Consider the following 50,049-nt stretch of genomic DNA (forward strand, 5'->3'; position numbering starts at 1 on the left):
TTTAAAAAATCAGATGGAACCCAAGGGGTTCCTGCGCCCAAAAATAGGGCTCAAACCCGAAGTTGCCTGATGTGAACCCAAAATATCTGGTCGATTTAGTAAAATCAATGTGATACAAAAAAATCGGAATGCTTAAACGTTAAAAAAGACATTTTTCAAGAAGATTTCAGGAGTATGAATAATTCAGGTTGTTCATTGTCTTTAAAGATTTGTTGAACCTTCCAATAAGTATCAATCTGTAAGAACTCCATTTGCTGAATGATTGTCTGGTACCGGATAAAATCTTCTTTTAAGCGAATGATTTCTTCCATTTCATTCTTTTCGTTCATATATACGGACAGTACTTTTAAGAGAATTGATTCTTCCTTCAATCGTAATGCCGGTTGGAAATTGATTGGCAAGGAAAAAGTAATTTCTTGAAAATAAATAGTTAACTGCCGAACGACAGCATCTTCCGTATCTTCAGGTTGATATTTTTTATGTTCAATTAGCTCTTCAAGAGTATATACATATACATTTCGCAAGTTTTCTGACTTCGTTAAGATGCCTGGATACATTTCCTCGAATTCTGTTATGGTAGTTTCATAAAATTGCTTGTCGATATCCTCTTTTTTCATCGCGTAAATAGATTTCTGAGCATCTTGATTAAGTTTGTCATGAAATGTGATCAGCTGATCGAGCAAATAATTTTGTACGTATGTCTCATCCCGTAACCGAGAAATCTCTTCATATTGTCCTAATGATAACGGGGCTTTCCTTACTCCATATAATTCTTCAAGCTTTTGATAGTATACGTGCTCATTTTGCTGAAAGTCTTTTATGATTTCAACGACATCTGGAACGATTATTTCATTCCAATCTTGTTTAATTTTAAGTGTAGTTAGTCTATATTCACGACAAAAGGTACTTAATAGCTCGTAATCTCTTTGAATTTGTTCTTTTCTTTTTCTAGTTGCAAAGAAGGAAATGACCTTTGACCATGGTGAATGATTTTTAAGCAATCGATCAACGATTTCTCGATAAGAATGACGTTGGACTTTTTCTTCTAGCTCCTTAAAAGAAGTAATCAGCTGATCGTACCGCTGCTCAAAGTATAGATAACTTAGGATTTGGTTGGCATCTGGGCCATTCGTCTGTAGCCAAATTCCCGTGTTGTTAGTTAAGTAAGCGAACGTTCTATTCCCTTTATGATAAGCAGAAGCTTGCTCTTCCCTTACAATCTGATTCTGAATCATAGAAACCATCTGCTCTACTTCTCGATTCCAATTCCAATATCTCTGGCTAATTGTATCTAGCTCTCTTAGGATCATTTCGGCTTCACTCAGCGTCTCTTCCTCATTCACCACGCATTTCCCCCCTTTTTAGATTCGTTAGGAATATTGTATCTTAATTTTTAATAAATGGTATAAAAATCGATATCTTGTCATGGTTTGTTACCATTTATCTGATTTTATAGTACAATACAGACAGAAAACCTATGTCGAAAGAAGGGTTATTATGGACGAGAAATTATACAGTACAAAAGAGGCTGCTCATTTTTTAGGTGTTCATACGAATACGATTCGGAACATGGTACGGGACGGTCGGCTCTCTTTTATAAAAACGAAAGGAAGCAAAGGTGATTACCGTTTCCGGAAATCAGATTTGATCGCTTCTCTTCATCAAGAACAGCTGCCACTTCCCGTCACGAAGAAAGAAGAAAAAGCTCAGATGGACGGGTTAAGTTTCCTCGCTTCTTGTGGCAATCCTTACCTTATCTTTGGTAGTTACCTAGAAACACGATCGTCAGAGGACTATAGTCTGGCAGTAAAAGGGAAATCAGCGATTTGGGTGCAAGAAACCTTGCGACAGATTCGGTTGCAGTTCCCCTCGTCCTCCTTATCATTATCAATGAATGTAGAACAGTGGTTAGAAACAATCCAAATTGGTATCTCTGGCATGAGGCGTGCGGACGGTAGAATTGTGATTACGAGTTTCCTACTTTATGAAGACGGAAGTGATCGTTTTATAGTAGACGGTACACTACAGCAGTTTTATCCGAAACTTGCACCAGGAATTGTAACGCTCACCAAAAACTTGGCTGGACAGTATTATTTGAAACCTGAGTATATATCAGAGTCTGTCTTCCAGGCAGCTGTGAAGGATCCAAATAATACCTACTTCAAAACGTATATTCAAAGATTCTTGAAATAAAAAACAGAGTGTGACAAACCGAATCTTCTAACGCATACCATATCCGTAAGCAGCTAAAGCAGCAACAATCATGACAAAATGACGTCGGGTCTGCCTTTTGAAGCACGTTTAAGAGGCAAATATTCGTATACAGGAAAGCGGCTGGGACTTTTGTCCCAGCCGCTTTTTTTATGATAACGGAACAGATAACACGCGGTGAAGAAACTCTTTTGTGCGCTCATTTTCTGGATTGTTGAATATTTTTTCGGGTGGTCCTTCTTCGGCAATCACACCTTCATCCATGAAAATGATGTGGTCAGCAACTTCTTTTGCAAATTGCATCTCATGGGTTACCACAACCATGGTTAATCCCTTATCTGCTAATAGCTTCATTACCCGTAATACTTCCCCCACAGTCTCGGGGTCGAGCGCTGAAGTTGGTTCGTCAAAGAGTAAGATATCAGACTCCATCGCCAATGCTCGAGCAATGGCAACCCGTTGCTTTTGGCCGCCGGATAATTGTTGCGGACGCGCGTGGATAAATGGATCCATTCCTACTTCACGAAGGAAATGGAGCGCACGCTCTTCCGCTTCTTTTTTATCGCGTTTCAAGACATTCATCTGTCCGATCATGCAATTTTGTAAAACATCCATATTATTGAAAAGGTTGAATTGTTGAAATACCATACCTACTTTAGAACGGTATTGATAAAGATCCATTCGCTCATCTAGGATACTTTTCCCTTGGTAGGAAATTTCACCAGTAGTTGGTTTTTCTAAAAGATTCAAACAGCGTAATAAGGTCGATTTCCCCGAACCAGAGGCACCAATCAGACAAATTACTTTTCCTGCTTGAACATCAAAACTGATGTCCTTCAAAACTTCTCGGTCACCAAATTTTTTGCTTAAATGGCTAACTTGTAAAACTGCAGTCATGGTTGAACTCCTTTGCTGATGGCTTGTTCAGTCGGTAAAACTTGATGCTGGTTGGCACCAATCATTTGGTAGCTATCTGGTCCATCAATTCGTTTCTCCATATAGCGGAGAATCCGCGTAACGGTAAAGGTCATGATGAGATAGATGATTGAAGCTACAGTAAATGGACCGAAATAGTCAAAATTAATACCCGCTACAGTCTTCGCTTGGAAGAAAAGTTCCGTTACGGAAATAACATTCAGTACAGAGGTGTCCTTGATATTGATAACAAATTCATTCCCTGTTGCCGGAAGGATATTGCGCCACACTTGTGGAAGTACAACGAGACGCATCGTTTGCCAGTGGTTCATTCCAATGGCTTCAGCTCCCTCAAATTGACCTTTATCGATGGAAACAATCCCTCCACGAACAATTTCTGTCATATAAGCACCGGTGTTGATTGCCACAATGAAGATAGCTGCTTGTGTACGATCCATATCCCATCCAAAAGCTAATGCTGAACCATAATAAATAACCATCGCTTGTACAATCATTGGTGTTCCCCGAAACAGTTCGATATAACAAGTAGAGATAAAGTGGATGGTCTTTAAGAAGAAACGCTTGAATCCGCGCTCCGGTTGAGGGATGGTACGGATAACCCCCAGAATCAGGCCAATCACAATCCCTATGGTTGTACCAATCATAGAGACATAGATGGTGACCCATGCTCCCCTTAGAAATAAAGGAGCATTACTTTGAAAAATATTCCATAAATTAAGCATGATTAAACTCCTTCATTACTGAGCAGATGGTTGATTGGCAATTGCTTGATCCATTAGTTCTTGACGTTCTTCTTCCGTGATTTCACTCAAGATTTCGTTTATCTCTTCTATTTTTTCTTCGCCTTTACGGAGACCAATCGCAATGGTCGTATCTTCTGGATTCGTTTCAAAACCGTCCTCAAACTCAACAAAGGTGAAATCTTCATTGGCTTGTGCTGCACTGACTGCCTCAGGGTATTCAGAAACATAGCCATCGATTACGCCAGATTGAAGCGCCACACGCATCGCTGAAAAGTTTTCCATTGCGGCTTGTTTTTCTACGCCTTCGATTTGGTCGATCATCCCGTAGTGGAACGTATTTAACTGTGCCGTTACTTTTGCTCCGGAGAAATCAGCTAAAGAAGTAGCATTTTCGTACTCACTACCTGTTGCTACCACCATAACTAGTTGAGATTCCAAGTATGGATCACTAAAGTCGATGGTTTCCTTACGATCTTCGGTTGGCGACATACCCGCAATAATTGCGTCAATTTTATCTGATTGAAGAGCAGGAACTAACCCATCCCATTCTGTTTTCACGATGACGAGTTCTTGACCTAATCCTTCCGCAATCCGTTTTGCGATTTCAACATCGTAACCACCCGCGTATTCATTCGAACCTTCTATTTGGACTGCACCATTTTCTTCACCGATTTGCGTCCAGTTATAAGGGGCATAGGCTGCTTCCATTCCCACAACAAATTGGCCGTCTTCTTCAGTTCCTGTATTTTCTCCGCTATCTTCAGCTCCGCATCCTGCTAAAAGTGCTACGGCTCCGAACATTGCTGCTGTCATTTTCCATCTGTTTTTCATCTTCTTTTTCCCCTTTGTATAAGTTTTTAGAATACAAAAAAACCGTGAGCAAAAGGCTCACGATTGGGATCGTCCTTTTGCCCCAACATGAATGGCTCATCGATAGATAAAATTGGGCATTTTATCCTGACAGTGCCATACTTTTTCAATATAGCCCCAGCACCAATCGCTTGGTACTTCGGCGAATTCCCCTTTCGTTTCCTACTGATGGTTTTCGCAGCCTCACATTCACATTGTAATTTAATATTCTCTTTTTTGTTACTATAGCCGACTAGTGATTCTTTGTCAAATCTTTTTGACCAACAATAGCTATAATTGGTCAAAAAAACGATCTTCGTTTACAATAAAAGTATCGCTTTTGAAAATTTATTGCATAAGGGGAGGAACCGTATATGATACCAAAAATTATTCACTACTGCTGGTTTGGCGGTAATCCACTAGGAGAGAAAGAAAAGAAAACGATGGAGAGTTGGAAAAAACACTGTCCAGAATATAAAGTAATGGCATGGAACGAAGAGACCTTTGACGTAAATAACATGGGTGATTATGTAAAAGAAGCCTATGAAGCAGGTAAATGGGCATTTGTTTCCGATGTCGCTCGATTATACGCGCTAAAGGAATACGGCGGCGTTTATATGGATACAGACATGGAAGTGGTAAAACCACTTGACCCATTGTTAGAGTTAGATGCCTTTATGGGGTTCGAAATTGAGACCACTATTTCTACTGGGATTATTGCAGCAAAATCGCATCACCCAACCATTGAGTTATTATATGCGGATTATGAAGATCGTCATTTCAAACAAGAAGATGGTTCTTTAGATGAAACAACGAATGTTATTCGCATCACTGAAATTCTTCAAGAAGAAGGGTTAGAGTTAAATAACGAGAAACAAGAAATTATGGGCATTACGATTTTCCCACGTGTTTACTTTTCACCAAAAAGTTATTGGACTTATGAGATTAATGATACAGAAGATACCTATGCCATCCATCAGTTCTCTGGTTCTTGGCTATAGAAAAAAACGACAACCACATCAGGTTGTCGTTTTTTTATAAGTAATCGTTTTTCTTCAGCCAGAATACGGTAATGATGCTGAGTAAAATGGAAATAATAATCAATAAAACAAAGGCAAACGGGTTCTTCTCAAGCGGCAAGCCTACATTCATTCCCCAAAAGGAGCCAATGATTGTTGGAATCGTCAGGACAATCGTTAGGGAGGTAAGGAATTTCATTACATTATTCAAATTATTTGAAATCACGCTAGAAAATACCTCACTTAAATGATCAATCATCTGATTTGATTCATTTACCATTACTGCTGCTTGGCGAGAAATAACTTGAATATCATGCAACAGCGTTTGGCTTGAAGCATCTTCTGCATAATGCTCGCTCTTGATGAAGTGTTGGATGATTCGGTGGTTTTCCGTAATACCTGTATGGAAGTATACTAAGTTTTTATGAATCGCAATGAGGCGATAGAACGACTCGTTTTTCGTTGAATCGACTATGTTTTCTTCCATATCTTGAATCGTTTCATCAATTTCAGTAATCCCTGCTATATAAGCACTGGTCAGTTCCCAAAGAATATCCAATACGATTTCATTACCTTTTGTAGGGTAATGATTTGGGTCAATGTCTTGATACACTCCTTCTAGAAAAGAAGGTTCCCTCGTGCTGATGGTAAGAAGTTGCTGGCCAGCCATAATAATGGCTAGCGGCAAGGTTTCATATTCTTTATAACTAGTCAGCTGCTTCTTTATTTCTGGATAAAGAACGAGCGATAGATGCAGGGCAGTACCGTCTTTCGTTTTTACTGTTTCCTGCCGAGGTACTTCGTAACGATCTAGCGCATCCAAAATAAAATCTTTTGGAATTTGATAGTGTTCACGAAGCAGCTTTTGTTCTTCTTCGTCAGGATTTTCAAAATGAATCCAGTCCACCCGTTCCCCTTCTCCTACCTCTCGGTACTGATGATCGTCTCCTAATTGAAAACACTTCATCCGACACACCTGCCTGTCTCTCTTATTATGCACAAAGTATAGCATACGAGAATGATTTGTAGCAGATATTAACGAGCTTCTTTCACCAAAAAGCGTTGCTCAATCCCACTATCATCTTTTACGATGATGATTCCATTGGTTTCTTGATACTCCCAGTTTTGTTCGTTAAGTCTTCCTAATAATGCTTCTTTCTCTGCTTGATTCGGTAATTCCCAAGTGAAGTACGCTAGTCCTAATTGATTCTCTTCAGCTGGCGGCAATTGTTTCCCTGCCCATGAGTTTGAACCGATGTGGTGATGATAATCACCTGAAGCATAGAAATTAGCTTGTCCAAAGTATTCAGACTTTAAGTCTAGGCCTAGCACTCCTTCGTAGAAGTTTTTCGCTTCTATTACGTCGCGAACCGTCAAATGTACGTGACCCATCATTGTTCCAGCAGGTAATCCCTCGAATGCTTTCTTAACGGAACCAATTACACCTTCCGCATCCATAGCAATGGTAATTCCTTCAATACGACCATCTTCACGGATATCCCATTCTGATTGGGGCTTATCCGCATATACTTCAATTCCATTTCCCTCTGGATCGTTGAAATAAATAGCCTCACTGTAGCCATGGTCACTCGCTCCTTGAACGTTAAAACGTTTCACCAACAAGTGATAGAGAAATTCTCCCAAATCAGAACGGGACGGTAAGAGGACTGCCAAGTGGAAGAGACCGGTTGTTGCTTTCCTTCTTCCTGGTTGAACGTTGACCAATTCAACTAGCGCTTCTTTGCTTTCAGCGACTCCTAATGTAACGGAATCGTTCTGTTTTTCCAGAACATCCATCCCCATCATCTCTTCGTAAAATGCAGACATTTTTTCTAAATCAGCTACGTTTAAGACAACTTTTCCTAATTTCCAATCGTTTTTTTGCATATTTTTCGACCTTCCTTCTTATATAGTAAATGATTCTAGTGTGTAAGCCAGCTCGATGCGTGGATCATCTGTCCACCAATGATTTCCATTTCCTAGACAAGCACAATAATAGCGAATTCCATTTTCTTTTAGACTCTTTCGAAAATGAACGTGGCCCATAATGCTATGAGAAATTGGGTATTCATCGTAGAGCTTCAAGTAACTCTTGCTCCCTAAGAAAGCATTGTAGTAATCGTAAATCCGGTGGGGCAAAGGCACCGTAAATTGTGGGTGGGTGACGACATGCGTCATGAGAATGATTTTCTGTTCGGGTACAGTCTGGATGTCTGCTTCAATCTGTTGCAACATGGATGCAGCTACCTCGCGGTCTGATTGGTTCCAATGAACATAGAGCCGGTCATTCCAACCGCCAAACCGAAGCTTTTTCTCTTCTAAATCTTCAAGAGAATATTTAGAACTGGCAAAGCCATAATCGTACCACCCTGGATTCGCAACAATCGCATACTCTTCGTTTATCTGGTACGGACGACCTACAAGAGATTCCTCTCGTTCGCAGAAAATCCGGTATATTTCGTCCGTATTTGTTTGATGATTACGAATCGACCAAAAGTCATGATTACCTGGAACAAAGAATAATTTTGAGACATGATGGTTCTTCATCTTGTCTAAAAACGCCAGTGAGTCATGATAATCAGAACTAATATCCCCCGCCATTAATAATAAATCAATCTCCTCTGCATACAAAAGCTCAGCTAAGAGTTTATCATATGAATCACCGGGCGCTAGTTTCCGTTCATTCCGGTCAATGTGGAGATCAGATAGAACGCCAATTTTCATCTATTTCGCCCTCCTCGTTTTCTATTCTATCGTCTATCTCGAATTAAAGATACATTTATTTGAACTATTTTTAATTTTTCCTAATTCTATCATATACCAAAAAGAAAACTCCACCAAGAAAGAATGGTGGAGTTTCTCTTTAGATACTTTTGACGAAGTCTTTTAACTTATAGCTGCCTGCTGTAATGAGAACTGCAGACATCAAGAGGAGAATAAAAACATGAGGGAAAAATCGATTTCGATCTAGCGCCTCTAATACCCAGTAAACGGGAGTAAACAGAGAGAGGATTTGAATGACCTTCCCTTCCGCCCCTGTTTGAGCCAACATACTGATCATCACACTTCCCACACTGTAAAACAGTCCCACAAATTGAGCAACTCCTTCATTTTTGAAAAGACGAAAGAGTGCAAATGAAATGGAAAGACTGAATATACAGGTGACCAATAGTAAGCAGATGATAAGCGGTAGCTGAGAAACAGAGAAACCAAGTACAATTTTCGATAGGAAAAGAATGACTACATTGGTAAGAAAAAGGAAAACGGCGTACGCAAGAATCATACTGGTGACGAGAGCCCAGTCTCGGTTCGGTGACACAATCATCCGCTGCAGGACATTGTTCTTTTTAAATGAAATCATATCTCCTGAAATGAAGGAAGCATTCATCAAGATGTAGAAAATAAGCAGGATGATCGTGACTGCAAAGTTTGAATCAAGTTCCTCCGTTTGGAAAAAGAGCTTGGCTTCCGCTGCATCCAAGTTTACCCCTTCACTGTTTTCTTCTACTAAACCATTTTCGACGAGTACGTTCGTAATCTCTAGTCCTTTTAAAACTTCCTGGATGCGCTTCTCAAACAATACATCACCCGGTTGATCTTCTCTTGTGTAGCGAAGAATCTCTGGAAGTTCCCCTTCTTCCAGACGACTGGTAAAATCTTCTGGAATTTGGTAGACAGCAGCTATTTCACCGTTCTCCAACTTATCAAATTGGGCTTCTAACTCTTCTTGCTGCACTACATAATCTAAAAACTCTTCCGGAATTACTTCTTCCCAAGCGTTTCCTTCATCAGCAACCTGGATAACATAGTTTCCATATGCTACATCTGTATTACTGTTCAAGAAGATGACGAAAAAGTTGACTACAATCGGCATCACAATGATGGTTGTGACTAACAGAGAATTTTTCATGATACGCTTCATATGGTGCCATATCAAGTAGAGAAAATTCATACTGACACCTTCTTTCCGAATTTCAAACTAAGCAGATTCATCACAACAAGTGCACCAATTAAAAGGGCCAACTGGAGAACCATTTCTGAAATTCCTTGCCAATTATTGCCTTTCATCAAATTCCAATACGGGTTTGTAATAAAATAGGAAACCGTTTGGCTGTTTAACTTCTCAAAAATTGCCATATCTGTGGTTCTTTCCAGTGGACCCAACATCCCACCAAAAACTAAGACGAAGAAAAGCGCAGCGTTAACGACTAGCTTCCCAACGGTTTGGCTGAATGTGTGGGTGATAAATGTATTGATCAGACTGGCAACAATCGCATGAAGCAGTGCAATGAGGAGAATATAAAATGGATTTTCAGTGAAGATCCCTCCCACGATGCGCCAAACTACAAAATAAGCAACAAGGAACATAAAAGTTTGTAACACATTCCCTACCACTTCTAAAATCCATGACTCCAATTTCGTGACTGGGGCGGCGCGCCACCTTTTCTCAAACCCAATGGACTCTGTCATCCCTTCGGCAGAAACATTCGTTGAGATGAACATGAGTAAAATATAAGAAATAATCACTACGGAGAAGTATTGACGTGACGAGAGCATCGTTTCAGAAGTAAAAGTTTCTTCAACAATCAAGTCCGCTTCTTGAATAGCGGTAATTTCTGCTTGAACAGCAGCCAGCTCTTGGTCAGATAGAATTGTTCCGGTAAAGACGTTTTCCATATAGGTTGCCTTTGCCAACTCTTCTGTCAGTGAGCTGAAAACCGATTGCAAAATCCGACCCGAATTTCGTGAAGCTGCATTCTTCCCTTCTATCTCAATCGGTAGGAGCTGATTATTTTCAATCCCATTTCCAAAACCTTCCGGAATTTCGACAAGGTATTCCGCGTCAACTGGGTCTTCTTTGAAGTCAAATACTGGAGCAAATGAATCCGATTCAATTGTTTCCATCATGATTTGTGATCGTTCACTTCCGTCTTGATCTACTACATGGACTTCAATGTTTGGATCCTCAATGGTAGGCTCGAACATACTCCCCATGCTTGTACTTTGGAAGAAAGATAAACCGAATGGAAAAATCACAAAAGTCAGGAATAGAATGGGCAATTGGGAAAAAATCGCCCGCAAAATCATGCGCAAATAATAATATAGTTTCATATTTGCCCTCCTTAATCTCGTAATGTTTTCCCGGTTATACTTAGGAATACTTCCTCTAAACTTGGCTCTTCAATCCGAATTCCTTTCAAATCACCATTTTGTTGTTCGATAGCAGCTATTAATTCTCGCAACTGGAACCTCTTTGCGTCTACTAGCAACTGAACGTTACCCAGTTCATTTTGAACGCTTAACACGCCAGAAACTTGTTGGATTTCTGCCAATAGTTTTTCGCTCATAGAATCTAGTTCTAACTCTACTTTGTCATTGGTACGAATCATGGATTTTATTTCCTCTTTCGTACCAAAGGCGATTTCTTTCCCTATATCCATGATAAAAATACGGTCACACAAACTTTCTACTTCTTCCATATAGTGAGAAATATAAAGAATCGTAGTTTCATACTGCTCATTCAATTCATTAATAAAATCAAAAATATAGTTTCTGGATTGAGGGTCTACCCCTACAGTTGGTTCATCTAAAATTAAAAGCTCTGGGCGGTGCATGATGGCTGCGGAGATGTTTAAGCGCCGTTTCATCCCACCGGAGAACTTTTTCACTTTTTCCTTGCGGCGATCACTTAATCCTGTCACCGCCAAAGCTTGTTCAATAGCCTGCTTCAGTTCTTTCCCTTTCAGACCGTACAGACTGCCGAAAAATTCCAGATTGTCGTAAGCATTCATTGTTTCCATTAAGGCTAATTCTTGGGGAACAAGACCTATCTTGGCTTTGACATCAATTGGATTCTTCTTAATTGTTTTCCCGTCTACCGTGATGGTTCCTGCATCAGCTTCCACTAGTCCTGTCAGCATGTTGATGAGCGTTGACTTCCCAGCACCATTTGGACCAATCAACCCGAACTTTTCACCTTTTTTTATAGAGAATGTGACGTCATCTACGACGGTCTTTTTATCAAATCTTTTGGTAATATTCTGAATCGTAACAAATTCCATGATGTTCCCTCCCTTATCTTTGTACTAAGTATAGACTCTGTTTAATGGTCTTCCAATTCCTAAAAGTAACAAAAAAAGAGTGACAAAAGTCACTCTTTAGTCCTTCATCAGATGATTCTTATAAGCAAAAATAGCTAGTTGGGTCCGGTCTCGCAATTCTAGTTTGTTCAAAATCATACTCATATTATTTTTAATGGTTCCTTCTGAGAGAAAAAGAGTTTGCGAAATTTCTTTATTTGACAATCCCTGTGCTACCAGCTGAATGATTTTCATTTCTTTTTCGGTCAAATCGTACTGCACTTCTAACTGTCTGGTGTCGACTTTTCGATCCTGTTCCATCAGGGAAGAAGAAACATCAGCATGAAAGACAGTATTTCCACTCAACACAGTCTTGATCCCGTTGTAAATGGCTTCCGGGGTACTATCCTTCAGTAAATATCCAGAGGCGCCAAATTGCAAGGCGGTATGAATATATTCGTGATCCTTAAATGTGGTAAGGATAAGGATTTTTACTTCTGGAAACTTTTCTTTTATGAGACGGGTACCTTCGATTCCATCTGATTCCGGCATTCGAATATCCATCAAAACGATATCGACATCTTGCTGGGCGCAAATGTCAAAGGCTTCCTTTCCATTTGATCCGCTGGCGACGACTGTTAATTCTGGCTGAGATTCTAAAATGATCTTCATGCCTTCCCTGATTAACTGTTCATCGTCTATCAATGCAACTTTAATCAAATTGTTCCATTCCCCTCTGCTCTTTTACTAGTTTTAATTGTAATTGGAATCCATTTCCTGGTGAAGTAGTTACCGTACAACTTCCATGAACTTCTTCAACCCGTTCTTTAATGCTCAACAAACCTAGATGCGGCACTACTGTGTCCGTCCCTTTTCCGTTATCCTTCATCGTCAATATCAAGTCCTGTTCATTAAAATGAAGAAAAATATTAATTCGAGAAGCTTCCGCATGCTTCGTCGTGTTAGAAAGAAACTCTTGAATTGCACGGTATAGCAACAACTCTTGTTTCTCAGATAGAAACCATAACTGCTCTGAGATCCCGAAATTAACTTGAATGGAGGTGTTCTTCATATAGTCCTGAACCATTTCATCAATAGCAGTAAACACTTGATTCCGGCTAAAATGATCCGGTTTCATTTCCGCCAGCTGTTCCCTCACTTGTTGCATACTCTTCGTAGCGAATTCTCGCAGAGCTCCACTCATTTGAGCTGCAGCAGGTGCCTTGGTTTCTGCCAACTTTGTAATCGCACCGAGCTGAATAATAATCGTAGACAAACTATGTCCAACTGAATCGTGTAGTTCGCGAGACAGCCGATTCCGCTCCTTTAGGGTATACAAATCCCGCATAGAGCCCATATATTGTTCCATCACGTCTTTATTTTTTTGCATTTCATTCATCACATGCTGAAACTCAATTTGCTCCTTCTCTAGTTGCTCGCTCCGTATCCGGTAATCGGCGATGATAAAGGAAATAAAACCTAAAAACACAAGAAACACGAGTTGAAAGACCTCATAACGAAGCTGATTGAGTTCTGTCAAAACCAATAAGAGAAGCGCGAATAACGCACATTGAAAGAAAGCCCAGTTTCTCTTTTGTAATAAGAATGTATCTACTATAAAAATAGCTCCCATAAATAAACTTAAGAAATGAAGATTGGCGTAAAATAGGCTAATAAATAAGAGGTCAATCAAAAAAGAAAAAATACGAAAAGTTGGATGATGGAGATTAAAATAGCGAAGCTGGAAGTTAACAGCATAAATCAAGAAACCAATTAACCAAATTTCAGTAACGCCCATTTCATTGAAAGATGGATAGGTCTCTATACCTACCCCAATTAATGCCACATAGCGCATTAAGGTAATAAAAGGATTCATGGCATCCCTTCTTTCTAACAGATTGATTACTATTTTAGTATACATCAAAAGATAATCGAATAAAGTGAATTTTAAGCGTTTAGATGAATCCCTCTTGCGATGCGGTCACTGAACCACTCGCTATCGCAACGATAACAGCTCTTTCGTTGTGATACGGCCACTGAATCACGTGCTATCACCACGATACGGCTTCTTGCGTCGTGATACAGCTCTTCTAGCGCTCACTATCGCAACGATTCCTTTTTCAAAAATAAAAAAATAGATTTCAGAAATCTGAAATCCATTTTACAGTTCCAATATATTAGTCTCTCAACTTTTCTAAATCTTGTTTGTCTACAAACAAACGAACTTCACCAGTTTCTAAGTCAATCCTTGCTTTTACCTCGACCATTTTTGGCACAAATGTACCTTCTCCGGTATCGATTTTCAGCCTCATAGCCCCATCTTTCAAACCAGCTCCGTAAGTGATTGTTCTGAATTCCTTTTCCATATTTTCCACCCACTCTTCATTATTTTTAATTGAAAACTGTTTATGTACAAAAAACCGAAGCGAGGACTCACTCACTTCGGTTTCTTAAGTACAAAGAACGTTTATTTTTTATAAGCTTCAGTCAATTGTGGTACTACTTGCTTCTTACGAGATACCACTCCTGGTAGGAATGCTGTTTGATCAGCTAATTTCACATTAAATGCTGCTTCAGCTTTTTCGGCTCCATTTCCGATTACTAAAATAGTAGAGTCGCTGTCAATGATGTTGGTAATAATCAAGATGAAAAGGTCGTATCCTCCTGCTACATTACGAGCTTCCATTAACTTCGTTAAGTCATCTTGGCGTTTCAATACGTCTTGGATGTCTACTGTATTTACTTGTGCCACACGAACGTTTTGATCTCCCATTGGGAAAGTTTTTGCGTCCAAGTCTAGCAATTCGTCGTTTGACTTGCTGCCTAAGTTGGTTCCTGCTTTAAGCATCTCTAAGCCGTACGCTTCTGCATCTACATCAGCGATTTCTGCCAATTCTTTTGCTACTTGCTTGTCTTCCTCCGTTGAGGTAGGAGATTTGAATAATAAGGTGTCTGAAATAATAGCAGATAGCATCAAACCAGCGATTTCTGCAGGCACTTCAATTCCTTTTTCTTTGAACATTTTATAGATGATCGTATTCGTGCAGCCAACTGGTTCTGCGCGGTAGTATAATGGATTCGCTGTTTCGAAATTAGTAATCCGGTGATGGTCTACTACATAGCGCACCTCTACATTCTTAATATCAGAGGCACTTTGTTGGAATTCATTGTGGTCTACAAGTGCTACTGCAGTGGTTTCGTTCGAAACCGTTTGAATAACACGCGGTGCTTCTGTGTTAAAGTGTGCCAGTGCATAGGCAGTTTCTTCACTTGGCCCTTCCAGAGCAACGGCTTCAGCCTCTACCCCAATTTGATTCAAATAATACGCAAAAGAGATAGCAGAAGTAATTGCATCTGTATCCGGATTTTGGTGTCCAAAAACTAGTAATTTATCCATATTTGTCCCTCTTTCTTTTCAGTCTCTTTTGTAATGATAAGCAAAAAAAGGGAAAAGGGCAACGAATATTTCCCCTTTCCCCTTATTATCTTTTGCTTAGCTAACTTGATATCCTTTGTACTCCTCACAGCGTAACAATCTTCGTGCATTTTCTACACGGTCAGCTGTTGGAGGGTCAATTCCTTCTAGTTTGTACGGAATTCCCAATGCTTCATATTTATAAATTCCCATTTTATGGTACGGCAAAATTTCTACCTTTTGTACATTTTTTAGGGTTGCAATGTAATCACCGAGACGAATCAAATATTCGTCGTAATCGGATCGTTCTGGTACCAATACGTGACGAATCCAAACTGGTTTGCCAATATCAGACAAGTATTGTGTCATTTCAATGATGCTGTCATTCGGCCACATGGTTAATTCTTTATGTTTTTGACGATCGATGTGCTTAATATCCATTAAGACGAGGTCCGTTACGGCCATTAGTTCTTCAAAACGCTCGAAAAAGGGTCCGTCATACGTAAAAGGCTGTCCGCATGTATCTAGAGCAGTATGTACGCCTTCTTCTTTAGCTTTTTGGAATAATTCGATAAGAAAATCAATCTGCAGCAAAGGTTCTCCGCCACTGACTGTTAAGCCGCCTTTTGTGCCCCAGTAATCTTGATATTCTAGAGCCATATCCAGCACTTCATCAGTTGTCATTTCGTTTCCTCCACCAATATTCCATGTATCTGGATTATGGCAGAATTGACAACGCATCCGGCATCCTTGCAGGAAGACGATGAAACGGATACCAGGTCCATCCACGGAACCAAAGCTTTCAGTTGAATGAACGAAACCCGTCAGTGCATTCGACATAATAAAAAACTCCTTTTCTTTGCTTGTAATTGTTCTCCATCAAAATGAAGGAACCGTTCCTTCACTTTGATGGAGAACGGATGAGCAGTGCCCATCCGTTTTCCAAGCTTCATTATCTTACATGCTTTCGTGCATGGTACGATTAATAACATCTAATTGTTGTTCGCGTGTCAACTTGATGAAGTTTACGGCATAACCAGATACCCGGATTGTTAATTGTGGGTAGTTTTCTGGATGTTCCATAGCATCTAACAAGGTATCACGGTTAAAGACGTTTACGTTCAAGTGGTGTCCACCTTTACGTGCGTAGCCGTCCAACATATTGGACAAGTTTTCTTCTTGAACTTCTGCTTCACGTCCCAAAGCTTTTGGTACGATGGAGAAGGTGTTGGAAATTCCATCTAGGGAATATTTGTAAGGAACTTTCGCAACAGAAGACAAGCTTGCTAGAGCACCGTGTGTGTCGCGACCATGTAATGGGTTTGCGCCTGGTGCAAACGGAACGCCTGCTTCACGGCCATCCGGTGTAGCTCCTGTACTCTTACCATAAACAACGTTTGAAGTAATGGTTAAGATGGATGTAGTATGCTTCGCATCACGATATGTTTTGTGTTTTTGAACTTTCTTCATGAAGTCTTTTAGCAACCAGATACCGATATCGTCTGCACGATCATCGTTGTTTCCGTATTTTGGATAGTCGCCTTCGATTTCATAGTCCACTGCAAGACCATTTTCATCACGGATTACTTTTACTTTTGCATGTTTGATAGCGGACAAGGAGTCGATTGCTACAGAATAGCCTGCAATCCCTGTTGCCATTGTGCGCATTACGTTTGTGTCATGCAATGCCATTTCTAAGTTTTCGTAGCTGTATTTGTCGTGCATGTAGTGAATTACATTCAATGTATTGACATAAAGTCCTGCCAACCATTCATTCATCATGTTATATTTTTCCATCACTTCATCATAATCAAGGTATTCAGAAGTAATTGGTTGGTATTTTGGTCCAACTTGTTTCTTCGTAACTTCGTCTACACCGCCATTAATTGCATATAGCAAGGACTTAGCCAAGTTTGCACGAGCACCGAAGAATTGCATTTGTTTACCGATACGCATTGCGGACACACAGCAAGCAATTCCGTAGTCATCGCCCCACTCTGGACGCATTACATCGTCGTTTTCGTATTGGATAGAACTTGTTTCAATAGAGATGTGTGAACAGAAACGTTTGAATGGTTCTGGCAACTTAGTGGACCAAAGGACAGTCAAGTTTGGTTCTGGTGCAGTTCCCATGTTCTTCAATGTTTGCAAGAAGCGGAAGCTGCTCTTCGTTACAAGTGTACGGCCATCTTCGCCCATACCGCCAATTGACTCCGTTACCCAAGTTGGATCTCCTGAGAATAATTCATTGTAGTCAGGAGTACGCGCAAATTTAACCAATCGCAGTTTCATTACAAAGTGGTCTACGATTTCTTGTGCTTCTTGTTCAGTCAAGATGCCATTTTTGAAGTCGCGTTGGATATAGATATCTAGGAACGTAGATACACGTCCAAGTGACATTGCTGCCCCGTTTTGTTGTTTAACAGCTGCTAGGTAAGCCAAGTATACCCATTGGAACGCTTCTTGAGCATTTGCTGCTGGTTGTGAAATATCAAATCCGTAAATGTTTCCTAATTCTTTCAATTCTTTCAATGCACGGTATTGGTCGCTCATTTCTTCACGTAAACGCATAATGTCTTCTGACATTACTCCGTTTCCAACTACTGCGTAATCTTTTAATTTTTCTTTCATCAAGAAGTCTACCCCGTATAAAGCAACGCGACGGTAGTCTCCGATAATACGTCCGCGTCCATATGCATCTGGAAGACCGGTAATTACTTTATTAGAACGAGCTGCACGCATTTCTGGTGTGTATACATCGAATACACCTTGGTTATGAGTTTTACGGTAGTCACGGAAAATCATGGAAACTTCTGGATCAATTTCGTATCCATAAGCTTCTGCAGCCATTTCGCTCATTCTGATTCCGCCAAATGGTTGCAAGGAACGTTTGAAAGGTTTTTCGGTTTGGAAACCAACAACTTTTTCTTTGTCTTTGTTGAGGTAAGCTGGGCCATGAGAAGTGATCGTAGATACAACTTTTGTATCCATATCCAAAACGCCGCCTGCTTCACGTTCTTGCTTCGTCAAATCCATTACTTGCGCCCATAATTCGTTCGTTGCATCGGTAGGACCTTCAAGGAAGTTTGCATCTCCTTCATAAGGTTTGTAGTTTTCTTGAATGAAATCACGGACGTCTACTTCCGTTTTCCAGGTTTTCCCATTAAAACCTTTCCATTGTTCCATTACATGTTCCCCCTAATATTTTATCTATTTGTGATTTATGTAACACCTTTTACACGTTTATTATAACACGTTTATTTACTTGTGCAATACTTTTCAATTAAAATGTATGTGAAATTATTTATTAATCTAAAAAACGATAAAAAGACTGTAACAAAAGGGCTTTCCCTTCTAACTCTTTTTACTTGTGCTGTAATTCGCTGCACATATTCATAAAAAAACAGCATCAAACTGTATTATACAACAGTTTGATGCTGTTTCACTTTTTACTATCACAGGGGTTAATTTCCTTTTTGTGAAAAAGGGAACACCTTTCGAATACTATATACCATGCCTTCTTCTTTTTCTTCTAAAAAGGAAGAGCCATTGGTGTAACGTGCAGAGAATGGAATGGTTTTGCTGATTAATTCTTTGTTCTGCCCACGTGTGGTACGAACTTCATAGATGGTATCCAACTCTGGAGCTGCATCCATATAAACAATACGATGCGGGTTCGCCTTTAATTCTTTAATGAGGAGCAATCCTCGTTTCGCCCTGCCTAATCGTGGAACTTCACCACTACGGAAACGCTTGGCATTCCCACGTTGTGTTACTACGAAGATTGGGTATTTCTCATCTTCTTCGTCAAATAATGCCGCTCCAACTACCTTGTCTTCTGCTTTCAAATTGATTGCCTTCACACCGCTCGTACGGATTCCTGTTTGGCTCACTTCTTCAAGCGGATAACGCAGAGCAAACCCAAAATGAGTGACCATTAAGACTTCTTTTTTAATCTTGCTGGTATCGACGAAATGGATACTCTTCACTAGATCCGTATTATTGCGTAACTTAATCGCTGTGCTCTTCTTCCTGCGGTAGCCACGGAAGGATTGATACTCAAAGAGTGCTGTCTGTTTAATCATTCCTTCTTGGGTAACGAATAGAACCGACTGATGTTCGGTCAGTGGCGCCTCATGCTTCAGTATCGTAGCCCCAATAATCTCTTCCCCATTAGAGAATGGAATATTTTGGGATAGATGATAACCCATGTCTTTCCATTTCAGTTCAGGAAGCTCATAAACTGGGAAATGCATGTAGTCGCCTTTATTGGTAAAGATGGCGATAGAATCAAGGGTAGACGCTTTTTCAAGCAATAAAGGCTGATCTCCTTCGCGTAACCCGACATCACTTATTTCAGAAGCAGCAAATGAACGCAAGCTCGTGCGTTTGTAGTAGCCTTCTTGTGTGAGGAGCACGTATACTTCCTCTTCTGGAATCAATACTTCCGTTTCAATTTTGATTTCTTCGATTTCTTTTTCCACTACAGTCAATCTTTTAGTAGCGTATTTTTTCTTAATGGCTGCCAGTTCATTTTTCATAACGAGCATCAACGTTTTTTCATTTTTCAAGATACTTTGATACGAGGCAACTTGTTCGTTCAGATCCAATTTTTCATTTTGCAAGGCAACGATATCCGTATTGGTTAATCGGTACAATTGCAAAGATACAATTGCTTCTGCTTGTACTTCAGAAAAGTTGAAGGTCTTCATTAAGTTTGATTTAGCATCTTTTTTATCCTTGCTGTTACGGATTAACTGAATCACTTCATCCAAAACAGAGATCACCGTAATGAGGGCTTCCACAATATGGAGACGAGCATCTGCTTTTTTCAAGTTGTAGCGAGTCCGGCGCAAGGTCACTTCTTTTTTATGGTTGATATACGCTTGAAGCATCTCTACTAGTCCAACTTGTTGCGGACGTAATTCGTCAATCGCAACCATATTGAAATTGTAGTTGACTTGCAAATCAGTGTTTTTGAATAAATAATTCAAAATCCCTTCTGCATTCGCTTCTTTCTTCAACTCTACAACGATTTGCAGGCCGGTACGGTCCGTTTCATCGCGGACCTCATCAATTCCTTCAACCTTTCGATTCAAGCGTATCTCGTCCATTTTTTTGACTAACATGGCTTTATTCACTTCATAAGGAATCTCTGTGATCATAATCCGTTCTTTTCCGCCACGCATTTTTTCGATCGACGTTTTGGAGCGAACGACTACTTTTCCTTTTCCGGTCTTATAAGCACTCTTCAGCCCAGACAAACCTTGGACAATCGCTCCAGTTGGGAAGTCTGGTCCTTTCACATATTTCATTAATTGTGAAAGTGTAGCATCAGGGTGATCAATTAAATAGTTCGTTGCATCAATTACTTCACCCAAATTATGCGGCGGAATATCTGTCGCATAACCAGCAGAAATACCTGTCGTACCATTCACCAAAAGGTTTGGATACCGAGCAGGCAAAACAACTGGTTCTTCATCCGTATCGTCAAAGTTCAAGATGAAATCAACCGTATCACTATCGATATCGCCTAATAGCTCTGCTGATATTTTCGCTAGACGTGCTTCCGTATACCGCATCGCTGCAGCCGGATCTCCGTCCATACTCCCATTGTTACCATGCATTTCAATTAACGGTTCACGCATTTTCCAATCTTGGCTGAGACGAACCATAGCTTCATACACACTGGAGTCTCCATGCGGATGATAATTACCAATTACATTACCGACCGTTTTCGCTGACTTACGGAACTGCTTCTCTGCAGTATTACCGCTCGCATACATGGCATACAGGATTCTTCTTTGCACGGGTTTCAAACCGTCCCTAATATCTGGAAGAGCACGATCTTGGATGATGTATTTGGAGTACCGGCCAAAGCGGTCGCTCATGACATCTTCCATCATCAACTCTTTAATATTTTTTTCCTCAGCCATTACTCTTCACCACTTTCAAAATCTAATGCCACTTGTTCTAATTCTTCGTCCATCGTAGGCACGGAACGTTTCTTCGCTTGTTTTTCATCTTTAATTTGTTGCTTCACTTGGTTTGCACCATCCGGCTCTTCATTTAAAACGTCTTCCAAGATACTCTTGTCATCTTCCAAGGTAAATTCAACATTTCCTTCGATCCATTTCCGTCTTGGTTCTACTTTATTCCCCATTAAAGTAGTGACTCGACGTTCTAGTTTTGCTTTGTCGTCAATCAACACTCGAATGAGTGTCCGGGTTTCTGGATTCATGGTTGTATCCCATAATTGGTCAGCATTCATTTCACCAAGCCCTTTATAACGTTGTAAAATATAGCCTTTTCCAATGATTTTGATTTTATCCGCTAGTTCTTTTTCGGTCCAAGCATATTCAATCACTTCTTTTTTACCCGTTCCTTTTGATACTTTATATAAAGGTGGTTGGGCAAGATACACTTTTCCTGTTTCCAGAAGAGGCTTCATATATCGGTAGAAAAAGGTCAGGAGTAACGTTTGGATATGCGCTCCATCCGTATCCGCATCGGTCATGATAATAATTTTGTCGTAGTTACTATCCTTCAGATCAAAATCCGGCCCTACTCCTGCTCCAACGGTATGGATGATGGTGCTGATTTCTTCGTTCTTCAAGATATCTTGCATATTCGCCCGTTCAGTATTAATTACCTTCCCGCGAAGCGGCAAGATTGCCTGGAATTTCCGGTCACGGCCTTGTTTTGCAGACCCACCCGCAGAATCTCCTTCGACCAGAAACAGTTCATTTTTCTCATGGTTCTTCCCTTGAGCAGGTGTCAGCTTACCAGAAAGCAGGAGCTCCCCTTTGCGTTTCTTACCATTACGTGAATTTTCTCTTGCTTTACGAGCTGCATCTCTCGCTTCCCGTGCCTTCAGAGCTTTCCTTACCAACATTTGTCCTACTTCACCATTTTCGATGAGGTAGATGCTGAGGCGCTCATTGACTAAATTGTCAACGATCGCGCGAGCTTGAGGTGTTCCTAGTTTTCCTTTGGTCTGGCCTTCAAACTGGAGAATCTTCTCTGGAATACGCAAGGAGAGAACAGCAGTTAATCCTTCACGCACGTCGCTACCTTCCAAGTTCTTATCTTTTTCTTTCAATAAGCCAATCTTTCGGGCATATTCATTGAAAGCCTTGGTCATCCCTGTTTTAGCGCCCACTTCATGTGTACCGCCATCTTTGGTCCGAACATTATTTACAAAAGAAAGAATGGTTTCAGCATATGCATCATTATATTGGAAGGAAAAGTCGACTTCGATATCTTCCACGGTTGCGGAGAAATCTGCGATGTCATTTAAGGTATCTTTTTCTTCATTTAAGTACGCCACAAATTCACGAATTCCTTCTTTATAATAGAAGACTTCGTTTTTACCGGTGCGCTCATCCGTTAGGCTCAGCTTCAACCCTTTTAAGAGGAAAGCTGATTCACGCATCCGTTCTACTAGAATGTCATAAGAAAGTTGAGCAGAACCAAAAATAGATGGATCTGGCATAAAATGAATCGATGATCCATTTGGTTTATTTACGTTTTTCTTTGTAGTTAGTTTTCCTTTGGGCTTCCCACCGTCTTTGAAGCTAATGCTGTACATGGTCTTGTCTCGAATAACATCTACATCCAAATAGCTGGATAAGGCGTTCACGACACTGGCACCAACCCCATGCAATCCTCCAGATGTCTTATATCCACCTTCTTGGCCGAATTTCCCTCCGGCATGCAAGACGGTAAAAATTACTTGCATGGTTGGTACGCCTGATGCATGCATCCCAGTAGGCATCCCACGTCCGTTATCCTTTACGGTCACACTTTGATCCGCATGAATCGTGACTTCAATCTCATCAGCGAATCCTGATAAGGCTTCATCAACCGCATTATCTAAAATTTCATATACCATATGATGCAATCCGCGACTGTCTGTCGAACCGATATACATCCCTGGTCTTTTTCTTACTGCCTCTAGTCCTTCCAATACTTGGATGGAATCATCATTATATATATTCTTATTTGTAGCCATAGTTAAACCCCTTCGTTCTACGGAATTCGAACATCCATTCTATCATAATACTTGAAAATATGGGGATTGTAAAAGAAAAATTTGGAATCGAGAGGATTGCGCTCGCAAATGTGTAGTATGAATTATTGCGAAGAAATGGTAAAATAACCCAGTAGTTTGTAATTATGTATAAGGAGTGAACACAGTGACTTCTCTAATTGTCATCATCCTTGCTTATCTTCTGGGCTCTATTCCTTCAGGAGTATGGATTGGTAAATTATTTTATCAAAAAGATGTACGTGAATACGGCAGCGGAAACATGGGAACAACCAATACCTTTCGAGTCTTAGGCAAAACGGCTGGAATTATTGTTCTCTTAATGGATATCTTAAAAGGTTCGGTCGCTACATTACTTCCCATTTGGTTGGGAGCAGACATTCATCCATTGTTGGCTGGTGTGATTGCTGCTGTGGGACATACGTTACCCATTTTCGCAAAATTTAAAGGCGGAAAAGCAGTCGCAACGAGCGCTGGAATTATCTTAGCATACAATCCCCTTTTCTTTGCCTTAGCGATTGCTTGCTTTTTACTTTACCTCTATCTTTCTAGTATGGTTAGTTTTTCCAGTATGTTAGCCTGTTTAAGCGCAGTCGTCATTTCATTCTTTATGAAAGACATCTGGCTCGTGGTAGTAACCATTGCGTTAACATCCTATATCATCTATCGTCACCGCAGCAATATCACGCGGATTAAAGAAGGAACCGAAAATAAAATTCCGTTTGGACGAGGATATAAAAAAGAAAATAAAGATGCATAACAAAAAAAGATGCCTCGTGGCATCTTTTTTTGTTATGCAATTTTTATACTTGAAGTTTTTTCTTCAGCTCATCAAACAGGATAGGCGAGAGTACTTTAATGTACGTTCCCTTCATTCCTAATGACTTGGACTCTAACACGCGAGCAGATTCCAGCTTCCTTAATGCATTGACAATAACCGAGCGGGTAATGCCCTTTTTCGCTGCAATTTGAGAAGCATTGATTCGTGCCTCCAATTCCTCAATGGTGCGGAAAATCTCACTGACCGCTTCCATTTCACTAAAAGAGAGGGATTGTAAGGCGATATGAACCGCAGTTTCTGCCCGTGTGGCAATTTCAGTTTCCACATTAATTAAATGAAGGAGCTCCATGCCGATTACGGTTGCACTATGTTCAGCAAGAATGAGGTCTCCCGTATTAAAGGCTGTATTCAAACGGGCAAAAATCAAACTTCCTAATCTTTTCCCAGCAGCAAAGATGGGAATTACCGTTGTCAGTCCCGTCACGAAAATATCTCTCGTTTCGACTGGAAAGACAGTGATATCAGATTCAATACCGATATTCGCGGTCGTAAGGTTCAGCTGATTGATGCCACTCGTGTAGTAAGAAGGAAACTTTCGCTCTACGAGCATTTGTTTCACGCGTTCATTATTGATATCAATGGCTTCACTAAAGCCTAAGAGCGTGCCTGCATCATCAATTAGATACGTATTTGCCCCTAAGATTTCAGCTAAGCGCTTGGCCATTTCTTGAAAGGGTAAAAGAGTTGGTGTGGCCTTCTCAGCACTGACAAAGCCACCTTCTTTTTGTAGCATTCGATTGATGGTCCGCAGTCGTTCTAATAATTCTTCCATATCCATCCTCACAGAATATAACGTCTTAAGTCTTGGTCTTCGACAATATGCGCTAGTTTTTCATCCACGTAATTTGCGGTGATGGTAATATCGCCGCCTGGCATGTCTGGAGATTCGAACAGCAAATCTTCTAACAGCTTTTCGAGAATCGTGTGCAATCTACGAGCTCCTATATTGTCTGTTTCTTCATTCACTTGCGTTGCAATAGCAGCAAGTCGTTCAATAGACTCTTTCGTGAAGGTAACGGCCACATCTTCTGTTTGAAGCAGCGCTTGATATTGCTTCAACAAGGCGTTATGCGGTTCTGTCAAAATACGGACAAAGTCTTCTTCGGTTAAGTCATTTAATTCTACGCGAATTGGGAACCGTCCCTGTAATTCCGGAATCAAATCACTTGGTTTGGAAACGTGGAATGCACCGGAAGCAATAAATAAAATATGATCGGTTTGGATGTTTCCGTATTTTGTACTTACTTGAGAACCTTCAACAATTGGCAAGATGTCACGTTGAACACCTTCCCGTGATACTTGGCCCCCTTGATCAGACTTAGAAGTGATTTTATCGATTTCATCAATGAAAATAATTCCGTGCTCTTCTGCTAGTCGCAATGCTTCCATGGAAAGGTCATTTCGATCAATCAACTTATCTGTTTCTTCATCGGTAACGACTTTAATCGCATCTTTTACTTTCATGGTCCGTTCTACTTTTCGCTTAGGAGTCATCGATTCAAGAGCAGACTGGAACATCATCATCTGTTCATTGCCACCCATCGCACCTAGCGGGTTCCCGCTCTTTTCTTCTACTTTAAGAGTGACTTCGCGGTTATCCAGTACCCCTTTACGCAATTGCTCGACAATTTCCGTTCTTTCGCGGGCGATTTCTTGGGTTACTTCTTCTTTTTCTTCTTCCTCATTTTCCCCCATTGGAGGTAAACCAAATTGTTGGAACATGTTTTGGAAACTATTATTATCCCGGTTTACAGTCTTCTTAATTCCAGGTTTCAATGCTTTCGCAATTCGTTGCAATGCTTTTTCATAAGCACGGCTATACACGTCACTGCGTTTTTCGTTCTCTACTAAATAAATTGCATTTTCTACTAAATCACGTACCATCGATTCCACGTCACGACCGACATAACCTACTTCTGTGAACTTCGTTGCTTCTACTTTTACGAAGGGTGCTTGAACGAGGTGAGCCAATCGACGGGCGATTTCTGTTTTCCCTACACCGGTTGGTCCGATCATTAAAATATTTTTAGGTGTTACTTCTTGTTGCATGTCAGCAGAAAGCTGCATTCGGCGATACCGATTGCGCAAAGCTACCGCTACTGATTTCTTTGCTTCATCTTGTCCAATAATGTATTTGTCTAGTTCACCGACCACTTGCCGTGGTGTTTGATTTGATTTTGTTGTAACCATAGTTCGCTCCTTCTGTTCTTAAGCAAATTCTTCGACAATAATTTTGTCATTGGTGTACACGCAAATTTCAGAGGCAATCTGTAAGCTTTGGCGTGCCATTTCCTTTGCTGTAAGTTCCGTATCATTTCGTTTGAGGGCTCTTGCGGCTGCTAGAGCGAAGTTTCCTCCTGAACCGATTGTGAGGATTCCGTCATCTGGTTCGATGACTTCTCCACTACCGGATACGAGAAACATTTGCTCCTTGTTCATCACAATCAGCATCGCTTCTAGTTTCTGTAAAGCACGATCACCGCGCCATTCTTTTGCTACTTCAATAGAAGCGCGCAGTAAATTCCCTTTGTGTTGGTTTAACTTTTCTTCGAATTTATCTTCCAAGGTAAATGCATCCGCTACTCCACCAGCAAAACCAACAACGACTTCACCGTTGAAAATACGGCGGATTTTTTTGGCTGAACCTTTCATAATTACTTGTTCACCCATGGTAACTTGGCCGTCACCGGCCATTGCTGATTCACCATTATGTTGAATTGCACAAATTGTTGTCATCTTACATTACTCCTTTATTGCATACTCTCATCCAGTTTCTTCTATATTAATTATTATACCGCTCTTCTTTCCTTTTCGCACGTGGATGAAATGCGCGATAGTTCCGCTGTAGGGCGTCTTTTGTGACATGGGTATAGATTTGGGTGGAGGAGAGGCTAGAATGCCCCAGCATCTCTTGAACCGTCCGCATATCTGCTCCCCCGTTCAACATGTCAGTCGCAAAGGTATGCCGCAACATATGAGGATGTAATTCACCGGTCATTCCACTTTTTTTCATAATTTGCTTCAGGATATATTCAATTCCTCCCGAAGTAATCGGGTCTCCCAATCGGTTCACAAACAAATAGTCATGTTTCTTTTGCTGAGAATTCATCAAAGGAGTTCTCCCTTTCTCCAGATATTCCTCCAATGCTTCAAGAGCAAATTGACCGAAAGGAACATAGCGCTCCTTGTTCCCTTTCCCCATGATCAAAATAACTCCTAAGGTAAAGTCAATATCTCGTAAGCAAATCATGCGGCACTCGCTGACACGAATCCCAGTAGCGTAGAACAGCTCTAATAAAGCAATGTTACGATAATCTAATGGTTCCGTTCCTTTGGCTGTCTCAAATAACTTCGTCAGTTCCTCGTCATAGAGAAACTTCGGTAAGCGTGTCGATCGATTTTTGAAGGAGATGGTGGCGACGGGATTTTCCGTGATTACTTTTTCTCGCACTAAGTATCCATAAAACCCACGAAGACTGGATAAGATGCGTGAGATGGAATTACGGCTTAACTCTTCTTCATCCAAGTAGCTTAAAAACAGCCGCACATCCATCAAACGAATTGCGGAAAGTGAAACCGATCCGCTGGCACCAAGGAAGTGTTCGAATTTTTTTAAGTCTTGTAAATAAGCCTTTACCGTTTCTTCCGAGTAACGACGTTCAATTGCCAGGTAGTGGACAAAGCCTTCTAGAAGAAGTTGATTAGTTGTCAAAAGTATCCCTCCCATCTATCCATTTTACCATAGGAAGCAACCCGGGAGTATGTCCTTTTTAGCGGTAATCGCAGGCAGAAAACTGACCCCATTTTTGTTACCGCTTCCTTTTTTTGAAAAAGCAGTACCACTCCTAGTAGAGTGGCTGCTTCGTTTATTTATGTAAGGCTTCTTCGTAATCACAATTGCTACATTTTACTTGAGCTCCACCACGTACTTTTTTCTGTACGAGGTATTGGGTGCATTTTGGACAATCTCTGCCAACTGGTTTATCCCATGAGACAAACTCACAGTCTGGGTATCGTTCACAACCGTAAAAGATACGATTCTTTTTCGATTTCCGCTCAATGACTTCCCCTTCTTTACACAGTGGGCATGTCACGTTAATTTTCTTCACGATTGCCTTGGTGTTACGACAATCAGGGAAGTTGCTGCAAGCGTAGAACTTGCCAAATTTACCAATCTTAATGACCATCGGATGACCGCATTCTTCACAATCAAATCCAGCTGGTTCATCTTTAATTTCAATTTTTTCCATTTCTGCTTCCGCTTTAGTCAAATCTTTCTTGAAAGGTTGGAAGAATTGGTCTATAACTTTGACCCATTCCAATTGTCCTTCTTCGATTCGGTCTAAATCTTCTTCCATCTCGGCTGTAAAGGAAATGTCTACAATATCTGGGAAATAACTCTCCACCAAATTATTCACGATCGTTCCTAATTCAGTTGGCTCGAATCGCTTCGCATTTAATTTTACATAGTAACGGCGTTGAATGGTTTCAATTGTCGGTGCATAAGTCGATGGACGCCCTACGCCGTTTTCCTCTAATGATTTAATGAGGGTTGCTTCTGAATAGCGTGCTGGTGGTTGTGTGAAATGTTGATTCGGCACAATATCCTTCGCATAAACAGTATCGCCAACTTCTAGATTCGGTAACAAGTTATCCTTGGTTTTTGAATCTTGGTACACTTTCCGGAATCCCGGGAAGTTTTCTTTGGATCCATTCGCACGAAAGACAACTTCTCCATTAGACAAGTCTAACCGCATCGTATCAAAAATAGCCGGTGTCATTTGGCTAGCTACAAAACGTGACCAAATTAATTGATACAGTTTGAATTGATCCTTGGTTAAGTAAGCTTCGATATCTTCCGGTCTTTTCAGTACATTAGAAGGTCGAATCGCCTCATGGGCATCTTGCGCGCCCCCCTTGACAGCATCCTTACGAGGATTATTCCGTGCATATTCATCACCGTATTGAGAAACAATGAAGTCATGCGCTTCTTTCTCAGCACCACTGGAAATTCGGGTTGAATCTGTACGCATATACGTGATTAGACCAACGGAGCCTTCTTTTCCAAGGGAAATCCCTTCATAGAGCTGTTGTGCCACCATCATGGTTTTACGTGTACGGAAGTTTAACTTGTTCGCTGCATCTTGTTGCAAACTTGATGTCGTAAAAGGAGCAGAAGGATTCCGTTTTTGTTGTTTCTTCGTGACATCTGTCACTTGGAATTCATTTCCATTGATTCTTCCAAGCATCTCTTTTGCTTCATCTTCATTATTCAACTTGACCTTTTTATCTTTCAAGCCATAATAGGCAGCTTCAAATATACTTTTATCTTTCTGGAAGGTACCATCCAGTGTCCAAGACTCTACCGGTTCAAAATTATTAATTTCTTCTTCACGGTCGATAATCAACTTCAGCGCTACAGACTGAACACGTCCAGCGCTAAGCCCTTTTTTCACTTTCTTCCATAAAACAGGAGAGATCGAGTAGCCTACAATTCGGTCTAATACTCGTCTTGCTTGTTGAGAAGAAACTAAATCCATATTAATCGGTTGTGGGTTTTTCAGTGCCTCTTTTACTGCTGTTTTAGTAATTTCGTTATAGATAACTCTAATATTATCATTTGGATTCAATCCTAGGATATGAGCTAGGTGCCAAGCAATGGCTTCCCCTTCTCTATCCGGGTCAGATGCTAGGAAAACTTTTTCAGCCTTGTTGGCATACTTTTTCAATTCCTTAATGAGCGGACCTTTTCCACGAATCGTGATGTAGTCGGGTTCGTAATCTTTTTCAAAATCAATCGCCATTCGACTTTTTGGTAAATCGCGGAGATGCCCTTTACTGGCCACTACTTTATAGTTCTTTCCTAGATACTTTTCAATGGTTTTTGCTTTGGTGGGTGATTCTACAATAACTAAATATTTATACGCCAAAGGAAAACTCCTTTCCATTATCTTTCAAGGACAAACGACTGTCCTAAAATCGTTACTCATCTTATGCCACAAATGTACAGTTTGTCAAATATTAATTTTATTTTTATTGTTTTTCAACAGCCAAAGTGCTTGTAATTCTTCAAAAATATCTTCTTCCGAAAGGACTAGTTTTGCTCCAGAACGAATCAATTCATTTGTTCCTTGATAGGCCGGATGCAGAATATTTCCTGGAACCGCAAATACTTCTCGATTCTCTTGCAAAGCCACATTAGCCGTAATCAAACTGCCTGAACGTTGCTTCGCTTCAACAACCAACACACCATGACTCAGTCCCGCAATCAGGCGATTTCTCATCGGAAAATGATGCTTTTTGGGTGGCGTACCTAACGGATATTCACTGATTAGGAGTTGCTCCTTACCTATTTTTTCCTGTAGTCCTTGATTGGGACGAGGGTAGTATCGATCAATACCTGTTCCGATAATCGCAATCGTATTGCCTTCTAATCCCATTGTCTTTGTATGCACTTCTTGATCAATTCCAGCAGCTAATCCACTCACCGTGGTAATATGCTCTTTTATCAATGGGGGTAATAGTTTAGCCAAGACCTGTTTGCCATACTCTGTCACGTTTCTGCTGCCTACAATACCGAGTCTGCGCCGGCGTGTCAATCGCCAATCCCCTTGATAATAGAGAACAACAGGTGGTTGATAGATTTCCTTTAAGGAGGGAGGATACTCTTCATCCAAGATGGTTACAACGTGTACGTTCCTCTTCTGGTATTGCTCCATTATTGTACTCGTATCCTGTGTTTTTTCAAGTATCCGAACTCGTTCTAGAAGAGAAAGTGCATTTTTCATCCTTCTTCCTTGTTCCATAAATAAAATTTCCTCTAAAGAAAAATCTGGGGCATAAAGAAGGCAATCCTTTAGGTAGTTCAGTTGTTCCGTAGTAAAAATACCCATCATCGAGTAATGAATCAGCTTTGTTTTTATCGCTTCATTTTTTGTCAGCATAATAAAACTCCTTTCGACTACTATTAAAGTAGACCAAAAGGAGCGAAATCCGTTTTTTTATTTTTTTAAAATAGATTTTATTGGCTCAAAAGTCTTTCGGTGAATGGGCGTAATCCCATGTTCCTCTAAACCAGCTAAATGCGTTTTTGTCCCGTATCCTGCGTTGCGTTCGAATCCATAGTATGGGTATTCTTTTGCATAATCAGCCATCAAGCGATCTCGGAATACTTTTGCTACAATACTGGCTGCCGCAATGGAATAAGAGCGTGCATCCCCTTTAATCAGGGAAACTTGATGAATAGGGATGGAGAGTTTCATTGCATCAATTAACAAAGCATCCGGTCTATGAGGCAATGCATCTATAGCCTTTAGCATCGCAACTTTTGTAGCTTCGTAAATATTGATTCGGTCCACTTCGTCTGCTTCAACCAAACCAATCCCTACATCCGCTCGCTCCATAATGATTTCATAAAGTTCTTCTCGAACTGATGCGGAAAGTTGCTTCGAATCATTGATGGGTAAAGCTTCCATATCAGGCGGCAACAAGACTGCCGCAGCTACAACAGGGCCTGCTAAAGGTCCTCTACCGACCTCGTCTACTCCTGCAATCAGTTGATATCCTGCTTGTATTAATTTATTTTCTTCTATTAAAAGAGTTTCTTTTTGTTTCAGAAGTTGTACTTTTTTCTGTTGAATTTTATCCCACTGCTTTAATGCCAGTTGCGCGCCTTTTCGTGAATCAAGCCGCACCGTTTGAATCCACGGGTCGTCCGGAGATTCAATTTCCATTAAACGTTTCTTCAGTTCTTTAATTGTATAGCTTTCGGTCATTCGTTTTTTACTCCTTCGTTGGCGTTGGAACTTCATCTAGTGTAAAAGGTCCTAGTTTTCCATCGCGAATATCGAAGACCAACTTTTCGCTGGCTCGGTCGAAATCATCACCATAATTCATTTTTTTAGTCAGATCCATCAACAAACCTGGCAAGTCATCCATCCGATTTTCTTCATCAATTCGATAAGCAGCCTGAAGACGGCCCGGGTAATTCGTTAAGAAGAAACGTAAGGCATATAACGCAATATCATCTTTGTGGAACAGAGCATCTTTAATTGCTCCGCTCAATGCGAGTTTAACACCAATTTCTTGATCCTCAAATTTTGGCCATAAAATTCCAGGTGTATCCAGCAATTCAAAGTCATTACCAATTTTCATCCATTTTTGTTGCTGCGTGACTCCTGGACGATTTGCTGTTTTCGCTTGATTCTTCTTAATCATTTGATTAATAAAAGTGGATTTCCCCACGTTTGGAATACCCAAAACCATCAAACGAATGGCTCGTGGCTGAACTCCTTTTTCTAAACGGGCTGCCATTTTTTCTGCCATCATATCTTTTAAGACTTTCTTTACTTGATTAATTTCTGTGTGGTTAAAGACATCAATTGCAATTGCCTTTTGATCGGCAGATACCGTCCGATAATACCTTACCCATTCTTCTGTTTTTTTCTTGTCTGCTAAATCTGCTTTATTTAAGATCATTAGCTTCGGTTTATTTCCGACAATTTCTTCTACCATCGGATTTCTACTTGATTCAGGTATTCTGGCATCTACAAGCTCAATTACTAAATCAACCATTTTACGGTTTTCAATTGCTTGTCTTTTTGCTTTTGCCATATGCCCTGGAAACCATTGAATGACCATATAACGTTCCTCCTCTTTCACAAACGAAGAGGCTAGGACCTCAATCCCGCCTCTTGTCGTTCCGCTCTTATTCATTTTTTTCTAAAAAACCAATTCGATTTAAGGGCCAGATCCGCAGACTGGTCGTTCCTTCAATCTCTGTTGCGGGTACGAAGCCAAAAGAACGACTATCCTTCGACACTTCGCGGTTATCACCCAACACCAGATACATGTCTTCTGGTACTTTATTACTTTCGCTACCAGGAATGTCCCATAAAGTGAAGTCATTCGTCAGCTGACGATCAAGAGATTCTTTCAATGGTTGTAAATATTTTTCTTCCACTTGCTCTCCATCAATATAGAGCTGATCTTCTTGATAGACAATTTCATCTCCTGGTACGCCGATGACTCGTTTTACGTATTCCTCCCCTTCTCCTTCTGGATCAGGTGCAGGAAAAACAACGACATCGAATCGATCCACAGTACCGAGTCGATTGAGGATTAGACGATCTCCGTCCAACATGGTTGGTACCATGGAGTCCCCGGAAACCTGGAAAGGAAAAAATAGAAACGTGCGAATGAGCACGAATAATACATAGGCCACCCCTACCGAAATCAATATATTGATGATTTCTTTCAGTATATTGCCTTCTTTCGGCGGTGGTGTACTACTTACTCTTCTTTTTCGCTCCTTCGAATAATTTCTCGATTTATCCTTCATCCTCTCACGCCTCTCTTCTTTTCCCTTTACAAAATATTTCTAAGGAAGCACCACAAATGCATCAAACGGATAAATAACCATACGAGCCTTTCCGTTGATTGCTCCTTGGGGAACAAAGCCAAACATCCGGCTGTCTTTGCTACGTGAGCGATTATCCCCCATCACAAAATAACTATCTTCTGGAATTTCCTTTTCTCCGGTTAATGATTCCAACTCAAAGTCTGGTGTCAGCAATTGATTGGAATTCCGATTTTCAGCTAAATGTGGCTCTTCTAGAGCTTCTCCATTAATATACAACTGATCATCCCGGTAAGCTAATGTTTCGCCTGGAAGACCAATAATTCGTTTGATGTATGATTCACCTTGATTATCGTGAAACAGAATGATATCAAAGCGTTCAATCTTTGCATATGGTCCATAGACAATGTAGCTGTTTGGCTCAAGCTGGGGACTCATTGAGTCTCCAGCTACATTGATAGGAATGAGCAGAAAATAACGAACAAATACAACGATTCCCATGGCGATAAGAGTTGCTTTTAGCCATTTTTCAACGTTTCCCAGTTTTTCAGTCATTCTTTTCATTTGTACCATTCAGTTCCTTTATGACTTCTAATGCTTTTTGGTACTGCGTATCATTTTCTTCTATTACTTCGCGCAGACGATTAACCATCGCAACGGCGGTATCTTCTGTCAGCTCTCCTGTAACAGGTAGACTCTCTTCTGCTTGAAATTCTTCTAACGAGGAAATGGTAGCTTCATCGAAGTATCCATCTGCTGTAACCGTATAATCCATTGCTTCTAACATTTTTTCAACATTCAATACTGCTTCCGACACTTCACCAAGCTTATATTCTGCAGTTGTATCAATGATTGTTAAGAAAGCATATTCTGGCAACTCAACTTCATAATCTGGTTTAATACCCTCATCATGGATCCAGTTTCCTTCTGGTGTGAGCCATTTCGCCACGGTTAGTTTTAACTCACTGTCAGCAGTTAATGGATAGATGGATTGTACCGTTCCCTTACCAAATGACGTAGTTCCGACTAGTGGAATATCTGCCGCTTCTTGAAGAACTCCTGCAACGATTTCTGAAGCACTGGCGCTGCCTTCGTCGATTAACATCACTGTTGGTTCGGTAATTTGGAAATCACCGAATTCTTCGTCACTTGCATAAATCGGTTGAGGATTTCCTTCTTTCTCTTCTGTCTGAAGTAAGATTTCGCCATCTTCCACAAACATATTTCCAATCATCATTGCTTGGTCTAGTAAGCCACCAGGATTTTGACGGAAGTCGAAGATAAACTTACCTGCACCTTGATCTCTTAATGCCGTTACTGCTTCAACAATCTCATCATATGTTGGACGAGCGAAACTATGAACCGCAATCAAACCGACTTCCGGATTGCTTTCATCAATCTCATACGTTACCGTCTCAATCGGAATGGTATCACGGAAAATTTCAACTTTAAATGTTTGGCTTCCACGTTGAATTTCCAGTTCTACTGACGTTCCCTTCTCCCCGCGAATCAGATTGACAGCTTCCGTAGCAGTCATTCCTGCTAACGATTCTCCATCTGCACTTAGAACGACATCGTTTGGTAAGAGCCCTGCTTTTTCAGCGGGCGAACCTTTAATAGGTGATACAATAATAATCTGGTCATTCATACTCATAATCTCTGCGCCGATACCTTCAAAAGAAGCAGAAATACTTTCATCTAATGACTCGCTCTCTTGCACATTTAGATACTGGCTATATGGATCTTCAATTGCATTCACCATGCCTTGAAGGGCACCCTCCACCAAATCTTCTTCATCAACCTCTTCAATATAGTTGTTTAGAATAATTTCATAAACAGCTTCCAGATTATGCGCACCTTCTACTGCTCCCATCGATGCAGGAGAATCACTCGTTTCATCGGCTCCATTGAAACTAGGCACCTCTTCTTGATCCGCTAATAAACGTGAGGCTCCAAATGACAGTAATGCAACGATTACAAGAGAAAGAAAATAAATTGGTAATTTCACACCAACTTGTCTTTTTTTGCTGCCTTTTACTTTCTTTTTATAGTGTCGATTGTCCATAATGAAGGGTCACCTCCTCTTCCTTTTGTGGAATAGTTTTGAGGTCAGTCTTTTAGGCTGCTCTCTAAAGCAATAATCATCATATCATCAAACGTTTTTTCTCGTTCTTCAGATGTTGTTTCTTCACCTGTCAATAAATGATCGCTGATTGTAAGAATAGCTAAAGCTCTGCGATTATGTTGTGCAGCAAGCATATACAAACCTGTTGCTTCCATTTCAACTGCCAGTACACCATAATCAGCAAGCTTCTTCTTATCTAATTCTGCATTGTAGAAACGATCGGAAGAAAGAACATTCCCTACATGGACATTTAGATTACGTTCTTTTGCAAGATGATAGGCACGATCTAATAACTCAAAGTTCGCAATCGGGGCAAAGTTTACTTGGCCTTGGAAAATATTTTGCACAACACTCGAATCAGTAGTTGCGCCTTGAGCTAAAACAAGATCCCTGATGTGAACATCTTCTTGAAGGCCGCCTGCAGAACCAACTCGAATTAAGTTTTGAACATTGTATTCAGTAATCAGTTCATTGGCATAAATCATCATTGATGGTAATCCCATCCCGGTTCCTTGAACAGAAACACGTTTCCCTTTATACGTTCCGGTATAACCAAACACGTTTCGAACAGAATTATACTGTACTACATCTTCCAAATACGTTTCGGCGATGTATTTGGCACGTAATGGATCTCCTGGTAATAAAACTGTTTCTGCTATTTCTCCTGGTTTTGCTGCAATATGTACACTCATTATGCTTCCTCACTTTTCATTATTGTTTTACTTGCTTGTTCTTTCCGTTCTTTATAAAGCTGATACATTTCATCAAAGGCAGAAATATGATTGGTGTATTCTCCACTCAATTCCAAATAATCTGCTAACTCATAATAATCGGAATGATTACGTGGAAAACCACTATCTTCTTCCAGTTTATTAGCGAAATGCGTTAAAGAATCCTTTTTATAAGGATCGCGAAAAGTCATTGCAAATTGAAAAAACTGCTGATCCATTTTGTCCACCCCTTCTTAAAGGATTGCTTTCTCCTATTGTAGCAAATTTTGCTTGTCTATAGTGATTTCAAACTCATATTCTTGATTTTCTTTATCAATTTGTATCAAATGGATGCCTTGTAATTGATCCGTCTGTATACTGGTCAAGAGGACCGTCATCAATTCATTTTCTGCATCTATTGAAACAGGTACATCTTCAGCCAGCAGATTTGCAAACAGCCGTAACGATTGCGCTACCGGTAGAGAAAAAGCGCCGAGCTGAATGTCTTTCACCTTCAGCTGCAAGTCACCATTCTCCTGGGAAAAAGGTTCGGCTTGTATCAAATAAGAAACGGGTAAACCAAAAATTTGCCACTCTCCACTAAGATATACATTTCCAGCGATTTCAATTTGTGGCGTTACCTCTCCTTCTTGTGCTTCCAAAAATTGTTGCAGAAAGCCTTCCAAATCTTTCTCGTTCAACGTCACTTGTGCAACGAGCGAATCTTCGTTAGTAGTAGAAGTTTCAGTAGCTTGTTCAACTGGCATATTTTGGGGGTCTGTCGTAATCGCTGAAATGGCAGCAACAACTACCACTATATTTAATATAAGCAGGATGAAAAAGGCGACTTTCCAACCGGGTCGATTTGAACGTGTTCTTTTTTCCATATTCATCATCCTCGTAAGCATTCTATTTATTAATAATATCACGCTTTGTGATATAATGTCATCATATTGAGTGAATCCTTTCCAAACTTAAGCATTATGGTGGTAAGTCAAGAGAATAGATTATAAATAGACAACCTAATTTCATAAAAAAGGGTGCACTGAACTAAACCGTCACGTATTCGAAAATACGTTCGGTTTATGTCTTCGGATAGTCGTCCTTAAGAAATAGTTTCTCTTAAGACTCCATCGCCTCCGATCTTGCGATATAGAGTTGGTGATCGCTTAGGAGTGCAAACACCAGACGCACTAATTTTCGTGCAGTTAAGACGAGGGCTCGTTTGTGTTGTTTTTTCGGTACTTCTTTATATTTTTTCTGGTAATAGGCTTCATACTCAGGAATATATCGTCTTACAGAGTTGGCAGCTTGAACTAAGTAATAACGTAAATAACGGTTTCCTGACTTAGACATCGGTGTCTTTTCTTTTTGATAGTTACCAGATTGATGTTTTGGCCAATAAAGACCAGCGTATTTTGCCAGTTGAGCTTCATGGTTAAATCGGTCAATTTGACCAACTTCAGCGATAATGCCTGCGGCATAAACAGGTCCAATTCCTGGAATGCTTAACAATGTTTTGGCGCTATCGATGGTTTCCATAATATTCTCAATGGCTTTATCAATGATTTTTATTTCTTGTTCAAATCCACGTATAACACGCATTTGAACACCTAGATTGATATCAATACTGTCTTGTGCTAGTTTGCCTAAGCGATAAGAGTCTGAGACAGATTTTCTAATGACTTTAGCTAATTTGACAGGATCTTTAAAGCGTCCTCGCCCAAACTTTTGAAGTAAAGCAGCTAGCTCAACGCTATTCATTGTCCGAATCTCAGCCATTGAAATGTCGCCATTCATTAATTGAATCATCGTTGAACTAAACACAGAGGTGCTTATGTTTTCAGCTTTTAAGTCACTCGAAAGAGTGTTGCACTTGTAATAAAGATTTTCCACGTAGTGCTGCTGGGCTTCGGTCATCTGACGAATCAACTGATAGCGTGTACGAGTAAAACGTAGGAGAGCAACGAATTTTTCTTCTCGTGGTTGAGTTTTCGTATGCTTTCCAGTTGTTAAAAACTCAGCAATGATTTGGGCGTCTAATTTATCATTCTTTTCTTCTGTCCAGACTTTAGAAAAACGATGAATAACCCGCGGGTTTTCTACAATGGTTTCAACGTTAATCAGTTTCAACTCTGGATCATTTGAGAAGAATAAGGACGGATGCATACTGTACTGACCAGTCGCTTCCATACCTACAAGTATTTTGTCAAAATCCAACTCCTCGTGAAAACGAAGGATTTGGTCTTTAATCATTGTGGCGCCTGACTCACTATTCGCTACTGTCTCTTGCCAAAGAATCGTATTGGTATCATCTTCACGTAAGAGAAAACAAGCATCAAGTTTCGCTTTACTTACGTCTAAACCGACAAATAATTTCATGGAAGGGTTCCCCCTTTCGTTATAAATTTGGAAGGTAAGCTTGGTCACTCCGGGCTATCCCTGTAACACAATGCGTGCCTTAACCTCGCGCATAAGTATTTAACTCGTTTCTTGTGTAGCTGCCAAGACCGAAGGTTTCCTAAGACCAACGGACACAAGAACCAAGCCATACAGCTTATGAGTAAATAGTCTCAACATTGTGACGGGAAGCATGCTTAATGAGTAGTCGAACTACAAGGAGGGGAAAGCTTCATCCCATTTAGAACCATCTTCCATCTAGTTCTATTTTACACAGAAACAGCACGGAATGACCAAGCGATAACCAAGATATTTAATTATCAAAGAACTAAAGTGAATGGAACATCAAAAGCGACTTTTTGAAATTTTTCTCCCCCATGGGGGAGAAAGCTCCATTCTTTCAAACAGTTAATCAATCAACTAAGTTAAGAACAATTCTTAACTACAAACTTATTATACGAGGAGGTTTATTATGTCAGTACAACCATTAGCAAAAAAACGGACACAAGTGATTAATGAGGTCTTGAATGCAGCCACCCATGGAATTGGTACTCTGTTAAGTATCGTTGCGCTTGTTTTCCTTATTATGAAAGGAATTCAATCGAATAGTAGCCTGCATCTAACAGCTTATTTAATTTATGGTATTTCCATGATTTTACTGTTCTTGTCGTCTACTCTTTATCATAGTTTCAGCTTTACTCGTTATCACAAAGTATTTCGGTATATCGATCATGCTTCGATTTATCTACTGATTGCTGGAACATACACACCTTTTTGCTTAATCGCATTAAATGGAACCGGAGCAAACGTCCTCTTCTTCACTGTATGGGGAATTGCGCTAGTAGGCGTGATTTTTAAGATTTTCTTTGTAGGAAAACTAAACCGTCTCTCCACGTTCCTTTACTTAGGAATGGGTTGGCTCGCTATCTTTATGATTCGCCCGCTTTATCAAACGCTTGATATGGGTGGTTTGTGGTTACTTATACTAGGTGGTCTATTTTACAGTTTAGGTACGATTTTCTACAGCAACAAAAAATTTGGATACATGCATGTCATCTGGCATTTATTCGTCTTAGCTGGAGCAGCTAGCCATTACTTTGCCATTCTTTTATACGTATAAATAAATTTCAAATAGGAAGAGGCTGGGAAAAAATCCCAGCCTCTTCCTCGTATACGAATATCTGCCTCTTAAACGTGCTTCAAAAGATAGACCCGACAATAGTTTGTCATGATTGTTCATACTTTAGCTGCTTAAGGTTTTGGTACCACTTTGGTTATTTCTTAACGAATTTTTGGAAAACATGAGGATAAATATTTTTTTCATCCAAAATTCCATCGATTTCTTCTTCTACTTGCCATTCGTCCCAGTTCACAGCTGGGAAAAAGGTATCTCCATCAAAATCGCCGATAATTTTCGTTCTCCATAAAACATCTGCAAGCGGCAAAAACATCTGATAGATTTCGCTGCCACCAATAACGTACATATCTTTTCCCTTTATCATGGTGTGCAAGGAATCTAGATCATGAATAACTGTAGCTCCTGGAGCTTCGTAATCTTTTTGCCGGGTTAGAACGATATTATTTCGTCCCGGTAGAGGCCTTCTCTTCATGCTCTCAAACGTCTTGCGGCCCATTAATACCGTATGACCCATAGTGGTGTTTTTGAAAAATTTCATATCATTTGGTAAGCGCCAAGGCAATCCACCATCTTTACCGATTGCACCTTGTTCATCTTCTGCCCATATTAAACAAATCATCCTGTTTCCCCCTTCTTTATACAGCAATCGGAGCCTTGATACGTGGGTGGCTCTGATAGCCTTTTAAGATGATATCTTCCTTTTCCATTTCAAAAATCGATTTTTCTGGATTTTTAATCACGAGTTCAGGAAGTGGGTAGGGTTCGCGTGTCAGCTGTTCGTTTATTTGATCCAAATGATTAAGATACAGATGTGCGTCACCAAAAGTATGAATAAAATCGCCCACCTCTAAACCGGTCTCGTTGGCAATCAGATGTGTAAGCAGGGCGTAGCTGGCGATATTAAAGGGCACTCCAAGAAAGACATCCGCGCTTCGTTGATAGAGCTGGCAGCTCAATTTTCCGTCCGCTACATAAAACTGGAATAACGTGTGACAAGGTGGCAACGCCATATGAGGCACATCTTCAGGGTTCCAAGCGGAAACAATTAAACGTCTAGAATCCGGTTTCTGTTTGATCATTTCAATCACATCTTTTAACTGATCAATGGTTGCACCTTGGCTCGTTTTCCATCGTCTCCATTGGGAACCATAGATATTTCCCAACTCGCCAAATTCCTTTGCAAACGCATCGTCTTGTAACACTTTGTCACGAAATGTTACCATTTGTGACTTATATTCTTCATTAAATGCTTCGTCAACTAAAGAGCGTTTTCCAAAATCTGTCATATCAGGTCCTTGATAGACATCTGATTGGACGTAGCGCTCAAACGCCCACTCATCCCATATATGGTTGTTATTTTCTAACAAGTACCGAATATTGGTGTCACCCTTTAGAAACCATAGAAGTTCACTTTTAATAAGACCAAAAGCTGTCTTTTTGGTAGTAAGGAGAGGAAAGCCTTCTGAAAGATTGAATCTCATTTGATAACCAAAAACACTTTTTGTTCCTGTTCCAGTTCGATCTTCTTTCACTGTACCTTCTGCCAAAATCTTCCTCGCTAAATCCAAATATTGTTGTGTCATCTTCTTCGCACCTTCCTACTCGTTCGCGTACTGGCTCAAGTATTCATAACGATCCCACTTTTTCGCTAAATCTGCTTCCATTTTTTCCAATCGTTCTTGTAATTCTGCTAGTTTAGAATAGTCACTAGCATTTGTTGCCATCTCTTCTTTGATTCCTTCAATTTCTTCTTCTTGCACCATGATTTTTTCTTCGATAGAAGACCATTCAAGTTTTTCACTATACGTAAGTTTCTTTTTATCCTTCTTACTATCTTCCTCTGGCTCTACCTTGTTTTCTTGTTTTTGTGAGGGTTGAGTAGATGATCTTTGTGCTTGGTTCTCTAAATACTCGCTCATGTTGCCATAATATAATACAGGACCATCTGGCTCATCAATCGCAATAACCTTATCTGCTACTTTATCTAAGAAGTACCGGTCGTGGGAAACTACTAATACGGCACCTGCGAATGTGGATAGATAATCTTCCAACACAGTTAACGTATCCAAATCTAAATCATTTGTTGGTTCATCAAATAGCAGTACATTTGGTTGATTCATTAGCAGCTTCAGTAGATACAGGCGTCGTCTTTCTCCTCCAGACAAAGTACGGATTAAATTTCCATGCATTTCTTTCGGGAAAAGGAATGTTTCTAATAATTCGGTTACTCGTACGGTCGTACCGTCTATTCGTTTTGCTTCCTCAGCAAGTTCTTGCAAATAAGTGATTACTCGTTTATCTTCTGGGAATGGCTCCATTAATTGACGATAATATCCGATACGAACCGTTTCGCCTACCACCATGTTTCCAGATACAGGTTGTATTTCCCCTGCCAACATTTTCAAAAAGGTAGTTTTCCCTGATCCGTTTTTCCCCACGATACCGATTCGATCATCGGACTGAAAAATATGGCTAAAATGATTAAAGATTGTTTTTTCGCCTGCTCTTAACGTAACATTTTCTAAATTAAAGACTCGTTTGCCTAAACGGGACCCTTCAAGAGCGATTTCTAATTGCTTTTCTTCTCCATTTTGCTGTTTCACTGCTTCATCAAGCGACTCAAAACGTTGAATACGTGCTTGTTGTTTCGTCGTACGTGCTTTTGCGCCTTTACGCATCCATGCTAATTCATTTTTATAAAGGCGGACTTGCTTCTCGTCCATTCGCTGCTGAATCGCTTCACGTTCAGCTTTTTGCTCTAAGTAGGTAGCATAGTTTCCGATATAACTCTCTATTTTTCCTTGTCGTAGCTCTAGCATATGATTCGTCACACGCTCAAGGAAATAACGATCGTGGGTAACAAGTAACAAAGCACCCTTGTATTGGGAGAGATACTTCTCTAACCAAATAATTGCATCAACATCCAAGTGGTTCGTTGGCTCGTCCAGTAATAATAAATCAGGAGCTTGAATTAGTACCTGTGCTAAACCAATTCGTTTCCTCTGACCTCCAGAGAGCTCCTTCACTGGTTGATTGAGGTTTGTAATACCTAGTTGATTTAGAATGCTCTTAAACTGTACATCTGCCTGCCAGGCATCTTGACGGTTCATTTCTTGTTCCGCCCGTGTGTATGCTTCCTGATATTTTTGGTTGGAACTGTCTTTGGTTAAGTTCGCAATTGCCTCTTCATAATTGCGTACCACTTTAACCAGTGGCGCTTCGCCTGTAAAAACCGCTTCAAAGACTGTTTGTTGATCGTCAAATTGCGGATCTTGCGGAAGATACGCGATACGGTATTGGCTTGGTTTGTCGATCGTACCTGAATCCGCTGTATCTACTCCTGCAATTACTTTCATCAGCGAGCTTTTTCCACTTCCGTTTTGGCCAATTAAGCCGACAGATTCTCCTTCACGAATGGTAAAGGATATTTGATGAAATAATGGCTTTATCCCATATGTTTTCGATAGTTCAATTACATTTAAGTCTTTCATGCTTTATTTCATCCTTTATCATTATATTCTGCGCTAAACTCATCCTTCAGTATAGCCTATTTTAAGGACTTATAGTAGCAGAACTTAGAACAGTCCTGTTATCGTACCGTCCTCCAGCACGTCCATGTTCAGTGCTGCAGGTTCTTTTGGCAAACCGGGCATGGTTAAAATATCTCCGGTTAAAGCTACAATAAACCCAGCACCGATTTTAGGAATAAACTCCCTAATCGTGATTGTAAAACCGGCTGGTCTTCCAAGCGCTTTTGGTTGATCAGACAAGGAGTACTGTGTCTTTGCCATACAAATCGGTAACGTACTCCAACCGTGTTTCTTAAACAGCTTCATTTGAGTGAGCGCCTTTGGTGTATACTGTACGGCTGCACCGCCATAAATCTCTTCGACAATCCGATTAATCTTCTGTTCCATACTGGAATCTGCTTCATAGAGCGGAATGAAGGGAGCTGTATTTTGGGTAGCTGTAAGAACGGCTTGAGCCAAATCAACACCACCTGCTGCCCCATTTTCCCAAACAGAGGCAACAACACATGGCACGCCTTTATTCAGGCATAAGTCTTTTATTGTATTTAATTCTGCTTCGCTATCATAAATAAATTGATTAATACCGACAACAACTGGAACACCATAACGCTGCATATTTTCGATGTGTTTTTCAAGATTAGTAAAACCACTTCGAACGGCTTCCACGTTTTCTTCTTTTGTCAGTTCCGTTACGTTGACACCGCCATGCATTTTGAGGGAGCGGACCGTTGCGACAATGACCACTGCATCCGGCGATTTCCCAAGTACAGGCACCTTGATGTCTAAGAATTTCTCTGCTCCCAAGTCTGCTCCAAAACCAGCCTCTGTAACGACATAATCAGCTACTTTCAAGGCAGTCTTTGTCGCAATCACACTGTTGCATCCATGGGCAATATTAGCAAAAGGACCGCCATGGACGAATGCAGGCGTATGCTCCAACGTCTGCACCAAGTTAGGTTCAAGAGCGTCCTTCAACAATAGTGTAAGCGCGCCTTCCATTTTTAAATCACGAACAGTGATTGGCTGACGATTAACATTGTAGCCAATCATAATGTTTCCGAGCCGTTCTTTCAGGTCTTTTAAGGAAGTAGCGAGACACAGGATGGCCATAATTTCGCTAGCTACGGTAATATCAAAACCGTCTTCACGAGGAACGCCATTACTAACCCCACCCAAACCAACTACAACATTTCGTAAGGCACGATCATTAATATCTAAAACCCGCTTCCAAGTGATTCGTCGCTGGTCGATTTGTAAGGCATTTCCTTGATGAATATGATTGTCAATAAAGGCAGCCAAGGCATTGTTTGTTGCTGTAATGGCATGCATGTCTCCCGTAAAATGAAGATTAATTTCATCCATCGGTTGGACTTGTGCATATCCGCCCCCTGCAGCTCCACCTTTCATTCCCATCGTTGGACCCATGGAAGGTTCTCGCAAGGCAATCATTGTCTTTTGACCGATTTTCGAAAGTGCATCGCCTAACCCTACCGTCATGGTCGATTTTCCTTCTCCAGCAGGAGTTGGGTTAATCGCTGTTACTAGAATAAGCTTGCCATCTGGGTTATTTTCCAAAGCCTGGATGGTTTCCCAATCCACTTTGGCCTTATATTTTCCATACTGTTTCAAGTTTTCTTTCGATAAGCCAATCTTTTCTGCAATTTGTTCAATCGGTAGCATTTCATTCTCTTGGGCAATCTGAATGTCTGTTTTCATGATATCCGCTCCTCTTCTTCCTATTGCATCTATTTTACCAAAAAAAGAGAGAGGCAGGAATGTTTTCCCGCCTCTTCCGATAAGCTTATTCTTTTTCGAAAATTCCAATCGTTTCATGAATAGGATGGACAAACACAATGCCCTGACCTGGTTCATCTAGACGAAATTCTTTGTCAATTTCATTTGCAATAGTTTCCGTATCCTTTCGGTCTGTCAAGAGAATAACCACTTCCCTTTGAGGCTCTATATCTGCAATCATTAATCCATGTTCCCGGATATGAGCTCCTCTTGCATGGATAATGGTGCCTCCTTGCGAGCCGCCTCTCTCAGCAGCCTGAATAACATTCCGATCCGTACCGGATGGGACAATCGCCCACACTGCATCAAATTCAGTCTGTTCTGCGCTCCAGTCTGGTCTCTTCTCGCTTTTCTCAAGTTCTTCTAATGAAAGCTTACGATCTACCAACCCTTTAATACGATGGACCGCAAAGGTATACAGAACGCCTGAGTTTTCTTTTTCAAAATTCATTTCGTCCGCAATCTTTTGTGTAACCGCACGGACACGTGATTCTGGAACTAATAACAGAACCATTTCTTTGTCGCTCTCCACAAATTGATCGAAAATTTTCTTTGATTTATCAATGGATCCATGAGCTGGAATAATGGTACCACCTAAATAGAGGTCTCGGTTACAAGTATCCATCACCTGTTCTGCATTCCCTTTATTTACAATCGCGCAGACTCCGACAATTCCAGCATCTTGAGCAGGTCCTGGTTTCAAATCCTCTGGAGCCTTGTAGGTCATTCCCAATACACGGGATAGCTTAACAGTAAACAAGATTCCACGATTCGGTTTGTCAAAATGAAACTTCTCAGTAAATGATTGAATGATATTCTCCTCGTGAACAGAGGGGATAACAAAGAGAATGACCTCTTTGTAAACATCATCCATTTCCAACATTTTTAAGATTGGGTTCGGGAGAGTCCCTCTACCACGAAAACTCGTGAAACGTTTAATTTTAATTTTTTTTGCATAATCAATAACTCGTTGGGAATTCTTACGGTCTACAATCACAGTCAAAAGAGTATAGTTCTCATCAAAGAGTGGTGATAGATTATTCATAGGATTCTCCTTCCTGCTTCTTCGTGTCATACTGGGTTCTCAGACGATAAAGATACCCAAGTAATTGTACAGTAATCAAGGGGGTAGTCGCAACCAGAGCCAAGACACCGAAACCATCCGTTAATACATTGGCGGTAGGGATTGATTCCGCAACTCCTTGTGTGAATGGCAGGATAAAGGTCGCAGTCATTGTTCCTGAAGCAACACCACCTGAATCAAATGCAATCCCAACGAAAATATTTGGGACAAAATAAGATAATAGAAGTGAAATTGCCATTGCTGGCAAGAGGATATGCCACAATTGGAGAGATGGAATCAAAATTCGCAGTACAGATAATCCAACCGCTACCCCTACACCTAGACATAGACTAAACATAACGGTACCCGATTTGATGGCTCCTGCTGTTTCCTCTTCAATCTGTTTTGTTAAAATATGAACTGAAGGTTCGGCGGGAATCGTTAATACCCCAAAAAGGATTCCCATGGCGATTACCATAAAGGAATTTGTTTCAACCGTCAATAAGTAGCCTAATCGACTTGCAGCTTCCATGAAACCAGCATTTACTCCTGTTAAGAAGAGTATTAAGCCAATAATTGTATAGATAAGCCCGATTCCGATCCGAATCATTTTTTGTTTTGATAATTTCAAGCTAATCGCATTTACAATCAAGAAAAGGATGAGCACCGGTACAAGTGCAAGCATCGCATCACGCGCTGTAATGGGCACCTGGTTCAAGAAGGTTCCCCAAATTCCTGCAGTAGCTACTTCCTCTAGAGGCAAAGCACCACTCAACTCATTGTTCCCACTGATCAGTCCCATAACCAAAACACCTAAAATAGCCCCAGAAGAAGCAATCCCTAGTAGACCAAAACTGTCCGTATCTTCGTTGGCTCCGCTACGTGAAAAAGCAGAGGCACCTGCTGCCATTGCCAACATGAAAGGAACCGTAATTGATCCAGTAGTAGAGCCAGATGCATCAAATGCGATGGCTAAAAAGTCACTGTTTGAGAAAATTGCTAAAACAAAAATCGCAAGATAAACAACGGTCAAGAAGCGATTCAAAGGAACTTTTTTTAAGATACGATACATTCCCATCGCAATCATAAACCCTATTCCTAATGAAACAACAACTACCAGCAACATTTGTGGAATGGCATTATTCGTAACGGAACTTACTTGTTGCGCTAAGATATGTAAATCAGGCTCTGCAACAGAAATAATAAAGCCAAATAAAAAACTGCCTGTTACTACAATTTTCATCTTGTTAGTCTCAATTAACGCTTCACTCATTCCTTCTCCTATTGGCTCGATACTAATATCGACACCAAGCAGGAAAAGTGGCATTCCAACCATAATGAGGACAGCACCTATTAAAAATCTCATTAATACTGGTGTTTCTAAAGGTACAAGGAAGAAATGGAGTAAGAGAACGACTCCTACAATCGGCAAGATTGCGAATGATACTTCCTAAAATTTTTCTGTAATTGCGTTCAATACACATACGCCCCTTTCAAATGAAATTTTATTTGTGCAAGATACTTAACCTATCCTATTATATCAAAAATAAACGCTTTTGTCTAAAGATTGACTTTAACATTGTTATGAAAACGAGTCATATATTCGGCTAAGCGTCACTTCACTATTTACTTCTCCTTCACTATACAAATCATAACCATTAATCCTAGTCCTTTGTTCCATAAAAGCAAAAAGCCCAAGCGACTCCATTCGCTTGGGCTCAAAAAGGCTCTATAACACCTTGTTTTATTCAGCTTCTTCCATTTTAAGAACGGCCATAAACGCTTCTTGAGGAACATCAACCGATCCAACAGATTTCATCCGTTTCTTACCTTCTTTTTGCTTCTCAAGGAGTTTCCGTTTCCGTGAAACGTCCCCACCATAACATTTCGCCAATACGTTCTTGCGTAGTGCTTTGATGGTTGTACGAGCTAAGATCTTATGTCCAATTGCAGCTTGAATCGGCACTTCGAATTGCTGACGAGGAATAATCTCACGCAATTTTTCAGTAATCGCACGTCCACGTTGATAAGCAAAGTCCCGGTGAATAATCGTGCTTAATGCATCTACAATCTCTCCATTTAAGAGAATATCCATCTTGGCTAATTTACTTGGTTTGTAACCAATGATTTCATAATCAAGAGAAGCATAGCCTTTTGTGCTCGACTTCAAACGATCAAAGAAATCAAAGATAATCTCAGCCAATGGAATTTCGTACACTACATTTACTCGATTGTCTGATAGGTAATCCATTGTAATAAAGTTACCACGTTTGCGTTGCGCAATTTCCATTACAGCACCTACATAATCATTTGGCACCATAATTTCTGCTTTTACGTACGGTTCTTCAATGTTCTCAATCTCGGTTTGGTCCGGCATTTCTGACGGGTTGTCGATTGTAAGGGTGGTTCCATCTGTTTTGTTAATGTGGTAAATAACACTTGGTGCAGTTGTAATGATATCCAGATTAAACTCACGCTCTAAACGTTCTTGGATAACATCCATATGCAGCATTCCAAGGAACCCTGTACGGAATCCAAATCCTAATGCTTGAGAAGATTCTGGCTCAAACTGCAACGAAGCATCGTTTAATTGCAACTTCTCTAATGCTTCACGTAAATCATTGAAGTCAGAAGAGTCAACCGGATAAATTCCGCAGTATACCATCGGATTTAACTTCCGGTATCCTTCTAATGCCTCACTAGCAGGATTATTCGCTAGTGTGATGGTATCCCCTACACGAGCATTCTGGATGGTCTTGATGCTGGCAGTTACATAACCAACATCCCCTACCATTAAATAATCACGAGGGATTGGTTTTGGAGAGAAAATCCCTACTTCTGTTACATCATATTCTTTCCCATTAGACATCATGCGAATCTTGTCTCCTGGGCGCAATACACCGTTCATTACCCGGATATTTAAGACTACCCCACGATATGGATCATAGGCAGAGTCAAAAATGAGTGCTTGTAGAGGTTCTTCCAAGTCACCCCCTGGAGCAGGAATTTTTTCAACGATTTGCTCTAATAATTCCTTGATTCCAATTCCAGCTTTTGCACTTGCTAAAACAGCCTCACTGGCATCAATTCCTACTACTTCTTCCACTTCTGCGCGTACCCGTTCTGGATCTGCTGCTGGAAGGTCAATCTTATTGATGACAGGAACAATTTCCAAGTCATTATCGACAGCCAAATAAACGTTTGCCAAGGTTTGCGCTTCGACACCTTGCGCCGCATCTACTACTAAAATGGCCCCCTCACAAGCTGCTAGACTTCGGGAAACTTCATAGGTAAAGTCGACGTGTCCTGGTGTGTCAATCAAATGGAAAATATAATCTTCTCCATCATCCGCTCTGTATGTCAGCTCCACAGCGTTCAATTTGATGGTAATTCCACGTTCCCGCTCTAAATCCATAGAGTCAAGGAGCTGTGCTTGCATGTTGCGCTCTGCCACCGTATCCGTTAATTGCAAGATTCGATCCGCTAACGTAGACTTCCCATGATCAATATGGGCAATAATGGAAAAGTTCCTAATTTTCTTCTGTCTTTCTTTCATCTGTTCTATATTCATTTCATAACCACTTTCTCAAATACCTATTATTACAAAATTATACCAAGAGTAACAAAAAGTAACAAGTTGAAGTGGGAAACATCTTCTGATAAAGCAAAAGAAAACCCTTACTCCCTCTTAGTTCTTCATTTCATTATCATTTGATTTGTCAATTTAAGCTAGACAAAGTAGATTCGTCTAGGTAACTCAAAAACACTTCTAGTGGCGTCTGGTAAT

At 40.5% G+C, this 50,049-nt stretch carries 42 protein-coding genes, 1 pseudogene and 1 riboswitch; of the genes and pseudogenes, 4 read left to right on the plus strand and 39 right to left on the minus strand.

What is annotated here, in order from left to right; all coding sequences use genetic code 11:
• Nucleotides 1-155: 155 nt before the first annotated feature.
• The gene (locus tag PVE40_RS04255; RefSeq protein ID WP_274730649.1) at nt 156-1,346 is read right to left on the minus strand and encodes a hypothetical protein; all 1,191 of its coding nucleotides are present in this window, start codon (nt 1,344-1,346) and stop codon (nt 156-158) included.
• 151 nt (nt 1,347-1,497) lie between these two features.
• Between PVE40_RS04255 and PVE40_RS04260 the strand changes: the two genes are divergently transcribed.
• Nucleotides 1,498-2,193, plus strand: a complete 696-nt coding sequence (locus PVE40_RS04260) for a helix-turn-helix domain-containing protein (protein ID WP_274730650.1) — start codon at nt 1,498-1,500, stop codon at nt 2,191-2,193.
• Nucleotides 2,194-2,361: 168 nt separating this feature from the next.
• On the opposite strand, the gene PVE40_RS04265 is transcribed toward PVE40_RS04260, so the two are convergent.
• Nucleotides 2,362-3,108, minus strand: a complete 747-nt coding sequence (locus tag PVE40_RS04265; RefSeq protein ID WP_274730651.1) for an amino acid ABC transporter ATP-binding protein — start codon at nt 3,106-3,108, stop codon at nt 2,362-2,364.
• A pseudogene (locus tag PVE40_RS04270) lies at nt 3,105-4,721 on the minus strand (ABC transporter substrate-binding protein/permease). The gene PVE40_RS04265 and the pseudogene PVE40_RS04270 overlap by 4 nt, the downstream one beginning before the upstream one ends.
• Nucleotides 4,722-4,805: 84 nt before the next feature.
• Nucleotides 4,806-4,956, minus strand: a riboswitch (Lysine riboswitch).
• A gap of 157 nt (nt 4,957-5,113) precedes the next feature.
• On the opposite strand from PVE40_RS04270, the gene PVE40_RS04275 reads away from it, so the two are divergent.
• The gene (locus PVE40_RS04275; RefSeq protein WP_274730652.1) at nt 5,114-5,740 is read left to right on the plus strand and encodes a glycosyltransferase family 32 protein; all 627 of its coding nucleotides are present in this window, start codon (nt 5,114-5,116) and stop codon (nt 5,738-5,740) included.
• A 34-nt stretch (nt 5,741-5,774) separates the two neighbouring features.
• Here PVE40_RS04275 and PVE40_RS04280 read toward each other — a convergent pair whose 3' ends face one another.
• The 14 genes from PVE40_RS04280 to parE all read right to left on the minus strand — a co-directional run bounded on the left by PVE40_RS04280 (nt 5,775) and on the right by parE (nt 23,267).
• A complete protein-coding gene (locus PVE40_RS04280; protein ID WP_274730653.1) occupies nt 5,775-6,725 on the minus strand; it encodes a magnesium transporter CorA family protein in 951 nt (316 codons plus the stop codon).
• A gap of 68 nt (nt 6,726-6,793) precedes the next feature.
• A complete protein-coding gene (locus PVE40_RS04285; RefSeq protein WP_274730654.1) occupies nt 6,794-7,645 on the minus strand; it encodes a VOC family protein in 852 nt (283 codons plus the stop codon).
• Nucleotides 7,646-7,663: 18 nt separating this feature from the next.
• The gene (locus PVE40_RS04290; protein ID WP_274730655.1) at nt 7,664-8,482 is read right to left on the minus strand and encodes a metallophosphoesterase; all 819 of its coding nucleotides are present in this window, start codon (nt 8,480-8,482) and stop codon (nt 7,664-7,666) included.
• Between the two features lie 139 nt (nt 8,483-8,621).
• Nucleotides 8,622-9,668, minus strand: coding sequence for an ABC transporter permease (locus PVE40_RS04295; protein WP_274730656.1), 1,047 nt, complete (start codon nt 9,666-9,668; stop codon nt 8,622-8,624).
• A 38-nt stretch (nt 9,669-9,706) separates the two neighbouring features.
• Nucleotides 9,707-10,870, minus strand: coding sequence for an ABC transporter permease (locus tag PVE40_RS04300; RefSeq protein WP_274730657.1), 1,164 nt, complete (start codon nt 10,868-10,870; stop codon nt 9,707-9,709).
• Nucleotides 10,871-10,881: 11 nt separating this feature from the next.
• Nucleotides 10,882-11,820 carry an ABC transporter ATP-binding protein gene (locus PVE40_RS04305; protein ID WP_274730658.1) on the minus strand — a complete coding sequence of 313 codons (939 nt, stop codon included), beginning with the start codon at nt 11,818-11,820 and terminating at the stop codon, nt 10,882-10,884.
• 96 nt (nt 11,821-11,916) lie between these two features.
• Entirely contained in the window at nt 11,917-12,558 is a 642-nt protein-coding gene (locus PVE40_RS04310) for a response regulator transcription factor (protein WP_274730659.1), read from the minus strand.
• A complete protein-coding gene (locus PVE40_RS04315; protein WP_274730660.1) occupies nt 12,551-13,714 on the minus strand; it encodes a sensor histidine kinase in 1,164 nt (387 codons plus the stop codon). Before PVE40_RS04315 ends, PVE40_RS04310 begins: the two co-directional genes overlap by 8 nt.
• Nucleotides 13,715-14,015: 301 nt before the next feature.
• Nucleotides 14,016-14,204: a hypothetical protein gene (locus tag PVE40_RS04320; protein ID WP_274730661.1), complete on the minus strand. Its 189-nt coding sequence runs from the start codon at nt 14,202-14,204 to the stop codon at nt 14,016-14,018.
• 101 nt (nt 14,205-14,305) lie between these two features.
• Nucleotides 14,306-15,235, minus strand: coding sequence for a manganese-dependent inorganic pyrophosphatase (locus PVE40_RS04325; protein WP_274730662.1), 930 nt, complete (start codon nt 15,233-15,235; stop codon nt 14,306-14,308).
• Between the two features lie 96 nt (nt 15,236-15,331).
• Nucleotides 15,332-16,093, minus strand: coding sequence for a pyruvate formate-lyase-activating protein (gene pflA / locus PVE40_RS04330; protein ID WP_274730663.1), 762 nt, complete (start codon nt 16,091-16,093; stop codon nt 15,332-15,334).
• Nucleotides 16,094-16,210: 117 nt separating this feature from the next.
• Complete coding sequence (pflB, locus tag PVE40_RS04335) at nt 16,211-18,439, minus strand: formate C-acetyltransferase (protein WP_274730664.1); 2,229 nt, start codon at nt 18,437-18,439, stop codon at nt 16,211-16,213.
• 278 nt (nt 18,440-18,717) lie between these two features.
• Nucleotides 18,718-21,189, minus strand: coding sequence for a DNA topoisomerase IV subunit A (parC, locus tag PVE40_RS04340; protein WP_274730665.1), 2,472 nt, complete (start codon nt 21,187-21,189; stop codon nt 18,718-18,720).
• Nucleotides 21,189-23,267, minus strand: coding sequence for a DNA topoisomerase IV subunit B (gene parE / locus PVE40_RS04345; protein WP_274730666.1), 2,079 nt, complete (start codon nt 23,265-23,267; stop codon nt 21,189-21,191). The genes parC and parE overlap by 1 nt, the downstream gene beginning before the upstream one ends.
• 184 nt (nt 23,268-23,451) lie before the next feature.
• Between parE and plsY the strand changes: the two genes are divergently transcribed.
• Complete coding sequence (plsY, locus tag PVE40_RS04350) at nt 23,452-24,063, plus strand: glycerol-3-phosphate 1-O-acyltransferase PlsY (RefSeq protein WP_274730667.1); 612 nt, start codon at nt 23,452-23,454, stop codon at nt 24,061-24,063.
• 43 nt (nt 24,064-24,106) lie between these two features.
• Here plsY and codY read toward each other — a convergent pair whose 3' ends face one another.
• The 15 genes from codY to PVE40_RS04425 form a co-directional block, all read right to left on the minus strand.
• Entirely contained in the window at nt 24,107-24,916 is an 810-nt protein-coding gene (gene codY, locus PVE40_RS04355) for a GTP-sensing pleiotropic transcriptional regulator CodY (protein ID WP_274730668.1), read from the minus strand.
• 8 nt (nt 24,917-24,924) lie between these two features.
• Entirely contained in the window at nt 24,925-26,334 is a 1,410-nt protein-coding gene (hslU, locus tag PVE40_RS04360) for an ATP-dependent protease ATPase subunit HslU (protein WP_274730669.1), read from the minus strand.
• 18 nt (nt 26,335-26,352) lie between these two features.
• Nucleotides 26,353-26,880, minus strand: a complete 528-nt coding sequence (gene hslV, locus PVE40_RS04365) for an HslVU peptidase proteolytic subunit (protein ID WP_274730670.1) — start codon at nt 26,878-26,880, stop codon at nt 26,353-26,355.
• 46 nt (nt 26,881-26,926) lie between these two features.
• Nucleotides 26,927-27,871 carry a tyrosine recombinase XerC gene (gene xerC / locus PVE40_RS04370; RefSeq protein WP_274730671.1) on the minus strand — a complete coding sequence of 315 codons (945 nt, stop codon included), beginning with the start codon at nt 27,869-27,871 and terminating at the stop codon, nt 26,927-26,929.
• Between the two features lie 139 nt (nt 27,872-28,010).
• Entirely contained in the window at nt 28,011-30,074 is a 2,064-nt protein-coding gene (topA, locus tag PVE40_RS04375) for a type I DNA topoisomerase (protein WP_274730672.1), read from the minus strand.
• Between the two features lie 84 nt (nt 30,075-30,158).
• Nucleotides 30,159-31,088: a DNA-processing protein DprA gene (dprA, locus tag PVE40_RS04380; protein ID WP_274730673.1), complete on the minus strand. Its 930-nt coding sequence runs from the start codon at nt 31,086-31,088 to the stop codon at nt 30,159-30,161.
• Nucleotides 31,089-31,145: 57 nt separating this feature from the next.
• Nucleotides 31,146-31,919: a ribonuclease HII gene (locus PVE40_RS04385; RefSeq protein WP_274730674.1), complete on the minus strand. Its 774-nt coding sequence runs from the start codon at nt 31,917-31,919 to the stop codon at nt 31,146-31,148.
• Between the two features lie 7 nt (nt 31,920-31,926).
• Nucleotides 31,927-32,784 carry a ribosome biogenesis GTPase YlqF gene (gene ylqF, locus PVE40_RS04390; RefSeq protein WP_274730675.1) on the minus strand — a complete coding sequence of 286 codons (858 nt, stop codon included), beginning with the start codon at nt 32,782-32,784 and terminating at the stop codon, nt 31,927-31,929.
• Nucleotides 32,785-32,851: 67 nt separating this feature from the next.
• Nucleotides 32,852-33,484, minus strand: coding sequence for a signal peptidase I (gene lepB, locus PVE40_RS04395; RefSeq protein WP_274730676.1), 633 nt, complete (start codon nt 33,482-33,484; stop codon nt 32,852-32,854).
• Between the two features lie 39 nt (nt 33,485-33,523).
• Nucleotides 33,524-34,075: a signal peptidase I gene (lepB, locus tag PVE40_RS04400; protein ID WP_274730677.1), complete on the minus strand. Its 552-nt coding sequence runs from the start codon at nt 34,073-34,075 to the stop codon at nt 33,524-33,526.
• Nucleotides 34,050-35,567 carry a S41 family peptidase gene (locus PVE40_RS04405; protein WP_274730678.1) on the minus strand — a complete coding sequence of 506 codons (1,518 nt, stop codon included), beginning with the start codon at nt 35,565-35,567 and terminating at the stop codon, nt 34,050-34,052. Before PVE40_RS04405 ends, lepB (PVE40_RS04400) begins: the two co-directional genes overlap by 26 nt.
• Nucleotides 35,568-35,611: 44 nt before the next feature.
• Entirely contained in the window at nt 35,612-36,319 is a 708-nt protein-coding gene (gene deoD, locus PVE40_RS04410) for a purine-nucleoside phosphorylase (RefSeq protein ID WP_274730679.1), read from the minus strand.
• Nucleotides 36,319-36,576, minus strand: a complete 258-nt coding sequence (locus tag PVE40_RS04415; protein WP_274730680.1) for a YozE family protein — start codon at nt 36,574-36,576, stop codon at nt 36,319-36,321. Before PVE40_RS04415 ends, deoD begins: the two co-directional genes overlap by 1 nt.
• Nucleotides 36,577-36,609: 33 nt before the next feature.
• On the minus strand, nt 36,610-37,224 hold the full coding sequence (locus PVE40_RS04420) for a DUF2140 family protein (protein WP_274730681.1): 615 nt from the start codon (nt 37,222-37,224) through the stop codon (nt 36,610-36,612).
• A gap of 235 nt (nt 37,225-37,459) precedes the next feature.
• A complete protein-coding gene (locus PVE40_RS04425) occupies nt 37,460-38,719 on the minus strand; it encodes an IS110 family RNA-guided transposase (protein ID WP_274730690.1) in 1,260 nt (419 codons plus the stop codon).
• A gap of 490 nt (nt 38,720-39,209) precedes the next feature.
• Between PVE40_RS04425 and trhA the strand changes: the two genes are divergently transcribed.
• On the plus strand, nt 39,210-39,857 hold the full coding sequence (trhA, locus tag PVE40_RS04430) for a PAQR family membrane homeostasis protein TrhA (protein WP_274730682.1): 648 nt from the start codon (nt 39,210-39,212) through the stop codon (nt 39,855-39,857).
• Nucleotides 39,858-40,011: 154 nt separating this feature from the next.
• Here trhA and PVE40_RS04435 read toward each other — a convergent pair whose 3' ends face one another.
• The 7 genes from PVE40_RS04435 to lepA form a co-directional block, all read right to left on the minus strand.
• Complete coding sequence (locus PVE40_RS04435; RefSeq protein WP_274730683.1) at nt 40,012-40,494, minus strand: dihydrofolate reductase; 483 nt, start codon at nt 40,492-40,494, stop codon at nt 40,012-40,014.
• Nucleotides 40,495-40,510: 16 nt separating this feature from the next.
• Nucleotides 40,511-41,458, minus strand: coding sequence for a thymidylate synthase (locus PVE40_RS04440; RefSeq protein ID WP_274730684.1), 948 nt, complete (start codon nt 41,456-41,458; stop codon nt 40,511-40,513).
• Nucleotides 41,459-41,473: 15 nt separating this feature from the next.
• Nucleotides 41,474-43,366 carry an ABC-F family ATP-binding cassette domain-containing protein gene (locus tag PVE40_RS04445; protein WP_274730685.1) on the minus strand — a complete coding sequence of 631 codons (1,893 nt, stop codon included), beginning with the start codon at nt 43,364-43,366 and terminating at the stop codon, nt 41,474-41,476.
• An 84-nt stretch (nt 43,367-43,450) separates the two neighbouring features.
• Nucleotides 43,451-45,121 carry a formate--tetrahydrofolate ligase gene (locus tag PVE40_RS04450; protein ID WP_274730686.1) on the minus strand — a complete coding sequence of 557 codons (1,671 nt, stop codon included), beginning with the start codon at nt 45,119-45,121 and terminating at the stop codon, nt 43,451-43,453.
• Between the two features lie 85 nt (nt 45,122-45,206).
• On the minus strand, nt 45,207-46,244 hold the full coding sequence (locus PVE40_RS04455; protein ID WP_274730687.1) for a P-II family nitrogen regulator: 1,038 nt from the start codon (nt 46,242-46,244) through the stop codon (nt 45,207-45,209).
• Complete coding sequence (locus tag PVE40_RS04460; protein WP_274730688.1) at nt 46,237-47,694, minus strand: DUF1538 domain-containing protein; 1,458 nt, start codon at nt 47,692-47,694, stop codon at nt 46,237-46,239. Before PVE40_RS04460 ends, PVE40_RS04455 begins: the two co-directional genes overlap by 8 nt.
• A gap of 312 nt (nt 47,695-48,006) precedes the next feature.
• Complete coding sequence (lepA, locus tag PVE40_RS04465) at nt 48,007-49,833, minus strand: translation elongation factor 4 (RefSeq protein WP_274730689.1); 1,827 nt, start codon at nt 49,831-49,833, stop codon at nt 48,007-48,009.
• Between the last annotated feature and the right edge of the window lie 216 nt (nt 49,834-50,049).

Source organism: Jeotgalibaca caeni (assembly GCF_028863945.1).
In the GTDB taxonomy this organism is placed as follows: Bacteria; Bacillota; Bacilli; order Lactobacillales; family Aerococcaceae; genus Jeotgalibaca; species Jeotgalibaca caeni.

What these genes read in the sequence shown, in the direction of transcription:
- PVE40_RS04260 (WP_274730650.1), top strand. Translation starts at nt 1,498, where the DNA reads ATGGACGAGAAATTATACAGTACAAAAGAGGCTGCTCATTTTTTAGGT.
- PVE40_RS04265 (WP_274730651.1), bottom strand. Translation starts at nt 3,108, where the DNA reads ATGACTGCAGTTTTACAAGTTAGCCATTTAAGCAAAAAATTTGGTGAC.
- PVE40_RS04275 (WP_274730652.1), top strand. Translation starts at nt 5,114, where the DNA reads ATGATACCAAAAATTATTCACTACTGCTGGTTTGGCGGTAATCCACTA.
- PVE40_RS04280 (WP_274730653.1), bottom strand. Translation starts at nt 6,725, where the DNA reads ATGAAGTGTTTTCAATTAGGAGACGATCATCAGTACCGAGAGGTAGGA.
- PVE40_RS04285 (WP_274730654.1), bottom strand. Translation starts at nt 7,645, where the DNA reads ATGCAAAAAAACGATTGGAAATTAGGAAAAGTTGTCTTAAACGTAGCT.
- PVE40_RS04290 (WP_274730655.1), bottom strand. Translation starts at nt 8,482, where the DNA reads ATGAAAATTGGCGTTCTATCTGATCTCCACATTGACCGGAATGAACGG.
- PVE40_RS04295 (WP_274730656.1), bottom strand. Translation starts at nt 9,668, where the DNA reads ATGAAAAATTCTCTGTTAGTCACAACCATCATTGTGATGCCGATTGTA.
- PVE40_RS04300 (WP_274730657.1), bottom strand. Translation starts at nt 10,870, where the DNA reads ATGAAACTATATTATTATTTGCGCATGATTTTGCGGGCGATTTTTTCC.
- PVE40_RS04305 (WP_274730658.1), bottom strand. Translation starts at nt 11,820, where the DNA reads ATGGAATTTGTTACGATTCAGAATATTACCAAAAGATTTGATAAAAAG.
- PVE40_RS04315 (WP_274730660.1), bottom strand. Translation starts at nt 13,714, where the DNA reads ATGAATCCTTTTATTACCTTAATGCGCTATGTGGCATTAATTGGGGTA.
- PVE40_RS04320 (WP_274730661.1), bottom strand. Translation starts at nt 14,204, where the DNA reads ATGGAAAAGGAATTCAGAACAATCACTTACGGAGCTGGTTTGAAAGAT.
- PVE40_RS04325 (WP_274730662.1), bottom strand. Translation starts at nt 15,235, where the DNA reads ATGGATAAATTACTAGTTTTTGGACACCAAAATCCGGATACAGATGCA.
- pflA (WP_274730663.1), bottom strand. Translation starts at nt 16,093, where the DNA reads ATGTCGAATGCACTGACGGGTTTCGTTCATTCAACTGAAAGCTTTGGT.
- pflB (WP_274730664.1), bottom strand. Translation starts at nt 18,439, where the DNA reads ATGGAACAATGGAAAGGTTTTAATGGGAAAACCTGGAAAACGGAAGTA.
- parC (WP_274730665.1), bottom strand. Translation starts at nt 21,189, where the DNA reads ATGGCTGAGGAAAAAAATATTAAAGAGTTGATGATGGAAGATGTCATG.
- parE (WP_274730666.1), bottom strand. Translation starts at nt 23,267, where the DNA reads ATGGCTACAAATAAGAATATATATAATGATGATTCCATCCAAGTATTG.
- codY (WP_274730668.1), bottom strand. Translation starts at nt 24,916, where the DNA reads ATGGAAGAATTATTAGAACGACTGCGGACCATCAATCGAATGCTACAA.
- hslU (WP_274730669.1), bottom strand. Translation starts at nt 26,334, where the DNA reads ATGGTTACAACAAAATCAAATCAAACACCACGGCAAGTGGTCGGTGAA.
- hslV (WP_274730670.1), bottom strand. Translation starts at nt 26,880, where the DNA reads ATGACAACAATTTGTGCAATTCAACATAATGGTGAATCAGCAATGGCC.
- xerC (WP_274730671.1), bottom strand. Translation starts at nt 27,871, where the DNA reads ATGGGAGGGATACTTTTGACAACTAATCAACTTCTTCTAGAAGGCTTT.
- dprA (WP_274730673.1), bottom strand. Translation starts at nt 31,088, where the DNA reads ATGCTGACAAAAAATGAAGCGATAAAAACAAAGCTGATTCATTACTCG.
- PVE40_RS04385 (WP_274730674.1), bottom strand. Translation starts at nt 31,919, where the DNA reads ATGACCGAAAGCTATACAATTAAAGAACTGAAGAAACGTTTAATGGAA.
- ylqF (WP_274730675.1), bottom strand. Translation starts at nt 32,784, where the DNA reads ATGGTCATTCAATGGTTTCCAGGGCATATGGCAAAAGCAAAAAGACAA.
- lepB (WP_274730676.1), bottom strand. Translation starts at nt 33,484, where the DNA reads ATGAAGGATAAATCGAGAAATTATTCGAAGGAGCGAAAAAGAAGAGTA.
- lepB (WP_274730677.1), bottom strand. Translation starts at nt 34,075, where the DNA reads ATGGTACAAATGAAAAGAATGACTGAAAAACTGGGAAACGTTGAAAAA.
- PVE40_RS04405 (WP_274730678.1), bottom strand. Translation starts at nt 35,567, where the DNA reads ATGGACAATCGACACTATAAAAAGAAAGTAAAAGGCAGCAAAAAAAGA.
- deoD (WP_274730679.1), bottom strand. Translation starts at nt 36,319, where the DNA reads ATGAGTGTACATATTGCAGCAAAACCAGGAGAAATAGCAGAAACAGTT.
- PVE40_RS04415 (WP_274730680.1), bottom strand. Translation starts at nt 36,576, where the DNA reads ATGGATCAGCAGTTTTTTCAATTTGCAATGACTTTTCGCGATCCTTAT.
- PVE40_RS04420 (WP_274730681.1), bottom strand. Translation starts at nt 37,224, where the DNA reads ATGGAAAAAAGAACACGTTCAAATCGACCCGGTTGGAAAGTCGCCTTT.
- PVE40_RS04425 (WP_274730690.1), bottom strand. Translation starts at nt 38,719, where the DNA reads ATGAAATTATTTGTCGGTTTAGACGTAAGTAAAGCGAAACTTGATGCT.
- trhA (WP_274730682.1), top strand. Translation starts at nt 39,210, where the DNA reads ATGTCAGTACAACCATTAGCAAAAAAACGGACACAAGTGATTAATGAG.
- PVE40_RS04435 (WP_274730683.1), bottom strand. Translation starts at nt 40,494, where the DNA reads ATGATTTGTTTAATATGGGCAGAAGATGAACAAGGTGCAATCGGTAAA.
- PVE40_RS04440 (WP_274730684.1), bottom strand. Translation starts at nt 41,458, where the DNA reads ATGACACAACAATATTTGGATTTAGCGAGGAAGATTTTGGCAGAAGGT.
- PVE40_RS04445 (WP_274730685.1), bottom strand. Translation starts at nt 43,366, where the DNA reads ATGAAAGACTTAAATGTAATTGAACTATCGAAAACATATGGGATAAAG.
- PVE40_RS04450 (WP_274730686.1), bottom strand. Translation starts at nt 45,121, where the DNA reads ATGAAAACAGACATTCAGATTGCCCAAGAGAATGAAATGCTACCGATT.
- PVE40_RS04455 (WP_274730687.1), bottom strand. Translation starts at nt 46,244, where the DNA reads ATGAATAATCTATCACCACTCTTTGATGAGAACTATACTCTTTTGACT.
- lepA (WP_274730689.1), bottom strand. Translation starts at nt 49,833, where the DNA reads ATGAATATAGAACAGATGAAAGAAAGACAGAAGAAAATTAGGAACTTT.